Genomic DNA, 57671 nt, shown 5'->3' with positions numbered 1-57671 from the left:
AATGTTCTAAAGCGGTGGGGGACTGTCCCCCACCGCTTTAATGCGTTAAAGGGTTTTTTGGTGTTAACTCGAAATCACTTTTTATCCAAGAGGAATTCAGGTAGAATGTATAGAAGAAAAGATACATAAAGGATTAAGGAGGCATTTTGATGCTTGATATTACACAAATCAAAGAGATTATCCCTCACCGTTATCCGTTTCTTCTGGTGGACAAAATCATTGAAGTAGAAGAAGGAAAAAAAGCGGTAGGAATCAAAAATGTAACAGCAAACGAAGAGTTCTTCAATGGACACTTCCCTGATTACCCTGTTATGCCGGGAGTACTGATTGTGGAGGCACTTGCGCAGGTAGGAGCCGTGGCTATGCTGAAAAAAGAAGAAAACAGGGGACGCCTCGCTTTCTTCACAGGGATTGATAACTGCCGTTTCAAGCGTCAAGTAAAGCCTGGAGACCAGCTGCGCCTTGAAGTTGAAATGGTACGATTCCGCGGCGCCATCGGAAAAGGAAAAGCCGTTGCAACAGTAGACGGTGAAGTGGCTTGTGAGACCGAAATGATGTTCGCTCTAGGTGAAAAACAAGAATAGCATCAAACCCAAAGTCCAGCGCTGTAGCCGCTGGACTTTTTAACGCTTTAAAGGAGTGGGGGACAGTCCCCCACTCCTTTAAAGCGTTAAAGTGCCTCCGCGAAAAATTATATAAAAGTGAATGCAAGTTTCCAAAAATGTGGGGCATGCTATCAAAAGACCGCAGAGATAGGTCTCAAAAATTCTTTGTAATGAAAGGAGTCATACACAATGAATAAAAAGCTTTTAGCTATCCTTGGTGGATCAGCACTTTCCGCAATGCTGCTGGCAGGTTGTAACGCAGATCAGGAGCCGCCGCCGGAAGATAACGAAGCACCGGTTGAGGAAGAAGTTCCTGGAGATAATAACGGGGACATGAACGACAACGGAGATATGAACGATAACGGCGACATGGATATGGATACAAATGACGGCGAAGGCAATATCTCTGAAGATAACAACGGTGAAATCGACGACAATGAAAACGGCGATATGGGCGACGACGATGGTGAAGGCCCTGCTGATGAGCTTGAAGATGAACTTACAGATGACGAAGACGATAACAACAATCAGTAATATGTAACCGGAGCCGGTAGTTTACCGGCTTTTTTACATAGTTTTCTTATTTGGACTTATTTTTTCTCCTCCAGTAAGCTTGTCGCGTTTGATTTCCATGAGCATACGAAAATGGATAAACTCCTCCTTTGTCAGTCCCTTACTTATTGCTTCTTGTAATAAATCTATCCACTCTTCTTCGAGGTTGGCATCAGCATTATTACTATCAAGTAATAAGTCTAATGGAACTTCTAATGCAGCGGCAATTTTATCAAGGACTTTTAATGAAGGATTCTTTTGTATATCTCTTTCAATTGAGCTGATATAGGATTTTGATATGTCTGCCTTTGCTGCCAACTCGTTAATGGTAAGACCTTTGTTTTCTCTTATTGACCTTATTCTCTCACCTACCATAGTCTAAACTCCTTTTAAAAAGAATTACCCTATCCTAATTCATTATAACGAACATTTTAAAAAAGGGAAAGTCTATATAATTAAGTTTTATCATAAAAATAAGAGAAAAACAAAGAAAATAGTTCTTTATTAAGAATAAGTGAGCGGATTTAGAACTTTAATAAAACAATTCATTATAATAAACTTAATACACCTTAATAATGAACAAAGAGAAAGAGGTGTTAAAGTGTATAAAAAGAACTGCCAACGTTGTGGACGATCTTCATACAGTGCGGTTGAATCAGGTGAATGGAAATGTCCATATTGTGGAATAGATTTAGCTGGTACTCCTTTCTTTAACCCAACGAGTTTCAATCAAATTAACCAGAGGGTTATCCCTTTAAAAGAAAAGTTGCATACTTACAGTAAGTCTTTCCTATGCAGGACCCCTTCAGTTCGACAAAAACCCTATAAATAACGAGAATCAATTACTTGTTTAGTTTCAATATGTCAAAAAGTGTAAAATAAAATAGGAAAAAAGTTTCTTTCTGCGGCAAATTTTTACACAAAATAGGTTTTTGTAATTAGTATAATGGTTATAGTTAAGTAACTGGTTAGCCAAAGGGTGAAGTCAGATAAGGGCAAACTCATTGAAAGGTGAGGACGCAAAGTCACAGATCTAAGACAGTTAATATTGTTATGATGGCTGGACTGCCTGAAATACGAGAAAGTATTTTAGGAGGAGATTTATTTGTTGGAAAAAGAGTTGGATTTGGAATGGGTCGGCTTAATTAAAGAGGCTATTTCTGTAGGGGTCACCAAAGAAGAAATCCTGGAGTACCTACATAGGAATAAAAAAGAGACGAATATACTTATAAAGTAGCAAAGCTTTTCCCTGTGGAATAGGGAAAAGCTCTTATTTTTGATTCAACTTCCATTTATTAAATTCAATGAATTCCCGGAATTGCTCTTTACTGATTCCCGATTCCATAGCCTGTTCTACAATATTGACCCAATCTGAATCTATATGTTTATCTTCCACAGTATCATATAATAAAGAATCAACAGGAACATTTAACGCTTTGGATATTTTTTCCAAAAATTGAACTGATGGATTCTTTTGCAAGTTTCTTTCGATTGAACTTAAATAAGACTTAGCAACTCCCGCTTTATCTGCAAGCTCTGTCATCGACATCTTTCTTTCTTGTCTAAGCTTCTTAACTCTTTCCCCGATCATTACCGTTCACATCCTGTACGTATAATCATCTTTATCTATTGTATTATACCACAAAGAATATGGATTTTTTAAAGATGAATGTCATTTTTTGTCTGAAAATTTAATTTGTTGTTTTTGAAGCGGCCGCCAATCTAGGCTTTGAGCGCATTTTACTCTTAAATTCTTGTACAAGGACAGCGCCTTCTAAGCCTTTTTCAACCAGGTCATCCAGCAAGAGCTCGGCATATTCATTACGCATTTTCTTTAATTTCCCTTCAAAAAGAACACTCAAGTGAAAGTCCATCGTTTTAATGCAGCTGATTCTGGTCATGAAAGCAGCTGGGTCATTCTCGGGATGTGAGATAACAACTTGGACTTCAAGATCATCTGCACATTGCTGAGCCTCACGGAAAAAGTCATAGTATTCCTTGTCCATGCATCCTTCAATAAGCCATGTGCCTTTATTGTCTTCTTTATTAATAATTAAACCGTCCACAATTTCTATATCTTTAAGATCATCGTTTTCAACAACTTGAAGAGTGATTACTTTAAAGGTTTTCATGAACGATCCTCCAATTTTAGTTTGTACAAATTATAACATAATGGGAAATTAAAACCTAATGATGGATAAGTATCTTAACCTGAATTTTTCTACTACCATACAAATATGCAAATTACCCAGCTCCAATATTTTCTCATAATTTTCTTCATTTGTGTAAAAATATTGGTGTTGAAACAAGACATAAATAATTGCCGGTAAAATTTCTATATTATTGGAAAGTTTAACATTTAATTTTTGATCAGGAGGGGATAAAATAGACTTGCGTTCTTTATTAAGCACAGACGGTCCGTTGTTTTTATTGGAAGTCTTCACGGGCATTAATTAATTAAAACCTTGAAAGCGGGTGGGCACCATGAGGCTGGCTCTTCATTTATTAGCTGTTCTTAATATCATTGATGGAATAATTACAATGCTGGGTTTAGAGGCAGGATTTATTGAAGAAGCCAACCCGCTTATGGCGGTTCTATATAAAACCCATCCATTCCTTTTTATGGGAATTAAATTATCCTTCTCAGCCTTTATATATGTTTTTATCTACTATGATAATTTCCCGGCAAAAAAATGGTTAACTTCATTAACATATACCGCCGTATCCCTCTACACCTTTATCATTATCCTCCATACAACTTGGATATCACATGCTTTATTGAATTAACCCATTCCCGCAGCGGGGGACAGTCACCATTGAGGGACTGTGGTGAATTTTAACAAAAGGAGAATTTCTCTATTACGAGTTTTTTTCTTTCACTTGAGTTTGAAAAACAGGTTTTAGTCTTGAGAAAATAGCATTTTTGCAACAGCCCCTTATCAGAAATAAGTTTTTATTGATTTTACATCAATAACTAAACCATTTATCCTGTACTTACCAACGAAAGAAAAGAGGTGAGAGAACATGATAAATCAGGTCACGTTGGTAGGAAGATTGACGAAAGATCCGGAGATGCGATACACCGCTGAGGGGAAAGCGGTGTTGAATGTCACTCTTGCGGTCAATCGTCAGTTCAAGAATCAGTCAGGAGATTATGAAGCTGATTTTGTACTTTGCACGATGTGGAGGCGGGCGGCTGAAAACACGGCAAGGTTCTGTAATAAAGGATCGGTTTTGGGTGTGGTGGGGCGCATCCAGACCAGGAATTATGAAAATGACCAAGGGAAGCGAATCTATGTAACGGAAGTAGTGGCGGAACAGGTGAAATTCCTGGATGGAAGGCCGACTCAGCCAGCCAAGCCATTACCGCAGCCACAATCACAATTACAATCACAGCCGCAATCAAGGAATCCGGAAGCGGAGAAGGCCTTGCCGGTATTCTAAGGAATAATCAGTTTGGTTTATGACTAAATATGGAGGGCGTCCATAATGAATAGAAACGAATCGACGGAAAGATTGATTGAAGATCTGATAAGGAAACTGGCAAGGGCCAATGTAGAACTGTATTACCTTTCACAGCGGGTTGCACTGCTTGAGAAAGGAGCCTCCTCAGATAAACCCCTGGATACTGCGAATAGAAAAATATCTTTCATGACAAACTCACACAAAGCCAATTAAGTTCGGAAAGTCTTGTTTTATTTCATAACCTGAAACTCCGCATCAACCATCTACTTATTCTGCACAAATAGAAATTCAATATCTATACTTCGTTATCCACCTCACTATTTGCCGGTTCTTCATGGAGCCGGCTTTTTCTTATGGCGGGTCACTTTACCCCTTTAAAGCGATGGGGGACAGTCCCCCATCGCTTTAAAGGGGTAAAGGATGCATCCAAGAAAAACGCAAACCCTTCAATGGGGTTTGCGTTTGTTTTATTCGAGTGATAACAAGCTGTGCAGTTCGCGGTCGGAGAGCTCGGTCATCCATTGGTCGCTCTGGATGATTTCGTCGTTAAGTGCCTGTTTTTTCTCGAGCATTTTATCGATTTTTTCTTCTAGTGTTCCGGAGGCGATCATTTTATGAACGTGGACGAAGCGGTTCTGGCCGATTCGGTAGGCACGGTCGGTTGCCTGGTTTTCGACTGCCGGGTTCCACCAGCGGTCATAGTGGACAACATGGTTGGCGGCAGTGAGGTTCAATCCGGTACCTCCGGCTTTTAATGACAAAAGGAACACAGGGAATTCGCCATTTTGGAATCGTTCTACCAGGTTGTCACGCTGAGTTTTTCCCATGCTTCCATTCAAGAATGGTACATCGATACCAAACTTCTCTTTCATGACGTCCTGGATCATTTCACCCATGGAAATGTACTGTGTGAAAATCAGGCAGGCTTCCCCGGAGTCCAGTACAGCTTCAATAATCTCCACAAGTTTTCGCATTTTCTCGGAGCGTTTCTCAATATGGGCTGGCTCCGGCTCTTTCAAGTAGAGGGCAGGGTGATTGCAAAGCTGTTTCAAGCGGTTCAGCATTTGCAGGACGAGTCCTTTCCGCTCGAACCCGCTCAAAGCTTCCAACTGGGCAAAGGTATCTTTAATGAGCTGCTCATACAGTGACGCCTGTTCAGCGGTCAAAGCACAATACTCTTTCTGCTCGATTTTATCCGGCAGATTGAGTTCGACTTCCGGGTCCTTTTTCGTCCGGCGCAGCAGGAACGGCCTAATTTTAGCCTGAAGCTCTTTTACTTTGGATTCATTTTCATCTTTTTCAATTGGGACTATATATTTCTTCTGGAACTGCGTGAATCCGCCAAGATAGCCGTGATTCAAGAAGTCAAAGATTGCCCACAGCTCGGACAAGCGGTTTTCCATCGGTGTTCCTGTCAGAGCGATATGGTGCTTGCCTTCAAGTTTCCTGATGGCTCGGGACTGTTTCGTATTGGCATTCTTGATGTTCTGCGCTTCATCAAGGGAAATCGCTGTCCATTCGATTGTTTCCAGTTCTTCAAAATCAAGATGGGACAATCCGTAGGAAGTCAGGACCACGTCGACATCCAGGAGGCCCCGTGCAAAATCGATCCCTTTATCACGGTTGGAACCGTAATGTAATTGAACCTTCAAATCCGGTGCGAATTTTTCAAGCTCGCGCTGCCAGTTCCCAAGAACTGATGTTGGTGCAATGATTAATGCCGGTGCCTGAGGGTTTTCCTTCAATTTCACCTCTTGCAGATACGTAATCAGCTGAACGGTCTTACCAAGGCCCATGTCATCAGCAAGGCAGGCACCGAACCCATATCTGCGCAGGAACAGCATCCAGCTCATTCCCTGCTGCTGATAAGGACGCAGCTCTCCTTGGAATTGTTCAGGAGTCGGAACAATCGGCACTTCTGCTGTATTGTTGAGCGTATCGATCATTTTTTTCATCGAGCGGTTCAGGTCGATTTGGATCTTGGCAAACTCGTAAGGATCATAGTCGTCTTCGCCTGCAAGCTCGTCGTCTTCATCCCGAGGAACCAGCTGCTGTTCGAGCATATCCTGGATCGAAATGCCTTCTTGTTTTGCTTTGATCATCAATTCCTGGATGCGGCGGATCATCGCCGGATCGAGCTTCATCCATTGGCCCCTGATTTTTACGAGACGGCGCTGGTCATCCACGAGATTTTGAAAATCCTCTTCCGAGAGGTCGACACCGTTCATCGAAAGCCGCCAGTCAAAATCGAGCATGGCATTAAGTCCTACAAAGGAAGGTCGGTATGAGCTGTCAGTGTTTTTCACCTTTGCTTTCACCGTCATCTGGGCATCCTTCATCGCCTGCCACCATGCAGGGAGGAGGATTTCAATGTCGAGATCAAGGAATTTTTCGCTAAGAATGGTCAGGAAATCCCATGCGTCATGCTCGTCAAGGGAATTCCGGACTTCGCCGCCCTGATCCAGAAGCGGCAGCATTTTCATCCAGCGTTCCTGCTCCTCTTTTATCGACGCTAAATGCTTTTTATAGGAAGGAGGCAGCTTGTCTTCTCCAAGAGAGTAGACCTTATCGGTGCGCTTTTTATCCCGTAGAATGGTTTCAAGCTCCCAAGGGTCGTGCTCCTCCAATGGTTCTGTGAGACGAAGGCCCAGTGTAAAGGGTGCTTCATCTTCTGTCAGGCCGACCCATTCACTCCATTTTTCTTCGTCAAAATAAGCATGAAGTTCCTCGGGTGTCAGCGTGCTGTCTTCAAGTTTCTTCAAGCGGGTGAAGAGATGGTCGCTGCCTCCGGAGGAAAGCGACTGGCGTACGGCCCGCTGATACCAGTCGGAAACGAATTCTTCCGCGGATTCTTCGCCAATGTCCTCCTGCCAGAACTCCTCGGAGAAATTATCCCAAAGTTCATCGGGAACCTGGAAGGTAAGGCCATTCTCGGCCATGTCTTCAAAGCGGGGAATCCACTTGCCCTCCTGGATCGAGTCATACATGATCGGTGCGACGGCAAGGCACTTCTGCCCCAGTTCATCCCAGTGCCAGTCAATCATCCCGCTGAAGGATTCGTCGGCTAAAAGTAAAAGGAGGTCCCAGCTTGAGACTTCGATTCCTTTTCGGGTCCCGGACTCCCGTGAGGTCACCATTGTCCCGTAAAAGCTTGGTTCGTGCCAGAGGAACAGCTGGCTTTTCCAGTCATCAACGGGCACATCAAAACCGCTGTCATTCTCACAGTAAAGGAAGAAGCGTCCGTTTTCCAAAGGCTCTAGGTACACATGCAGCATCCGTGTTTTAAGCATCGATCAGCTTCCCCTTTCTGCATTCTTCATGGAACGCACGAAGACGTTTTGTTTTATCTAAAATCAAATCCAAGTACATTTCCCATTGGTCGGTTTTCTTGAGCTTTTTATACAGTGTCCGCAGTCTCTTTAGATATTTGACCGCCTGTTTATAGTTATCACGGCTTCTGCCGGCGAGATAATGCTCGATTCCTTCATGATAGAGGGGGAGGACAAGCTGCGGAGCTTCCTTCGCAGCATCGCGTAGTCCGAGGTTATCCATTTCCCTCAGCTCATACCCGACAAAGCGCTGCAGCTCGACCCACTCCCGGTAGGACTTTGAACCAAGGAGGAAGTCGTTGTACCAGGAATAGCTGTACGGAAGAAGGGCGACAAGCAGTTTTCTGAGAAGAGCATGCTCATTTTCCATCATCCAGTCAAACGGCATTGTCCGCAAAAACCAACGGGTGAAGGCGGCACTGTCGTAGGAAGGCAGGCTGTTGACATAGGCAGGCACCTTCGGAAGGATGCTTTTCAAGAAGGCAACACCCTGCTCGTGTTTTTTATTTTGAAAAAGCTGCTCCAGCCAGAAATCGGAGTAGGGGACTATTTCAATACCCAGTTTCTCGATTTCTTTTGCTGCCGCCTCGTTTTCTTCCAGCATAATATATTGATGGAGCAAGGCCAGGGAGTAGAAGAGATCTTCAGGAGATCGTTCCTCCTGAAGCCTTTCAACCTCTGCCTGGCGCCAAGCCTTCTTCTTAAAAAGGAAGTACCAAAGGAAGCGGTAGATCTCCGCTTTTGCCAGTGTACTATTTTCGGTTGAAGCGGTAAGCTCTTCTGTCTTTCCTTTTAAAAATTCGATAAAAGGGTCGAAACTGAACGGCATCGCATGCACCGAAAGCTGTTTTACGCTGTCGAACATTTCATCTATCAAAAATTCGTAGTGGGATGTGTCAGCATTTCTTCCTTTAAAAAACATCATCATCCGGTCGAAACTTTGAAAAAGAAAGAACGTTGCGTAGAGCTTGTAAAGCGGCTTCCATTCCCGTTCGAAGGGAGCGTCTTTCATCAGCTTGCGGAAAAAGTTCTGGATATGGAGGTCCAGCAGGTGGGACTGGCGGTGAAAAGCATCCTTATCCCACTCATCAAATTGATATTGAAGGAAGTCCCACCATTCTTCAGGTGTGTCTCCGCGCTGCTTGCGGTCTTTCAGCAGGTCGCTGGCTTTTTTGATGGAGCCTTCGTGTTTCTTAAGAATATCCTGCAGGTTTTCCTTTTTTTCAGGAGGAGCGGCTGCCTCTGATTGGCTTGTTTTTGTCCGCCATTGATGAATCCAGTTGGTCACCGGGGAAGCTTTGCTGAATACAGCAAAAAAAGCAGCCATGCGGTGGCGGCACCAGACTTGGGCGGGACATGCACACTTGCTCAGCCGTGGGAATTCCAGTTCCAGGGTTACCTTGACCGGCGTAACATCCTGGACATCCGCTGTGATGCTGTCATCATGAAATTTAATATTGGAAACAAGATTCTGCCGGTAGAGCAGCAGTCCTTTTTGGACGATATTCTGCTTCTCGCTGCCGTACGGGAGTTCTTCCAGCAAGTAATCGCTTAATGGTGTCAATTTTTCCTGTAACTCTTGTGCATTCATAAGGATTCGCCGCCTCCTGACTGATTCCGTTCAAAAATTAACCATTCTTTTATTATAACGCAAATCAGCAGGAAAATGGAGAGCGGGGGAGATTAACAAATAATCGGTTTTGAAGAAGATGGCACATCATCACTTTAAAGCAGTGGGGGACAGTCCCCCACTGCTTTAAAGTGGTAAAGGTTATTCGACATGGATGAAGAAGGTGTCGCCGTTGTAGACGTTGACGGCTTGAAGTTCTATTTCCCTCCCATTTTGGATCATGATGTTCTTGTTTTCGGGAAACTCCAGTCTTTCGCCACCCTTTTCTGCTTTAAAAACAGGGTTGTGTTTATCGCTCAAATCAACTTTGGTTTTATAGCCTCTGGACGTATAATACTCATGAGCATCCACATACCAATCCCCAAGCCCTTTTATATCCAAGCCAAGATATTCCGAAACGGCAGCAGCGAGGTCGGTGTTTTCGTGGAGTCCCGTCGGCTTCCCTGGTCCATATGCATACAGGAACACATCTTCCCCGGTGTGGCCGTGGGTGGTGAAGCCCAGGGAGGCCCTTTTGCTGAGCATCGCGGCCATTTCATCTTCTACATCCGTGACTGTCACAGCTTTTTCGACTCTACAGAATTCTTTTTCAGTATGTTCATCCAGTCCATAAGAGGCCAGGACTTCTTTCAGGTTTGACCGGTCTTTTTTTAACTGGGAGGAAGCGCCTTTGACCGTCAGCTTAGCTTTTTTTAATGGCTCTACAAAATCACCAACAGGCTGATCATAGTAGTTTTTATCCGTTGTAACGTTTCCAATTGTCAGGCCGCTGTTTCCGTGGTCGGTTACAGCAATCACCATCGTATTGCCATCTCGTTTAGCAAACTCGACAGCCTTCCCAACCGCCTTATCAAATGCCAAAACTTCACTGATCATGCCCACAGGATCATTCTTATGAGCGGCCCAGTCGACCTTGCTTCCTTCCACAAACAGAAAGAATCCTTTCCCAGTCGAGTTCAACCGATTAATTGCAGTCTCGGTCATTTCCGCCAGTGAAGGCTGCCCCGGCAGAAGTGCGGCCCGGTCAAAATCATAAGCCATGTCCTCCGAGGCAAAACTCCCCCACAGCTTACCCGCACCACGAACATCAAGGTCGGATTTCTTTTCAATAAAATGATACTCCTTCTCCTCAATCACCTTAAGCAGGTTTTCTTTATCTTTCCTGGCGGATTCCTTCGTTTTCAACATCCCGTCGTCATTTGCCATTCTCTTCTCCTCATCGCTATGAAGCCAGGCAAGACCTCCGCCCAACACAACATCAATCCCTTGGTACACCTGCTGTTCGGCGATATCACTGAATTCATCACGATTTTTCACATGAGCCGAAAAAGCAGCCGGGGTGGCATGCTGAACGGGGGACGTGGCAACGATTCCTGTTCCATATCCCCTCAAACGGGCTGCTTCAAGCAGACTCACCGCAGGCTTCGAGCTATTACCGTCCGGCACCATCCCGATAAAATCAGCATCCGTCTTGAACCCGGTAGCCATGGCAGTCCCGCCAGCCGCGGAATCCGTGATAGCCGACTGATGGGAATAGGTCCTGACCCCGCCGGTCAGAATCTCATCCAATGCTAATGAAGAGCCTTTATACCAGCGGGCCAATGTTACGATATCGGAATTGGTCCCGTCCATCACCATGAAGATGACATTTTTCTTCGATGTTTGGGCTAAAAGGCAGGAGGGAGGTACGGCAGCAAAAATAATAGAAAAGAATAGCAGAAGAATAAGAACTTTTATTAGGTTTTTCATGGGTATCCTCCTTAGTAAAATCTATTCAGGATTAGTATGAGGAGGCCAATCCATTCTATACCAAAAAAAGCACCGTACCTTTAAGATAGGCACGGCGCTTCACTTTATTTCCTCTCTAGGATTCCAAGAAGAATATTCTCAAGAATAGTATGTTTGTCAGCATTTTTAATTGCGCTGTTGGTCAATCTGTCGAAGTTCACCGGTGTAACCAATGTAGAACCAGGCAAGTCCATCTTGCCAGGATCGACAACAAAGACCTCACCTTTCTTAATGCCGGTTTGAACTTCCACTTTTCCATCCGACTTCATGCCGGTAGTAACTTCTCTTTTCTTTAGTTTCCCGTCATCGGTGACGATAAGTAAAAATTTCTTTGCTCCATTCTTTAGCAGGCTTTCTTCTGGAACAGTCAGGACATCCTTTGCTTCCTCGGTAACGATGGAAAGGGAAACATGGAAGCCCGGACGTAATTTTTCAATTTCCTGGTCTTCTCCAAATTCAACCTTGAATGGATAGGAGCTTTCTCCATCTTCTGTCGTGTTTTCAGAAGGCAGAGCAGCAATATCTGTAACGAAGCCATTCAACTTGTCTTTGACTGCTGTTGAACGAATGAAAGCTTCTTGGCCTTCAATTACTTCTAAAATTTCCTGTTCAGTCAGCTCTCCTTGAACAACAGGTGAGGTGGATGCAATGACGATGAGAGGGTTGTCCAGGTCACGGGAGACCATTTTTACAATCCCGTCTAATTCGCTTTGAACCGTCACTGTTTTCTCATAGGACCTCAAATCATTCAGCTGGCGTTCATAATTGTCCGCTTTATTTTCCATGCGGTCAATTTCGAGTTCCTTTGCGGCAATCTCCTGTTCGACAAAGTAGTCAATTTCAAGGGCGCTTGCCTCCAGGCTTTCATCAGGAGGAAATTCTTCTGTTGAAGATATTCTTGGTATCCTGGTTGAGCTTGCAGAAGGTTTCAGCGACCTAAGATCACTGATGTTACTTTTAATACTGTCGATTTCATCTTCCAGCTGCTCAATTTCCGATTCAAGAACTTGCTCCTGCCTAAGTGTATCTTCTGCCTCATAGGTGTACAAATCATTACCAGCAGATACTTCGTCCCCTTCTTTTACAAGGAATTCCTGGAAGGTACCGAAGCTGCTGTCAAAATAGACGTAGCTTTCTTCTGCGGAAGCAAGGGATGCAGTTTTCTCCAGTGTGTTTTGCAGGTTTCCAGTTTTGATTGGCTTCCAGTCACTTACAAAGGAATTACGGTCGACCTTGCTGTGGGCTTTTTCTATTAAGTATACATTCGTGATAATCAAAGCTAGGGAAAGAGCGATAGCTAGATATACAATAATTTTTTTCATTTCAGGTCACCGCCTTTATACCAATATCGAGAAGTCTATATAAGCTAAAAACGCAGTAATGCTCCAGAACAGGAGGTTTAACACAACTATCCATAATATAACGATCCATGTCTTCTTTTCCGTGAGCCGCTTTAAACCGATAAATTGGATATAGGCAGCCCATACTTTGAATAAAGAGATGCTTCCGAGAAAGTATTTCAGCCATTCATTATCTGTTAGGGTCTGACCGATTACGCCGAGTGCGAAGGGGGAAGAATACCAATTTAATGATAAAAAAGTAAGGAACGGCAGGTAAATCACTTTTTCCAAAAGTAGAATCACTAGTGTAATACCTTGCACTGCAACGATCTTTTTAAAATCAGCATCGGAAAGTGTCCAGAATAATAGAGCGGGAATGAATAAGATAATACCTGCATATAACAGTCCCAGCAGTAACCTTCCCAATAAGAAATAAAATTTATTAACTTCAAAATCCAAAGGTGATATTGTAGTCAGTTCTTTCGTTAAAGGGACTGTTCCCCAGCCAAAACCGGCATTTAAACCAAAAATCAGTAATGATAGAACAAACAAAAATATGATTTTTTGAGAGTAGCCTTTTAAAATCTCTGATTCTCTTAATTGATAGAAATATGTAGAAGGATGCAGCAATCCTTTTAAAAGTCTAACTTCATTCATGAATGTATTCCCCCAATGGTTTCTAAATCCCTCAATCCATTTTATCGGAAAAGAGCGAACTTTTCCATAAATTGTAGAAATATAATATAAAAAGGCTCCCAATTGGAGAGCCTTTGCATTTAACCATTATAACTGATAAGTGATTACTGTTACTATTGTAAATAACAGGATTAATCCAACCACGGTGAAGCCCGACATGATCATTCTGTTTCTGGCTTTCCGCGCTTTCAGTTCCTCCGGGGTTAAAAAGTGCATGTTTTTCCTCCTTTTCGATAGCTGGCTGGCATGGATATCATAGTCCGTCACGACACCGAAGCCCCTTTAGCTTTGCGTCATTATCTTTCAATAATTTTGCCTTTTCGTATGGTGACACTTTTTTTATCGACCAAAGTTTCTATTGTTTAATAGTATTTTAGTCGGAATTTGTCGGAAAAAGTCGGAAAGTCATTCTTCCAGGGTCTTGAAGAGAGTTACTAATTTATTTATATACTTTTCTTGTTGTCTCGGATTGTAATAGGAGGCAGTAATGATTATATTTTTAAGTTGCGGGTATTTTCTCAATATGTCTATGGCTCGTTCCCATTCTCCTTCTTCAAATTTCTCTCGTAACACCATAGTGGAATCTCTCTGATCACTTGGATATGGTGCATCGGAAATGATACGAAATAAATCCTCGGGGGACATCTGATAGAGAGTAACGAGTTTCCTTAAGATATCATTGGGAAATTGGTACTTCCCATTTTCATAACTGTTAAACAATTGTTTGCTGATGTTCAAGCGTTTAGCAACCTCAACTTGACTTAGCTGTACCACTTCTTGTCTATATCTTTTTAAAGCCTCAGAAAAAATCAATGTTATCACCCACAGTTCTTCAGTAGATGTAAATAACATAACCCTTAATGAAAGAAAGAAAATTAAAGTAAATAAATACTTTACTAAACAAAGTAAATCATTCATTTACTTATTTGTTTGTGTTGATAAATTACATATTTTTCCTGTAAAATGAAAATAAGGGTGAAAAAAGTCCTATATTGTCAAAAATTGAATAGCGGGAGGAAAAGATGAAGAAAAAGGTGTTGCTGCTTAATTGTTTAGGTGATGGTGTTAGTTCAATGGATGTAAGGGATTATTACTTATTCTTTAGAGGGAGGTATACGGAGGATTCATTCTTGCTTACTTCGATTGGAAATTTCACATCGACTATGAAGAGCTTGACTATTCAGGACTTAACTTCTGATCCAAGTTTTCTTAGCTTCCTTCCCATACCATTAACCCGCTCTACAAAATTCTTATTAAGGGCGGATGTAAGGGGAGTAAAAAGCATTCTCAAGTTGACTGTTAATGAAGAAAAACTGGTGCTTGAGCCTTTTACTTATTATGATGAACTGACCGATGAAATGTTTTATCACATCGTTGAATGTTTCACACTGCAAAGAAAAGATAAATATTTATCTTTTTTGTTACACCCACGCAAAGGCAGAACAGGCAAAAGCAGCAATCACCCGGATGATCATGACGATAACACTGTAAGATTTGTAAGATAGTCGTCTTCCTCCTAAAAAATTCACATAAAATCCAAATATTGTATTTACGAAGCTTGTAGATTTCTGGTATTGTATGTATATTACTGAAGTTTAACATTCCACAAGATTGGTAAATATAATAATACAAGATAGATATTTTAGGAGGTTTTCTTAGTGCACCAGGATTCAACCAAGGAACAACAGCAATTACTCAATCTCATGCAAAAAGCATTTGACAAAGCAAGCAATGGCAACATGGATGCTTCAAAAATGGTACACTGGCTTCAAAAAGAACTTCAAACTGAATATACATTCGTTAAACAAAAAGCGCTTTAGACCAAAAACAGTCGAGAGTGCTTTTTTTAATTTTTATGTAAGCGCTTTATCAATTTAAAGCACCGGGGGACAGTCCCCCGGTTTGCTAAAGTGTTAAAGGATTTTTAATTAGAAAGAGGGATGGGTGCCTGATGTAGAGAATATTAGTAGTAATCCATCTGAAAGGAGTGTTTTAATGGCAAGGCAACCCCGTAATTGGATACTGGGCGCCCCGTATCATATTATGATGCGTGGAAACAGGAAATCTATTATTTTCCACGAATCCAAGGATTTCACAAAGTATTTGGACATTCTTCAGCTAACCTACGAACAATTTCCCTACATTCTCCACTCGTATTGTTTGATGAACAATCATCTCCATTTACTGCTCGAACCAATCAATCATTCTCCAACTGTATTATTCAGGAAGATCAACACCAGTTATGCGCTGTATTACAACAAAAAATATGACGTAACGGGTCATCTGTACCAGGATAGATTTCAAGCAAAGCTCGTTGATTCAACATCATATCTCCTCGGTGTAAGCAAGTATATTCACCTTAATCCGGTAGAAGCAAAACTAGTCAAGGAACCTGAGCACTATCCTTGGAGCAGTTACTCCTCTTATTATCATCAAAAAAAGAATCCTCTCATCACTACCGACAAGATCCTTTCCTTCTTCCCTGATGCCTCACCTGACCACTACAACGAATTTATCCTAAGAAAACGCACCTATAAAGAGCAAGAACAGGCAGACACCTTCCTAAAACCCTGACACTTTCACACATTAAAGCGGTGGGGGACAGTCCCCCACCGCTTTAACGCGTTAACAATCTAAGTTTCTAAAACTTTCCTATAATGCGTTGACCGCCTCAATGAAAACCCATACAATGAGAATAGTTATTAGTAAATTCAGAAATCAGAAGGTGCGGAAGCCATGAGAATAGTAGATGAACACCGCATAGGCAAGAGTGCACTTCTTCTTCTCCTTATGGACGGAAACGAAGAAGAGTACAATGAACAATTCAATGAATTGAACTGGCAGTATTGCACAGGCAAGGTCGGTTCTATGAATGTCCAAAAGATTGTTGCTGCGATTGAGACGGCAGCCAAGCGAAACGGGATTGTCAGGGAGGATCTCTACAGAGAGATGCACTCGCTATACCACGCCACGATGGAAGCCATCTCGGGAGTCACCCGCGGGCAGACCCAGCTCGGTGAAATTCTCAGAACGGTCGGATTAAGGTTTGCCGTTGTCAGGGGAACACCATACGAGAATCCTGAAGAAGGCGAATGGATTGCCGTGGCGCTTTACGGAACGATCGGTGCACCCATCAAAGGCCTTGAGCATGAAACCATCGGTCTTGGAATCAACCATATTTAATAGGAAAGAGCCTATAGTGATTAGAAATCAGGAGGCTCGATGACAAGCTTTATTTGTCGTCGAGCCTCTTTTTATTTTTCTCAATTAACCTAGCAGTGCTTTACCACTTTAAAGCGACGGGGGACAGTCCCTTGTTACTTTAAAGTAACAAGGGACTGTCCCCCGGTGCGGTAATGCGCTAAAGCGACAAATCAAATCATAAAGGGTGATGATGAATGATTGAATTGACTGGACATACATTGACATTAGAGGAAGCGAAGAAGATTATTTATGGAAATGAAAAGGTGGCGCTGTCCCCGCAAAGCCTCAGCAAGGTAAGGCAAAGCAGGGAAGCGGTGGAGAGAATCGTACGCGAAAAGAAAATCGTTTACGGCATCAATACCGGTTTCGGGAAGTTCAGCGACGTGCTCATTGACCAGGAACATGTAGAAGAGCTGCAGCTGAATCTCATCCATTCCCATGCCTGTGGATTGGGAGATCCGTTCCCGGAAAAAGTCTCCCGTGCGATGCTCCTCCTGAGAGCCAACGCGCTTCTCAAGGGCTACTCCGGAGTGAGACCCATGGTTATTGAAACACTAATAGAACTCCTCAACAAACAAATCCACCCGGTCATCCCGCAGCAGGGATCGCTGGGAGCATCAGGCGACCTCGCGCCGTTGTCCCACCTGGCACTCGCCCTGATGGGGGAAGGAGAGGTCTTTTACAAAGGGGAAGTCCAGCCGACGCTGCCTGTCCTTTCAAAGGAAGACATCATGCCGATTACCCTGCAGGCCAAAGAAGGCCTTGCGCTCATCAACGGAACACAGGCGATGACCGCCATGGGAGTCATCAATTACATCGAAGCCGAACAGCTCGCATACCAATCAGAGATGATTGCCGCACTCACGATCGAAGGCCTGAGGGGGATCATCGACGCTTTCGATGAAGACATCCACATTGCCAGGGGCTACCGCCAGCAGATCGAAACAGCAGAAAGGATTCGCACTCATCTCGCCGGCAGCAAGCTCATCACCTCCCAAGGGGAACTGAGGGTCCAGGATGCCTACTCGTTACGATGCATTCCGCAAGTCCACGGTGCTTCTTGGCAGGCCCTTGATTATGTAAAAGAAAAACTCGAAATCGAGATGAACGCAGCAACCGACAACCCGCTGATTTTTGAAGACGGTGAAAAAGTCATCTCCGGCGGGAACTTTCATGGCCAGCCGATTGCCATCGCCATGGACTTCATGAAAATAGCCATTGCGGAACTTGCCAACATTTCCGAACGAAGAGTCGAGAGGCTGGTTAATCCGCAGTTGAATGACCTGCCGCCTTTCCTGAGCCCGGAACCCGGCCTGCAGTCAGGAGCGATGATCATGCAATACGCGGCAGCGTCACTCGTTTCGGAAAACAAAACCCTGGCCCACCCGGCAAGCGTCGATTCCATCCCATCTTCGGCCAACCAGGAAGACCACGTCAGCATGGGGACGATCGGGTCGCGTCACGCGTATCAAATCTTACAAAATACAAGAAGGGTCTTAGCAGTGGAACTAATTTGCAGCCTGCAAGCCGTCGAGTACCGCGGCATCGAAAAAATGGCGCCCGCGACACAGAATTTTTACAAAGAAGCCAGAAAAACCGTCCCAACCATTAAAAAGGACCGCATCTTCTCCAAAGATATCGAAAACCTCCAGCTCTGGCTGCAGGAAATGAACTGGCAGGACTATAACTCTATTAAAAAAATCACCCAATAAGGGAGGAACTATAAATGGAAAAAACTCGTCAAATCAGAGCAAAAAAAGGCTTGGAAATCGAATGCAAAGGCTGGGAACAGGAAGCAGTCCTAAGAATGCTGTACAACAACCTCGATCCGGAAGTGGCAGAAAAACCGGAGGACCTCGTTGTCTACGGCGGAATCGGCAAAGCTGCGCGGAACTGGGAATCGTTTGATGCTATCGTCAAAACGCTCCGCACGCTTGAAAACAACGAAACGATGCTGGTCCAATCCGGAAAGCCGGTAGGAGTCTTCAAAACACATGAAGCCGCTCCAAGGGTCCTCCTTTCCAACTCAGTCCTCGTGCCTAAATGGGCGACCTGGGAGCACTTCCATGAGCTCGACAAAAAAGGATTGATGATGTACGGGCAGATGACCGCGGGAAGCTGGATTTACATCGGCACGCAGGGGATTTTACAAGGAACCTATGAAACGTTTGCGGCGGTAGCCCGTGAACATTTTAACGGATCGCTCAAAGGAACGATCACACTGACAGCCGGGCTTGGGGGCATGGGCGGGGCACAGCCGCTCGCTGTCACAATGAACGAAGGTGTTGTCATTGCGGTGGATGTCGATCCGGAAAGTATCCAAAAACGCATCAATACTAAATATCTAGATGTAAAAACAGACTCACTGGACGAAGCCCTGATGATGGCATACGAAGCCAAAGAAAAAGGCAAACCACTGTCAATCGGCCTTCTTGGAAACGCGGCATTGGTCCACCACGAACTGCTTAGAAGAGGAGCCAAAATCGATATCGTCACAGACCAGACGTCCGCCCACGATCCGCTTAACGGCTATGTGCCTGAAGGTTACACGGTCAAAGAGGCTGACGTGGCAAGAAAAGATAATCCAGATCTCTACACAGCTCAAGCGAAAAAAAGTATGGCGAAACATGTAGAGGCAATGCTGGAGTTCCAGCGCCGCGGAAGCATTGTCTTTGACTACGGAAACAACATCCGCCAGGTGGCTGAAGATGAAGGCGTCGAGGAGGCATTCGCTTTCCCGGGATTCGTCCCTGCCTACATCCGCCCGCTGTTCTGTGAAGGAAAAGGGCCATTCCGCTGGGCGGCACTTTCAGGTGACCCGGAAGATATCTACCGCACAGACCGCCTGATAAAAGAACTCTTCCCGGAGAAAGAGGAACTGATCCGCTGGATTGATATGGCGCAGGAAAAAGTCGCCTTCCAAGGACTGCCGTCACGGATCTGCTGGCTTGGATACGGCGAGCGCGTGAAGATGGGGCTGGCGATCAATGAGCTTGTAAAAAAAGGTGAGCTGAAAGCACCAGTCGTCATCGGACGTGATCATCTCGACTGCGGCTCCGTAGCATCTCCAAACCGTGAGACAGAAGCCATGAAAGACGGAAGCGATGCTGTCGGTGACTGGGCAATCCTGAATGCGCTGATCAACACGGCAGCAGGCGGTTCATGGATCAGCTTCCATCATGGCGGCGGAGTTGGAATGGGCTATTCACTTCATGCCGGGATGGTCGTTGTCGCTGATGGTTCCGACCTTGCGCATGAGCGCTTAGAGCGTGTCCTCACAACGGACCCGGGAATGGGCGTCATCCGCCATGTCGACTCAGGATATGAAAAAGCAGAAGAAACAGCGGATAAGTGGGATATTAAAGTGCCGATGAAAGGAGACAAATAATGACTCAATACGATGTGCTGATTAAAAATATCGGGCAGCTGCTGACGATGGATCATGGAGATGGCCCGGCCAAGGGAGAGCAGATGTCCCATGCGCCTTTAATAGAAAATGCTGCACTGGCTATTAAAAATGGAAAGGTTGCCTGGATTGGGAAGGCCTCTGAAACAAGCGTTTTGGCAGCCGATAAAACTGTTGATGCCAAAGGCAAACTAGTGACTCCGGGACTAGTAGATCCGCACACCCACCTCGTGTTCGGCGGTTCCCGCGAGCATGAAATGGCCCTGAAGCAGCAGGGCGTCCCTTATCTGGAAATCCTGAAACGAGGCGGCGGGATCCTGTCTACAGTAAAAGCGACTAGGGAAGCAACAGAGGAGGAACTCACCGAAAAAGCTCGTTTCCACCTGGACCGCATCCTTTCCTATGGAGTGACCACCATGGAAGCAAAGAGTGGATACGGCTTGGATAAGGATACCGAGTTGAAGCAGTTAAGAGTTGTAAAAAAACTAAACCAGAGCCATCACATCGATTTAGTATCAACGTTCCTGGGTGCACACGCCATCCCGCCGGAACACAAAGAAAACCCTGATGCTTTTTTACAAGAAATGCTGGATCTGCTTCCTGAAATCCAAAAAGAAGAGCTTGCTGAATTTGTTGATATTTTTTCTGAAACAGGTGTCTTTACCGTTGAGCAGGCCCGCAATTATCTCCTCAAAGCAAAAGAAATGGGCTTTCAGGTTAAAATTCATGCCGATGAAATCGATCCGCTTGGCGGAACGGAAATGGCAGTTGAAGTCGGGGCGATCAGCGGTGAACACCTTGTTGGTGCTTCAGACAAAGGAATCAAAATGCTTGGGGAATCCGACACGATAGCTGTGCTGTTGCCGGGAACTTGTTTTTACCTGAACAAAGACAGCTATGCCAAAGCTAGAGAAATGATAGAAGCAGGTGCGGCGGTCGCACTTTCAACCGATTTTAACCCGGGCAGCTCGCCGACGGAAAACCTGCAGCTGATCATGAACCTGGCTGCCCTGAAAATGAAGATGACGCCGGAAGAAATCTGGAATGCCGTCACGGTCAACGCTGCTCACGCCATCAACAGAGGTGAAAGTGCAGGGAAAATTGCCATTGGCCGTCAAGCAGACATCGTCATATGGGATGTTCCGAACTATCACTATGTTCCGTATCATTATGGCGTCAACCACGTGAACACCGTCTGGAAAGCAGGCAGAGCGGTGTATGGGAAGGAGCGGGAAGATGAGCAGGTTTACACATCTTAGAACAGCTGGAAAGGCCCAGTTCAAAGACCGCTACACTAAAAAAGCAAATGAATTGCTGGCACCTTGGGTGGAAGAGAAAAAAGGGGATATCGCTCTTGTCGGGGCACCCCTTTCCAAATCATCCATCAGCCACTCGGGGGCAAGCTTTGCTCCAGAGGTGATCCGCCGCTGTCTCAGCTCGTATTCCACATTCGCCATTGAAGAAGAACGGGATTTGTCGGATAACACCTTCATTGATTTCGGCGATATCCTCATGCACCCGACAAGCATTGTGGAGTCACAAAATAGAATCTATGAATCTCTCACTGAAGTCTGGGCGGAGGACGCCGCACCATTTACGATCATATTGGGCGGCGACCATTCCATTTCTACTTCTACCATAGAAGCACTCACAGAACATAAAGGAAGGGTAGGGGTCATCCAGTTCGATGCCCACCATGATTTGCGGAATGTCGAGGATGGGGGTCCTACGAACGGAACGCCATTTCGCAGGTTAATAGAAAGAGGGATCATCAAAGGTGAGGACCTGGTGCAGATCGGGATCCGAAACTACTCCAACGCAGGGGCGTATTATCAATATGCGATGGAGAATGACGTGAGCGTCTATACAATGAAGGAAGTCCGCGAGCGGAACATCGCAGATATCATGAAAGAATCGCTACAGATGCTCGAGGCCAAAGTCGACCTCATCTACCTGTCCGTGGATATGGACGTCCTAGACCAGGCCTATGCCCCGGGTTGTCCGGCCATCGGTCCAGGAGGGATGGACAGCGCAACCCTGATGGAAGCCGTCAGCATCGGCTGCAAACACCAGAAAACAGCAGCCATGGATATCGTCGAAATCGACCCAACCCTCGACATCCGTAACATGACCAGCCGGATTGCCGCCCACCTGCTGCTGAACAGTTTAAAAGACCGCACCACCTAGAGGGACAGTCCCCTGTTACGTTAACGTAACAGGGGACTGTCCCCCAGTGCTTTAAAGGGATAAAGTGCGTTACCCTAAGTGTAAATTTATGGTATTATAGGAAAGATTATTACATCACGGAGGTAACGCAATTGGTAGGATTATTTTTACTGTTATTGGTCGCAGCGGCTTTATTGAACCATCCTAGTGTGAAAGGAATGATAGGTGAAAGTTGGATAAGATTCCACTTAAGCAAGTTGGATCAGGAGAACTATTTCATCTTACATAATATATTGCTTCCTGCACAGAACGGCAAAACCACCCAAGTAGATCATGTGGTAGTGTCACCTTATGGAATTTTTGTCATTGAAACAAAGAATTATAAAGGGTGGATTTTTGGAAGTGAAAAAAGTAAACAGTGGACACAGCAAATATATAAAAGCAAGCACAGGTTCCATAATCCAATCTACCAAAATTATGGACATATCGAAGCTGTGAAAAAAGCAGTGGGCGAACATATCAAGTTGCCTTACATATCCATCATTGCTTTTAATTCTAAAGCAGAATTGAAAAAAATAACGGTATCGTCCTCTGATGTACATGTGACTTACGATAACAGGGTGCAAAAAGTAATCAATTCTTATCAGGATCGAAAGATGTCCACTCCATATGCAAAAGCTGTTTATGACCATTTAAATTCTTCAGCAATCAAGGGAAAAGATGCTGCAAAAGACCATGTTTCTCAAGTGAAGGCAGACCAGCTCCTATTGGAGCAAAAGGTAAGCAGGAATATTTGTCCCAAATGCAATGGGCATTTGGTGGACAGACTCGGCAAACATGGAAGATTCAGAGGATGTGCGAATTATCCGGAATGCCGATATACTGCATGACAAACCTGACAAAAGGATCATCCCAAAAGGGTGGTCCTTTAATTTTTTGAGACACATTCCCATTACTTGCCGTCTAAAGGTAAACAGCAAAACTTGAAGGGGGGAATTAGAGATTGGATGACAAAGTAAAGTTGCTGGAAGACTTGATTGACCAGCATGAAAAAGCCGTAACCAAACTGGCTTTCACCTATGTTAAAGATTGGTCCGCAGCCCAGGATATCGCACAGGAAGTTTTTATCAGTGTATATCAAGGCCTTGAGAATTTTAAGCAGGAATCCACTTACAAAACATGGATATACCGTATTACCGTCAATAAATGTAAAGATTTACAGCGGTCCGCTTATTTTAGAAGAAATATCATTACGGATTCAGTTGGACGTCTTTTTAAAGGTAAGGAAGAGAATCCTGCCGACATGGTTATTAAGCAGGAAGAAATGCAAGGAATTGCGCAAGATGTTTTTTTATTACCAGTAAAGTACAGAGAAGTTATCATTCTATATTATTATCAAGGGCTTTCAACTAAGGAAATCGCTGTTTTGCTTGATTGCAAGTCTTCCACAGTAAGAACACGACTGGATAGAGCACGAAATAAACTGCAGGCCATTAGTAAAAGGAGGGAAACCATTGAACCAGGATCCGTTGAACGACTTAAAGGCTGAATTGGATAAAGAGATTTTCAGTAAGCACGAGTTTCGCAGCCGGAAAGATACTATTGTAAAAAAGGCGATTGAAAGCAATAAGGAAAATCCGCCGAGGAAACATCCGGCATGGGTACCCCTCTCCGCAACTGCTGCAGCATTACTGATTGCGGCACTTTTAACCGGCAATTATTTCTTAGCAAAGAATGAGGAAACCCCTCTTCAGGCTGATGAACTGGAGGAAAAGAATGATATTGATAACGATAACATGATAGAAGACCTGCCAAATATCGAAAAAGTACCGGATGAGGTGAAAGAGAATGAAACAGAGAAAGACGAGAAGATAGACGAGGAAGATGTAACTATAGAACAAGTTGTCCCTGAAAATGAACCTCCGGAAATATCACATGCCGAAGAAATCCGTCAGAAGTATGCTGGGATCTGGGCCGCAGAAAAGCTCGATATTAAAAATATTTACCTGGGCCTGAATTTTCAAGACCATGAAAAAAGTTTTCAAACATCGTCGCACTTGTCTTACAAAAATAATATCCCCACCCTCCATCAAATAGGTGGTGAAAATAATAATCTGGAAATATTTATGAAGGATAAGGTCGTTTACTACAGCGAGTATAAAATCATTTCTGATAAAAAAGAGATTAATGATCCAGTTTCTTATTTAAAGGATAGTACTCAGCGGGAAATCTATGCCTATCCATATTATCCCGCTAAGATCTCCAGTCCAATTGCCAGCGAGGAGTATTCCTGGAAGATTATCGAAGAAAATTCTGATAGCATCGAAGTGAGCGGGACTGCTGACAGGATGGATAATGAAATTGTTGAATTCAATGCCCTGATTCATTCTGATACAGGGATCATCTTAAACTTTTCGGGATATAACAACAATGGAGAAAAGGTATTAGGGTGGGAAACGGATAGATTTGAACTTAATCCTGTATGGGAGAACGATCTAAGTGATCGAATTGGAAGCATAATAGAATGGTCCACACATGAAAAGGGTAAAGAACCCATCATTTTTAGAGAGGAATGGCTTAACTCCGCAAAAGAGGAAATAGAAAAAGGGGAAAGTGTTGAAGAGATTTACCTGGGTGGTTCAGACAACCCGACAACTGCCATTGTAATCATAGGTTTAGCAAAGGAAATTTCAAAACAAGAAGAGAAAGAACTGGCCCGAAAAATACTTGAACATATGACAGAAGAAGCTGACAAGAATATATCGGGGAATCGGCATATTTGGGATGAAAATTACTTCCGTCTGCTATTCACAAAGCCGCCTAACCGGATTTACTATATGGCAGCCTATAACAAAAAGGATGCCCCGCAAGATAAACAAGGCATACCAGAAATCTCTTGGCAAGAAAATAAATAAAAACATGTGGGGGACAGTCCCCTGTTACTTTAACGTAACAGGGGACTGTCCCCCAGCGCTTTAAAGTATTAAAGTGAATGAATCCCAAAAAGGTCCCTGACCATCATCAGGGACCTTTTTGCTTTTTGAAATTAATACGATACTATTGTAATATTTGTAACAATACTATCACAGTATAGTAACACTGTTATTGAACCTGTCACAATAAAAACCCCTGCAAACCCCGTCAAATCAACGTTTTTAAGTGTAGTTTTACACTTTCAACCCTAAAAATATTAGTAAAATAATCCAATAACGATAACTTTCTGAATAATTTTATTTACTAAAATCTCTCAAACCCCAGTAGGTTCTAAGGCTCATAGATTTTCACCCCAAAGGAGGAGAAAAGTGGTAACTAGGTCGGAAAACTTTTCCACTTAAATTCCTATTTTTCTGCGATACAATGAATCTCGTTAGCAGATAACAAACAAATCTGATAACAAAAAATCTAGCAGAGAAACAAAGGAGAAATTTTCTATGAAAAAATCACTAATTGCTTTGTCAACTGCAGCAATGCTATCAACTGGTTTTGCTTCATATACATCAGCAGCAACTCATAAAGTACAGTCAGGAGACACACTTTCTCATCTGGCTAAACGATACAGCGTAACAGTGACGGATCTTAAAAACTGGAACAACTTGAATTCGGACCTTATCTATGTAAACCAAAGTCTTGAAGTAGGCGGAGAATCTTCTGCACCTGCTCAAACATCTTCTAAAACATATGTAGTCAAAAGTGGAGATTATCTTGGAAAGATTGCCAGAAACCATGGAGTATCCGTAAGTAATCTAATGAGCTGGAATAACCTGAAAAGCAGTCTGATTTTCCCTGGGCAGCGTTTGAATGTCGGTGGAAGCAGCGCATCAACAGCTTCAGCACCATCTAAAACTGTGTCTTCTTCTAATGGAAGTACATACACAGTTGTGGCAGGTGACACATTAAGCCATATTGCCAAAAGATACGGAACTACCGTTTCACAGATCAAAGCGAACAACGGCCTAAGCAGCGACCTTATCCGTGTAGGTCAAAAACTTTCAATGTCCAGCACAGCAGTGGCTAAACCTGCAGCTCCTGTAGTAACAAAAGTATCAGGAGCATCAAATGACAGTGTAGGCGTAATAAATGAAGCGAAGAGACATCTGGGAACACCATATGTATGGGGTGGCGCAGCTCCATCAGGATTCGACTGCAGTGGTTTCATTTACTATGTTTACAAACAAGCAGGCATGAATGTCAGCAGAACAAACGCAATTGGTCTATGGAATGAAACAACACGTGTAAGCAACCCGCAGCCTGGAGATCTTGTATTCTTCAGCAACACGTACAAGCCGGGAATTTCTCACGTAGGAATCTACCTTGGCAACAACGAGTTCATCCACTCTGGTAACAGAGGCGTAGAAATTACAAGCCTTAGCAACAGTTACTGGAATCCGAAAATCACTGGTTACACTCGTTACTAATAATAAACGTTCGATTACCCTTCCCCGCCAGGAAGGGTTTTTTCTATTTATCTTTTAACTACCCCCTTCCCAACATGTTAAACCACTTTTTTTAAAAAAATTCGGTTGGTCCCTTTTTAAAATAATCTGGAATAACTTACATAGAATAGTGGAAAAGCATACTAAGGGGGTATTTCAATGAAAAAACTCGCATTTATATTGATATTTCTTTCACTGACTTTCATCACAGGCTGCCAGGAAAAACCGCAGCCCGACGACCGTTTAGAAGCGTATATCAGCCTCTGGAACAAACAGGATTTTGCTAAAATGTATAATCAGTACCTGTCTGAAAAGGCCAAAACCACTTTTTCCACCGAGGATTTTATCGAACGTTACAAGGACCTTTACACCGACCTTGAAGTCAAAAACCTCCAAGTTACCTACATAGAGCCCGAGGAAGAACAGGACTGGGAAGACAAGGATAATGCCAAACTCCCTGTGGAAATAAAAATGACCACCATAGCAGGAGATATACAGTACAAAAAAGAAGTAGAACTTGTTAAGGAAACGAAAGATGAAAAAGAAAACTGGTACCTCAAATGGGAACCGTCCCTTATTCTGCCTGACTTGGAAAAAGGAGATAAGGTAAGAATCCAAACCATCCTTGCTCAAAGAGGTGAAATATTCGACCGAAACGGCAATCCGCTGGCAATGAACGGCCAAGCTTACCAAATTGGAGTAGTACCTGAACAATTCGCTCCTGAAGATATTGAAAAAACAGCACGGCTCCTGGACATCACACCTGAATATATCAACAGCCAAATGAATCAAAGCTGGGTAAAACCTGAGCACTTTGTTCCTTTGAAAAAAATTCCGCTGGACAATCGTGAGCTGGCTGTAGAAGTGACCAGCATTGACGGGTTGTTCAGTAAAGAGGTGGATGCGAGGGTTTACCCATATGCTGAAGTGACCGCTCATCTGATTGGTTTTACAGGAAAAGTAACAGCGGAAGATTTGGAGGAACTGAAAGGAAAGGGATATACAGGACAATCCGTTATCGGTAAAAGAGGCTTGGAAGAGCTGTATCAGGAAAAACTCAGAGGGCAGAATGGCCAGGTCATTTCGATTGAAAAAGAGGATGGCAGCAACCAAAATGTCGCCATGACGGAAGTCGAAAATGGAGAAAGTATCATGCTGGCAATCGACGCAGATATGCAAAGGGCCCTCTATGAACAGATGCAGAATGAAGCGGGAACGGCCACAGCCATCGACCCGAACACAGGGGAAGTCCTGTCGCTGCTGAGCGTCCCATCGTTCGACCCAAATGATTTCAGTTTGGGAATATCCACGGAAAAAAGGGCAGCCCTGCAGGAAGATCCGAATAAGCCGTTGCTGAACCGCTTTGCAAGCACTTATTCCCCAGGATCGACCCTGAAACCGATCACGGCAGCCATCGGGTTGAAGTCGGGAGAGCTGGACCCTGCCAAAACCTATGCGATTCCTGCCAAGCAATGGCAAAAAGATAACTCGTGGGGAGGGTACTTTGTAACAAGGTTTTTAGACGACGATACGTCTGTCGACCTTGAAGATGCCATTAAATTCTCCGATAATATTTATTTTGCTAGAGCAGGACTGGATATGGGAGCGGACACCTTCCAACAGGGCTTGAAAAACTTCGGCTTTGAAGAAGACCTTCCGTTTGCCTATCCGATTCGTTCATCGCAAATTGCGAATGAAGGGGAAATCGAAGGAGAGATTCAGCTCGCTGACTCGGCGTATGGTCAGGGGCAAATCCTCATGAGTGTCCTCCACCTGGCAAACTCATTCGGTGCCATCGTCAATGATGGAATCATGATGAAGCCGCTGCTTTTGGATGGAGCGGAAAAGGAAGTCTGGAAAAATGAACTCCTGACAAAAGACCAGGCGGAGCTCTTAAAAACGAATCTGCGAAAAGTCGTCACAGAAGGAATCGCCGGAAAAGCAGCAGTAGATGGGAGAGCCATAGCTGGAAAAACCGGAACGGCTGAAATCAAATCTGAACAGGGCACCACCGGAACAGAAAACGGCCTCTTCGTCAGCTATGACCAAAGCAATCCGGAATTCGTCCTTGCCATGCTGCTTGAAAACGTAGAAAACAGAGGAGGAAGCACACATACCGTGCAAGTCGCCAAGGAATTCTATCAAAGTTGGTGAGTATCTCCTCTATATTTGTCGAATACTCTCGAAAATCCCTTGAATAATGTCGAACGATTCTAGAGGACTTCCCTGTTCTTCTTAAATAGATGGTGTAAAATGATTGAGACGCATCTTTATAGACCGCCGTCTATTTAAGAGGGGGAATCTGACGAATGACCACGACCAAAAAGAGAGCACTTATTATTCTAATCATCCTGCTATTTGGTACAGTTACCGCCTGTTCTGTATTCATTTACTTCAGTGAAAGGGAGAGCGGTGGAAGGACCATCTGGGATGATAATGGACTCGGAAAAGCTGATGGTGAAGAAGATACACAACCAACAGGAGATAAAGAGAACCCTTTTGGCGAGCCGTTTATTTCACCGATCAAGGAAGATATCATGCAGCAGTATATACATGCGTTGAGCCATCAAAAAGTTGAGGCGGAAAAGAAATGGTCTTTTTATGAAATAACAGATGATAGAATTCTTTATCTTTTAAATGAACTTGATTATGGGGACTATACATATAAAGAAACGTACAGGGAAATCCTCAACAGATGGTACCAAAAGGACTTCAGTGAAGCGGACCGGGACCACAACAGAATCTGGAGCCTATTGGGAGGAACGGTCGGAAAGGCGGAAGGGGTATTGTCTAAGAAGGAAGAAAAGCAGTTTATCGAAAGTCAGAGATCTGAACATAGATAAATGGTTTTTTATTGCAATGCAAAGGAAAGCAGCCCTCTTTAAAGAAAAGGGGGCTGCTTATGATGGATTTATGCAATTAACTCCTGACTAAGTACCGAGATGCCAATAACGTTTAGAAAGTGATTTATTTTTTTAAATGCTGTAGATTTATAGTCCTCAATGACTTCGAATTCTTTTAAAATGGCGTACTTATTCTTTCTGAACCCTTTTGGACCTGACGTTTGCGGGTTAGCCTGGGAGTCAGTGTGCTTATACGTGTAAACAGTCGCTTCTCCAATCTTCATCTGGGATTCCTTGAAATCAAAATGGAACACGATCGCCAGCTCATCATCAATAAAAGACGGAATGACCTTCATCTCAACCTCACGCATCTCTATTACCTCCCTAACAATTTGTATCTTCATACTACCAAATTCCTAACAATGGGGAATTCCTCCTTAATGAGTATATTCAAGTAAAAAAGGACGAAATCATAAGCGTTTCAGGGAATTTCACATTAAATATAACTTCAGGAATATGCCCAAAAGAATACTTTAGTACCCAGCGGACAAACAGAAAATATACCCTTTAACACTTTAAAGCATAATGGGACAGTCCCCCATTGAGTTAATGCGTTAATGCGGTGATAGGGTGGGGGACTGTCCCCCGCTGCGTTAATGGGATACAGTAAGGGATTTGTCTGATTTTGCTGTCGATTTATTTGTCTTTAATTTGATAGATAATTCTATCATTACGTTATATCATAGATTTAGAAATTCAATGGAAGAAATGTAAATTAGGAGGGAATCGTATGCCGGGATACTATATGAGAGAAATTTTTACACCTTTGAAATTCTTAGGTATCAAGTTTTTTAAGTGTGAAGAGAATAGAATTTACATCAAGTTCTTTCACAACCCTCGAAGACGTTTATTCAGATAAAGAGCACAATTAAAATTTAAATGATGACCGATAAAGGCAAAACCATTGAAAGATGGTGACGCAAAACTACAGGGGCTAAAGTCTTACCGACCATGCTCGCCAGTTGCCGTATCCTTCCTTAAGCCTCTTCTCATCAAAATCCTCATAAACAACCATCTCACTTGAGAATTTTTCCTTTATTTGAAGACATCCAACAACACTATCATAAATAAATCACTTTTCCTTCTGTTAAATTCAAATTATAATAGAATGGAAGGAGGTGAAAAATCTCAATTCCTCGTCGCCCTCTAGTTAAAATACCTGCCAATCTCCTTACAACTGCCCTTTTAAACAAAAATTCCATACCATTCAACAACTAAAGAAAGGATGATCTATTTGCCAAAAGCTTACCTCGTTAACACGAACAAATCTAAAATCCCCACAATGAAGCAGAAATGCTCGATGAACAGAAAGTTGCCGCTTATTACTCCCCATGGAAATATCTCATCAACCATATCGAAGCCAATGACATGGTGTTCCTTTACAGCAACGGAAACGGAATAATAGCCCGCGGAATCGGCACCGGCATAATCGAAAAGAGCGGAGAAGATGAGTTGGAGCATTATATGCCGCTAATCCAATTTGAGAGGCTGGAAGAGCCCCTGCCGCCTTCAGCGATCCTGCAGCTTGCACAAGGTGTCACGGATGAAAACTATAAGATCAAATGGAATCAAACCATGATTCCTCTGCAGCCATTTATCGGCGAAGTAATCTGGCGCTATCTGACCAAAAACAATCTCTAGCAGCCGGGAAGTTTGCATTCTGCTTTTTTCTGTCCGAAAATTAAGGGGCAAACTCAAAGGAGGTTTTATCCGATGAAACTGAAAGATAAGAAAGTACTTCAACTGGTCAGTGATGACTTTGAAGATCTCGAATTATGGTACCCTGTACTTCGACTGCGAGAAGAGGGGGCGAAAGTTCATCTTGCCGGTGAAAAAAAGGGCCACCAATACAATGGGAAGTACGGGGTGCCGGCTGTTTCGGATGTATCTTTCAAAGATATCAATCCTGATGACTATGATGCCCTGCTTGTACCGGGCGGCTGGTCTCCTGATAAGTTAAGAAGATATGATGAAGTGCTTGATATTGTGAAAAAAATGAATGAAGACAATAAGCCAATAGGGCAAATCTGCCATGCGGGCTGGGTTTTGATTTCAGCAAAAATCCTCCAAGGCAAAAAGGTGACGAGCACTCCGGGAATCAAGGATGATATGGAGAATGCGGGAGCCACCTGGGTGGACGAGCCTTCCATTATTGACGGAAATATTATATCAAGCAGAAGGCCGCCGGATCTGCCAGATTATTTGAGAGATTTCATCAGCGTATTGGGAAAATAAGAAAAGACGAGTCCCCATATTTTCGAGGACTCGTCTTTTTCTTTATTTCCTTGATAATTTATTAATATCCGTTTCAGCTTGAAATAATCTCTTATTCAGTACCTCTGAATGGGAGTCTATCTTGGTATTGAATGTTTTTAAAAGAGCAATGACATCCTTGTTCTGATTGACCTCAATCCGTTTGACAATATCCTTAATTTCACCTTGGCCAGTTTCCAAATTGGAAAGCCGATTATCAATCCTGTCAAATTTACTCTCCTGTTTTGCAAAGGCTTTATCGTGTTTATCCAGTCGGGCATTGATCTCATCAAACCGGACGGTGAATTTTTTATCCTGTTCATCGAATCTGGCATTGAACTTCTTGTCCTGTTCATCAAAGCGAGCGTTGGATTTTTTGTCTTGTTCATCAAACCTTTTCTCCTGCTCATCAAACCGTTGATCAATTTTCTCTAACTTAGCTAAGATGACATTCAATTTATCTTCCATCTTTTTCACCTCTTTATAAAGTGTATTCTTTTCCGGCTTCGACACCGAACTCAAAAATTTTATAAGCAGTAAGGGTAAAACAATGGACAGTGTTTTCTTCAAATTTTCTGGCGGCGTCAGCAGCCATCCTATCCAGTCTTTCCTTAACCTCTGAAGAGATGTCTTCTCTTAGAAATTCATTCAACAGATTGGCCTTGGAGTAAAGAGAAAATAGGAATCCATCTACAAAAAGATTCAGCCCATAGTCTTCTATAAAACGGTAGTGAAAAGGAGAGTCGAATAGGGGTTCAAGATTTCTAATGCGCATTTCAAACCGGGCAGTTTCATAAAGTACTTTAAGTATATCGGGGATTCTTTCGCTATAAAAGGTTAGAATGTCTTCTTTTAGCTTTTCCCTGTTTTGGAAAAAATCATCATCGGTCAAAGGGTGCTTTGTAATTGATGAAGTCAAATGGGGGACCTCCAAGTCATTTATTTTTCAAGGGGTTGAGGGATGAAGAGGGGCAAGGTGTTACGGAAGATATTTTTCCAAATTTCACCTCCTTTTTATTATTTTAGCACTGTTTTATAATAAAAAAAGGAAAGTTTTCCGAAAAATCATTCTACTTTTTGATATGATTAAGAGAAAGAATGATCATAAGGGTGGGGCTGAATGACAACAACTTCTGAAATGCTGGCATTGTTTCTTGAGGAGAATTTCCAGGAGTTTTTACAGAGCTGGAGAGATAGGGTTGTAATAGCAGAAAACGATAAATATATAGAAGAAGTCATGAAAAATGGATTACAGATGTTTGAATTGGTCAAGCGTGCAATAAGGAATCCGCTTAGTGATGATGAGATCAAAGTACTAGCGCAGAAAGTTGCGCAGGAACGAGTTGAGGCCAATACCAATATCAGTGAGTTTGTTTTTAACGTCAATGCCGGGAGAAGCGAAATCATCAAGTGGGTCGGAAGTTCCGGCATAAGGATTGAGGATTTGCGGCCGTATTTGGAAGAAATCAATGGAGTTTTCGACCGCTTTTCCTATTATGCGGTACGATTTTATACAGAGATCAAAGAACAGCAGCTTAAGGAAAAAGTGAATTATATCGATCAAACCCATAAAGAAAGGCTGACGATCCTTGGGCAGATGAGCTCCAGCTTTGTCCATGAGTTCAGGAATCCTTTAACCTCCATTATCGGTTTCACAAAGTTGTTAAAGTATGATTATCCCGAGCTGCCTTACCTGGATGTGATGAGCCATGAACTGGATCAGCTGAATTACCGGATTTCTCAATTCCTGCATGTTTCAAGGAAAGAGATCATAGAAAGCAAAAAAGAGAAATTTCTTGTGTTTTCTTTGCTGGGAGAATTGATCGAGTTCCTTTATCCGAGTTTGGTAGACGGGGATGTGCAGGTGAAATCCCATCTGGACTCGCAGGTTTATATTAAAGGCAATAAAGAAGAGCTCAGGCAGGTCTTCCTGAATTTGATCATGAACTCTATCGATGCTTTACAGCAGGTGAAGGGTAACAGGAAGATTACAATCAGCTGTACTTTTGAAAATGACGAGATTCATATTAAAGTGGCAAACAATGGTCCGGAGATCAGCGCAGAAACGGTTGAAGCAATTTTTGAACCATTTTATACGACAAAAGAGCTGGGAACGGGAATCGGGCTGTATATCTGCCGCAAGCTGGTTGAGAAACATGAGGGCAGCATTGTATGCACTTCAAGTCCGGAGGAAACAGCCTTCACCGTAACCATACCGGCAGCAAAAGAAGAGCAGAAAACAGGCATGTTACTTTAACCCTTTAAAGCAGTGGGGGACAGTCCCCCGCTGCTTTAAAGCGGTAAAGCGGAATACAACTATCAATTATTGGCAAGAATGATGAACGGGAGGGATTCATCTTGCGGATATTGATAGTTTTTTTGTATTTAAGTTTGCTATTTATCATGACTTGTACAGCGAGTTTTTCGGATTTCATCGAACATCAGCAGATCAGGTTCTTAGTGACCAGCCAGCCGGACTTTCTGAGCTTCTTTAAATATCGTTCCTTTCATTACAGTGATCCATTTTATATTGCACAGAAATCTGGACATGCGGTTAGTTTTTTTATATTGTCCTTCCTATTGATGGCTTTATTCAATAGCCTAAGGGCTGTTATTTATGTTACATGGCCATTTGCATTTTTTACTGAAATCGCACAGCTGTTTTTTTCAAGAACGGGGTGCCTGGTGGATGTGATGTATGATATGGCGGGGGTCATGGCCTTTCTCATGGTTTACTTTTTAAGCAGGATTGTCATAGGTTCAGCTGCCATTCGGTGATTACAGATTTGCGTGTTCTTTAAAATAGATTATTTATTTCTTTTTAAAGCATAAAGATGAAGTATTAGGGTAAAAGGAAATGAGTCTATCTTACTATGATTTTTTGAAGGAGGAAGCTCATGAAAAATTACCCTATTATACTCTTTATTTTGATTTGTTCATTAGTCAGTTTGAAATTGCCTGGTGAGGCTGAAGCAAAAATGGATGAAAGGCCCGTATACATAACGATTGACGACGGTCCCACGGTCTATACGGACGATTTTCTGGATGTGTTTAATGATTATGATATGAAGGCAACTTTTTTTATGTTGGAACCGAATATGAATCGGTACAAAAGTGCTGTCCGCCAAATGGAAGAGGATGGGCATGCACTTGGCTGCCATGGGGTGACGCATGAAAGGGATGAATTCTATGAATCTCCCCAAAGTGCAGTCGATGAGATGCAGTTATGCGTTTCAACTTTAGAAGATATTACAGGAGAAAAGACCAGCGTTGTACGTGTACCTTACGGAAGCATCCCGGATATGGAAGAGCAATATCGGGAAGCGATGATTGAAGCCGGATTTAAGATGTGGGACTGGAACGTTGATACTCTCGATTGGGACTGGCAGGACAGGGATAAAATTGTGTCTTATACTATTGAAAAAGTAGAAGAAGCGGAAAGAAATGGCGAGATCCCTGTCATCTTATTTCACGATCAGTACGAAACGTTGAAGGCCCTTCCAGAGGTTCTGGATTATTTAAAAAATAAAGGATATTACAGTGAGACCATTACATCCTATCAGGAGCGGTATAATTTTTTTCATAAAATTAATATGGAAGCAAAGGTTGCCAATCGATTTGGCGGAGAAAACCGGTATGAAACAGCAATAGAAATCTCTCAGGAAGGCTGGGATACAGCGGATTCTGTCATTCTTACAAGGGGAGACGAATTCCCGGATGCACTGGCCGGATCACCTCTAGCCTATCAAATGGATGCTCCGATTCTCCTGAATCGAAAAGGTGAATTGCTTCCTGAAGTACGAGATGAGCTGGAAAGATTGGATGCAAGAAAGGTCATCATCCTGGGTGGTCCGAACGCGGTACCGAGCGAAGTCGAACAAGACATAGCTTCATTAGGCTATGCGGTCGAGAGGATAAGCGGTTCCACCCGGTTTGAAACGGCAGCGAAAATAGCGGCTCGTCTTGGCGATGACGCTGGACCGGCTGTTGTAGCGAATGGGAGAGGGTTCCCGGATGCCATGGCAATCGCGCCTTATGCTGCTCAAAAAGGGTATCCGATTTTGTTGACTGAAGAGGACGAATTACCTGCAGCTACTCAAGAAGCATTGGCAGGGAGATCGAAAACACTAGTAATCGGTGGAGAAAGAGTCATCCAGGATGCCGTATATTCGGAGCTGGTCAATCCAGTGAGATATGCTGGGGATAACCGGTATGGAACGGCAGCGGCGATTGCGGAGCAGCTGTTTCCTTCTAACAAGGCATTTGTTGCAACAGGCTATGAGTTTGCCGATGCGTTGACCGGTTCGGTATTGGCCGCTAAAAATGGTGCGGCGACACTGCTCGTGAAAAATAGCTTTATCACTGCTGAGACTGCTGCTGCAGTGAGGCGGGCAGGCATTAATAATTTCACCATCCTCGGCGGAAGAAGTGCCATTGACTACAATGTGGAAGAATGGTTCAGGGACTATGATTTTGATTACATCAGAGCAGCTGGAACTGGAGCCGGTGGGAATGCAGGAATATTAAGTAAATAATTGTGAGAAAGAGTGTGCTTCGGGGGTGAAAGCACACTCTTTTTGTATCCTGATCGGATGTAGGTGGCTTTAATGCTTTAAAGCAGCGGGGGACAGTCCCCTGGTAGTTCACCGCGTTAACGTATTAGTGCGATGGGGGACTGTCCCCAATCATTAGGAGAAGATTTTGCCAGGGTTCAACCTGTTTTCGGGATCGAGCACCTGCTTAATTGATTTCATGACAGCTAAAGCTGGTCCATGCTCGAGTTCCTGGTACTTCATCTTACCCAGGCCGACTCCGTGTTCACCGGTGCAGGTTCCTCCGACTTCAATTGCTTTCCGAGCAACCAGGTCATTGATCCGGGCAGAAGCAGCCACCTGGTCAGGATTATTAGGATCATAGACTACAAGAGTATGGAAGTTCCCGTCCCCGACATGGCCGAATACTCCTCCTAATAGCCCGCTTTTATCTATGAGCTCCCGGGCGAATACCACCATTTCTGCCAGCTGCGAAATGGGCACGCAGACATCCCCGCCAGAATTGGCCATTCCCTTCAAATGGCGGAACGAGTAGGCCAGTTCGTGGCGGGCGCGCCACAGCTCTTTGCTTTCTGCCGTGCTGTTTGCCCGCTCCCAATTCTCTCCTCCATGCTCCAGAACCAATTCTTTCGTCAGCCTGGCATCCTCCTCAGCCGAAGCTTCCGTCCCTGAGAATTCCAAAAAGAGAGAGTGTTCTTCAGGAAAGGAATGTTCTCCCGTTAAGTTGACCTGCCTGATGCTGGGGGCATCGACAAGCTCCATGCGCAGAACATGGATTCCGCTCATTAAGATCGATTGCGCAGCCTCCGCACATTTTCCCGGAGTTTTAAACGTACAGCGGGCTGTCACGGTATGTTCTGGTATCCCGTGAAGTTTAAGAGTGATGGCCGTAATGATTCCGAGAGTGCCTTCCGACCCGACGAATAAACCATTCAGGTTATATCCGCTGGATGATTTTTTCGCCCGGCTGCCTGTATTGATGACCGTTCCATCAGCTAAAATGACTTCCAGACTGAGGACCTGATCCCGCATGGAACCGTAGCGGACGGCGGTAGTGCCGCTGGCATTGGTGGCGACCATCCCGCCGATACTGGCATCCGCGCCAGGGTCTACCGGGAACTGCAGTCCATGCCGGTTGATCGATTTGTTTAATTGTTTCCTGGTGATGCCCGGCTGTACCGTAACCGTCAAATCCTCAGGGTTAAAGGAAAGAATCCTGTTCATTCTTTCAAAATTGATGGAGATCCCTTTTTTGATCGGAATGGCATGGCCGTCCAGCCCGGAACCTGCTCCGAACGGAGTGACGGGAAGGTCGTTTTCCCGTGCAATGCTGAGGATTCCGACGATCTCTTCCTTGCTGTCCGGGAAGACGACGACATCCGGTTCCACAGGAGGATGGGAAGATTCATCCCGGCTGTGGCGGTACATATCCCCTTCGCTTGTACTCGCTTTATCCTGGCCTAATAATTCAGTCAGCTGATCGACTATCTTTTGATCCATCATTCCACCTCAACTATTTATAAAATTCAAACTACTTCTATATTTGTAAAATATCATAGCATAGATTCCAAAGTGGATTGTCATATTTTGTTTAATGGACTAACGCGTTAAGCCAGTGGGGGACAGTCCCCCACTCAATCACCGCGTTAACGCATTAGCACGGCGGGGGACTGTCCCCCGGCGTGGTGAAGTGTTAAAGCGGGAATACAAATTAATTACATATAGTTGGTCGTTTTATCCAGTAAAAATGATAAAATAGTCATTATATTGAGTATCTTTTGTGATTTTACTTTGGGAGGATAACAGAATGAATTCAGAGCTTAACAGGCCAAAAAGGGTTGGCGAGATTTTGGATCAGACTTTTCGTCTGAGCAAGAACAAGTTTGTAGACTTTTTCATGATTTTTCTTATATTGCTCGGGCCGATTTACCTGCTTCAGGCATTAGTTGAATTGATGGCTGGAGCCAGTTTTTTCAGGGCAACCGGAACCGGAGGAGACTGGTTTGAACAATTTATTACCAGCTTTGAAGATGGAACAGCACAGGCGGAACCGTTCTCAGCAGCCGGCGTGGGTGCGGGGATTGCATCAGCACTGCTCGGCATCGCCAGCACTGTTCTCACGATTATTGCAGGTGCGGCCATCTTCATTGGTGTCAACCACATCAGAAAGAGTGAAGATTTCACAGCTGGAATTGCCATCAAGCAGGCATTCAAACGCTTTTGGCCGCTTATTGGAAGCAGCCTTGTATACTTTTTGATTGTCTTCGGCATGATTGTGGTCCCAATTATGGTCATCGGGTTCAGCGGCTTCTTTATCGCAGGGTTTGGCGGTGCTTTTACGGAAGGATCTTTCGCAGGATCTCTTGTAATCATCTTAATGATGATTCTAGTACTCCTTGCAGCAGCAGTCGGGATTGGATATCTCCTTACACGCTGGAGTTTTTACATCGGGGTTGTCACGATTGACAAAGTGGCTCCTGGAATCGGGAGAAGCTGGAACCTTTCCAAAGGCCGCGGCTGGGTCGCGTTCGGTGTTTTCATAGTCCTGATGCTGATCACGGGTGTGATAACAGGGGCATTCGAATTGACATTGGGCCTCGCGCTGGGCAACAGTGTCCTTTATACCATCATCATCAACCTCGTTACGATGGTGACGTCCATCATCACGTCCGTCGGATTGGCAGTCATGTTCTTTGATCTGAAATCAAGAAACGAAGCGGAAGACCTGCAGGAAATGATCGAGGATTACAAACAAGAGTAGCGGTAAGGGTGCCTGGTGAAGAAATCAGGCGCCCGCCGCTGCAAATGAGGTGAGTCAGTTTGCTTAACGAAAAAAGTGCCAGGGGCGAATTGCGGGACATCCTCGACAACCGGGAATATACCGCATACCAAGGGGAGAACCAGGGCTTCTTCCAACGTCTCTGGGGAAAAATCAGGGACACCGTCATCGACTGGCTCAATAATCTTTTCCCGGAATATCAGGTTTCTCAGGGAAGCGGTACGATGATCACCCTTGTCCTCGTCATTTTGGGACTGGCCGCCCTTGCCATCGTCCTTTTTCTCGTTTCCCGCCATGTCATCAACAAGCGGAAATTCGCCAATCAAAAGCCTTTGCAGCATCTCGCGGAAAAAGACTGGTCTTACAGGGAGCACTTGGCAGAGTCTCAAAACCACGAGGAAGCAGAAAATTACTCTCTTGCGGTCCGCCACCTGTTCCTTGCCCTGCTGCTTTTTTTCCATGAAAAAGAATGGCTCCAGGCAAGAAAGTGGAAGACGAACTGGGAGTATTATGAAGAGCTTTTGAAAGTGAACAAGGAATGGGCGGAGCAATTTTATTCCCTTGCATTGAAGTTTGACGAGGCAGCCTATGGTGAGCGTGAAATTGTGCGGGAGGAATTCATTCCATATAAAGAGACAGCCATGAAGTGGCTCAAAGAAAACGATCAGGAAATGGAAGCATAAGGAGGGGAAGGGATGGCCAAGAACAAATCGAAACTCATAATTTTTACCGTCATTCTCCTTGCCTTCGCTGTGCTGAGTTACTTCATCGGCATGCGTGCTCCCAAGCAGTATCCGGACTTCGTTTCCGGGTCACCCGCCCCGATGGGAACGAAAGCCATCTATACATACCTGGACAATGAACGGGGAAGTGTCGACCGCTGGACCCACTCTCCGAATCTATTAGATACGTCAAAAGACAACCAGCTGCTGGTGATGGTCGAGCCTTTTTCAATCCCCAATAGTGAAAAAACCGGCCAGTACAGGGAGTTCATGGAGCAAGGAAATACCATCCTTCTTTTAAAAACAGTTCCGGATGGCATGTTTGATGTAAAAACACTCCCTGTTGAACAGGAGGAGGAAGAGGCAGTAACAGTAACTGATAAGAATGGCGAAGAAAAAAGTACCTACACGCCGGCTCCCATCCGCATCGAAACAACGACTGCCGATGAAGTCCTGATCTCGGATGAAGAAGGAGCGGTTGCGGTTCAACGCCCGGTCGGGGATGGCAGCCTGATTGTTGCCATTGCACCGGAATGGATGACGAACAGCACAATCCTGGAGAAGGACCACCTGCCGCTCGTCCTGTCCCTCTTCAATGAAGCCGACCCGGAAACCATTCTTTTTGACGAATACATTCACGGCGGCGGAAGTGCTTCATCCGTTGTCACGCTGTATCCGCAATGGTTCCTGATCCTGATAATCCAGGGAGCACTCCTCATTCTTCTCTGGCTCTGGCATCAGGGCAAGCGCTTTGGCCCGATCGAAACAGCTCGCGAGGAGTACGTAAGGTTCAGCGATGAGCGGATCAAAGCTCTTGCAGCCTGGTATATCAGAGGAAAGAGATTCGCAGATTCATTGAACATCCAGGCCGATTATGTGAAATTACTGCTTCAGGAAAAATGGGGCATTGCCTACTCAAGGGAATGGACCGACAGCACCGAGGGACTCGGACGCAAATGGAAGACGGCCACGGAAAAAGAAATCACAAGTTTCGTCAATGGCTTAACCGCTGTTTTGAATAAAGAAAAAATGACCAAACAGGAATACTTGCTATGGTCGAAAAAATTGGATCGATTGAGGAAAGAGGTGGAGGAAGGATGAAGCCAGAACTAGCATCCTTACTAGAAAAATATGAAAGCCGGATATTAGGGCAGCGAACAAACCTGAGACTGCTGCTTTCAGCGATTTTAGCAGGGGGACACGTCCTCATCGAAGGGGTTCCCGGAACAGGAAAAACGCAGATGGTCCGCACGCTGGCAAGCCTTCTGGGAGGAGAGTTCAGCCGCATTCAGTTCACCCCGGACCTCCTGCCGAGCGATATCACGGGAAGCACGATCTACAATATGAAAGACAGCTCATTCGAAACGCTGAAGGGACCTATTTTTACAAATATCCTTTTAGCCGACGAAATCAACCGGACACCGGCCAAAACGCAGGCGGCTCTTTTAGAAGCGATGGAGGAGAAACAGGTGACCATCCAAGGGGAAACGTACCAGCTGCCGGAGGTATTCTTTGTGGTGGCGACCCAGAATCCGATTGAGTTTGAAGGGACTTACCCGCTGCCTGAAGCACAGCAGGACCGCTTTCTTTTTAAACTGAACATCGAATTTCCTGAACTGGAAGAGGAAAAAAGAGTATTGAAATCAGTCATTGAAGGAGTGTTTAGCCAGGGTTCTGTGGAGCCGACACTCGACACGGAAACCTTCGCCTCGATTCGAAAAGAAGTTTCGGCTGTCACGATTTCCGACAGCGTCCTCGACTACATCATGAAAATCGTTCGCAAAACCCGGGACACGAACTCCATCCGTTTCGGTGCAAGCACGAGGGCTGCCATCTCGATCGGAAAAGCGGCACAGGCCTGGGCATACATGGCTGGCCGGGATTACGTCACACCTGACGATATCAAGATGACAGCGCGTCCTGCGTTAAGGCACAGAATCCAAATCTCGCCGCACATGGAATTGGAGGGAGCGACGGTTGATACGATCATTGAAGAACTTGTGGGGGCGGTTCCTGTTCCGCGATAAGGGAATCCTGCCGACCGGAAGATTACTCATTTCGTGGGCTGTACTATCGGGTCTCTTGTTTCTCGGAGGGTTCCTCGGGATTTCCTGGGCTCTGGTCATCACTGCTAATTTGGTGTTTCTTTTATTGAGCCTGCTTGATTTGACCATGTCACCCAGGAAAAAAGAGATTTCTGTGACAAGGAAGATGCCGGAGGAAATGGAGCGAGCGCTGGAGTATGATGTCCAGGTGGGGATCACCAGCCGCTCTCCAAGAAGTTTTTCCTATAAAATCGTTGACGGCCTTCCGCAATCCTTTCAAAGGCCGTTACCGTTAAAAGCTTCTGCAGGCGAAGGGACGTCTTCGTTTTTGTATAAAACAGCGGCACCGGTCAGGGGTCAGTACTCCATTGATAAACTTTACCTGCGGTACCGAAGCAGACTTGGCTTATGGGAAAAACAGAAGACCTTTACAACAGAAGAAAACGTCAAAGTCATCCCGGACCTCACGGACACGAAGAGATTCCTTGAAGATGCCCAGCAGTTCTTGCTGTATGAGGGCTTGAAGATCCGCAAGATGAAGAGCGGGGCAGGGGAGTTTTCGAAAATAAGAAATTATGCCGTCGGGGATGATCCGCGGATGATCAACTGGCGTCAGACAGCCAAGCTCCGCGAGGTCATGACCAATGAGTATGAACCGGAACACGGGAAGTACATTACGGTCTTGATCGACTGCGGACGGATGATGGGGGCGGAGCTGACGAAAGGAAATCGCCTGGAAAGAGCGTTGGAAGCGGCGCTGACAGTCAGTGCAGCCGCTTTGCAGAAGGGTGATTATGTTTCCGTCCTGGCTTTTTCAAAAGACGTCAAAGTCTTCGTTCCGCCTGCCAAAGGAATGGCCCATCTGCAGACGATCCTTCAAAGCATTTACAATCTGGAAGTGGATTCCGCGGAATCAAACTATGCAGCGGTTTTAAGCTATCTGCAGACCGTTCAGAAAAAACGCAGCCTGCTATTATTGTTCAGTGATGTCGGCTCCTTCCTGCATGAAGGCGGAGCGCTGAATTACCTTCACCGTCTCCGCCAGCGGCACTTATTTTTAATGCTTGGAATAGAGGACCGGACACTCTTGAACCGGGCTGCCGATGAACCGGATTCTGTGAAAAAGACGATGGTCAAGAGCATGGCCCAGAAACAGCTGCTGATCAAGAAACGGGAAAAAGTGAAGTGGGAAAAAAGAGGCCTCCAAATGGCGGAGGCCCGGGAAGAGAAGCTGGCAGCGGCTGCCGTTTCTCACTATATCGATATTATGAACCGGGGATTGCTTTAGGTTTTTTCTTCAGCAGCATGGATCCAATCAGAATGTAGAGGATCAAGCCAACCACCGTCAACCCGGCAATCAGGTACTTCACTTCCAATGATAAAGTCGAAGGGGTGATGAATCCTTCAATGATTCCGGCGATGACAAACAGCGGAATCGTTCCGAGAAGCAGCAGGACAGAACGTTTAGCCTGCTGCTTTAATTGATAGCCGCGTGAGTAGCGTCCTGGTGCAAATAGTTTGTAGCCCATGAGCAGGCCTGCACCGCCGGCAATGAAAATCGCGGTAAGCTCGATCATCCCATGAGGCACGATGTATGCCCAGAATTCATAACTTTTACCATAATGCCAGAAAAGGGCGGCAATCGCACCAACGATGATGCCATTATAAATCAACAGATAGACGGTCAGGATGCCAAAAGTGATTCCCCCAGCGAATGCCAGGAACGCCACCTGGATATTGTTTGTCATGATGCTGGCGGACATCATCGGGGCATCGACTTCACCTTCATTTTCACCGAGGCTCTCTGGGTCGAAGCTCTGGGCCATATTCTCGGGCAGTACGGAATAAATATGAAGCGGGTCATCGGCGACAGAGAAGAAGCTCCCAACGGCCCCGATGGCAAAAAGGATCAGAGCAAACACAATCATCTTCCATTGTTCGAGGAAAAGGCCTATGAAAGTGACACCGAAAAAGTGCCGGACCTGCTTCCAACTGGATGTCTGGTCGCGATATAAAAGATTATGAGATTTAGAGACGAGTTCATTCAAGTACGGTGTGACTTCTTCTTGAGGATAGTAGGTCTGGCTGTAGGATAGGTTCTGAGCGGCTTTTTGATACAGACGGCTGAAGCGGTCGATATCGTCTCCCTTTATTTTGCTTTTTCTTTTGGACATTGTCGTAACCAGTTCCTCCAGCGCCTTCCACTCTGTGCGATGCTGCTGGATGAATTGTTTTGAGTTCATTTGAACACCTGCTTTTATAGGGATTTATCGAAAAATATGTAATTTTTGGATGGTTCCGTCATCTTTATTATAGTACAAAATTGAGGAAATGAGGAATCAAATATGCACGAGGAAAAAGTTGATATAAAGACGCCCGAGTATGTGTCTCTTCAGTTCCAAACGGCCGGGCTCGGGAGCAGGGCTGCTGCATTTTTGATTGACCAGGTCCTGCTGACCATCATTAATATCCTGGTGGTTCTCGGGCTGGTGTGGATTATGAATCTGCAGACGGAAAATCCGTTTGTTGAAGCGCAGGCCTTCCATTCCGGCACGCTTGCCATCGCTGTTGTGGCGCTGTTTGTGATCAACTGGGGCTATTTTTTAGCTTATGAGTTTTTTTCAGGCGGAAGGACTTTGGGGAAAAAACTGATTGGCATCCGGGTCATCCAGGACAACGGTCAGAGCATCACGCTGCTTTCAAGTTTTATCCGCAATCTGATGAGAATCATAGATATGCTGCCTGCTTACTACTTTGTCGGCATGTTGATGGTGTTCTTTCATGAAAAGCACAAGCGTCTCGGCGATATAACAGCAGGAACTATCGTTGTCCATGAAAGAAGGAAGAAAAAAGCAAAGAAAAAGAGTTCCATAGAAAAAGTGATAGAGTCAAGAGGGCTGAGCAAGGACAGCTTTGATATTGAGGAAGGTGCACTGAAATCGTTGGGAGCAAAAGAGTGGAAGCTCCTGAAAACCTACAGTCAGCGGTTCACGGGAGTCGAGCGGAATCAACGGCTCGTATTGACGAGGAAGGTAGCCGAAATCATCCTTCCGAAAATCGGCATGGAAGTCGAAAGGCAGACAGAAGAGGAGCTCGAAAACATCCTCCTCGTCCTCTACCTCAAACTCAAAGACGAGTGGGAGTTCGAACTCTAATCCTTTACCACTCTAAAGCAGTGGGGGACAGTCCCCTGTTACGTTAAAGTAACAAGGGACTGTCCCCCATTTTTTATTCTTGGACGTAGCCTTTGAAGGTTTCGAAGTTGACGTCGTGATAGATTTGGTAGCGGGGGAGTTCGTACAGGTGGTGATCCCTTGTGGCCGCTTCGTCCACGACGGTGAAGGCCATTTTGAAGCCCAGTTGTTTCAGCACTCGGATGGTGTCCGGTGTATATTCACCGTAAGGATACGCAAATCCTAGATTTTCCCCATTGAGATTGTGCACACTGGTTTTGATATCGGTGTAGATTTCATCTTGAGACTTCGAGACCAGGTAGGCAGGGTGGTCTCCCCATTCATTCAATGGCTTTTTGTCATCCCGCTTATGATAGCTGTACGTATGGCTTTGATAATCAAAGACATCGCAGGCCTTCTCCATCTCTTTCATGCTGAAATATTGTGAAAGGCCCGGGGAAAAAGCATATCTTTTATTCGTGATGGCACCGGTGACAACAAAATTTGTGGCCTTAAATCCATATTTTTTTAAAATCGGATAGGCTTCCTCATAATTATCTTTATATCCGTCGTCAAATGTCAGGACCACACTTTTATCTGGTATCTCAATCTCTTCATTCAAATAGGCGTAAAGCTCTTTCATCGTCAGCGTCTTATACCCATTCTCGTGAAGGTACGCCATCTGTTTTGCAAACTCCTGTGTATACACAATCATTGAATTTATTTTTCCATCTATATAATGATGTTCCTCAATGTCATTTTTGCTGATGATGCGGTGATAAGTGAGGATGGGAATGGCGTCGGCCGCATCACCATCAATCTCAAAATATCGCACTTCCGTTTCAGATCCTTTTACACAAGCTCCCATATCGACTTGCTGCTCAGCCGGGAACAGCCCGTCATGCTCTTCTGCAAGCAGGGAATATTCTTCAATCGTCATGCTGAATCCGACTGCGATGATGCTCAGCACTGTTAAAAAACCAATAGCAAACGCAGTCTTTCCAAAGGTGTTCTTCATGCTCTTTCGACTCCTTTCCAAGCGACTTTCCCTGAACGTTCCACCTTGTTCCAGGAATCGGGGCTGTGAAAGTAAGACAGCGTCCCGTAAACGACAAATGACAGATTGACCAGCATCCGGAAAATAATAATATCAATCGGCATAAAGATCAAAAATCTCAGCAGATCTGTTTTGGAGAAACGCAGCCCGTGAAGATGGCTGACAAACATGGTGGTCAAGCTTTGATAGACAAAAAGCAGGAATGCCCCTGACATCAGCATCAGCAGCAACGCAAGCTGGCCGCCGTTAAAATAGAGCAGGATGGGGGTCAGCAGCACAGGAAAAGCACTGAGTGTTCCAATCGTGAACTGATCGACTAAAAAGAAAACAGAGAATTTCTTTGGAAGCTTGCGGAAGTAGTCTTTCCGATAATGGATCAGGCAGTCTATAAAAGCTTTTTGCCAACGGACTCTCTGCTTGAACATACTCTTCAATGTGCTCGGGCACTCGGTATAGCAGAGGGCGGTTGGTACAAAAATGATGCTTTCTTTCTTTCCTCGCTCTTTTATAAACCGATGAAGCTTTAACGTAATGTCCATGTCTTCCCCGACAGTTTTACGAAAGCCCTTGATGTCAAAAAGGGTCTCCCGTCTGAATGCCCCGAATGCCCCTGCGATGACGGTAATGGAATTCATGGCAGCCTGAGCCCTTTTATGAAGATAAAATGAAGATAAATATTGCAGGAATTGAAACTTGATCACGCTGTTTACTTTTAAGGTCGGCTGCAAATCCTTATTAAAGGCTTGTGAAATCAACACATTGCCGCCGCAGGCAAGGACGCCTTTTTTCTGGAAGGCAGCGTTCATTTCGTTCAGTGAATTTTTTTCTAAAATACTGTCGGCATCAAGGGTGACGACAATTTCGTTTTCGCTAAAATTGATCCCGGCGTTAAGGGAGTCGGCTTTCCCGCCATTCTTCTTATTGATGACAAAAATGCCGGGAAGCTTCTTTGATTGATAAAAGCCGGTGACCCTCTCGTGCTTCAACCGGGTATCGACCATACGTTGTGCAGGCTTTAAATGGAGGGTTTCGTTTAGAACCCCCAGTGTATTATCTTTGGAGCCGTCATTGACGATGATCAGTTCTGCGTTCTGATAATCTACATTTTTAAAGCCTTCGATGCAGTTCTCAATCACTTTTTCCTCATTAAAAGCAGGGACAATGACGGAAAAACTATGATTCTTTGAGATTTTGACTGCATGCTTTTTTTCATTTTTATATAAAGGAATCATTACATAGATGGTCTGGAATAAAACAAAACATAAGAATACGGCAAAGGTGAGATAGATCATGGTCATGGCTATTCCTCCTTATTCTTGCTGCTGAAAAACCTGCTGCTGGTAGACGCGCACATAGTCAATCAGCATCTCTTTAGGGTACTTTTCATTCGGGTCCGGATCTCCCGGCCAGTCTCCGCCAACTGCGGTGTTCAAATAAAGATACATCGGCATGTCGGGAGAGAGCTTCTCTGTTTCAAACACGACATTGCCATCGAGTGTCCAGGTTAATTTGCCCGGTTCCCAGATAATACCGAAATTATGAAATTCCTTCGTAAAATCAATCTGTTCGCTAATATATTGAGAATAGTCCCTCATCCGTTCACCGTCCTCGTTCTCCCAGTGAACGACTTGATGATATTCGTTGGTATTCTGGCCGAGGAAATCCATGATGTTGATTTCAGGAAGCCAATTCTCTTCACTCGGGACCATCCAAAAGGCGGGAAAAAGTCCTTTGCCTTGCGGGAGCTTGGCTCTTATTTCAACCATTCCGTAGCGGAACTGGAATTTATTTTCGGTTGTAACCGCTCCTGAAGTGTATTCCCGGCCTCTGAATTTTTCCTTTTTGCTTTCGATGACTAAGTGGCCATCCTTAACTTCGACATTGGAAGGGGAGTAGTATTGAAGTTCTTCGTTTTTATCGGAAGGCCAGTCCTGCTCGTTCCAGTTGGTCATCGACGCCTCTTCAGAAAACTCATCATGCCAGACCAATGTCCAGCCATCAATCTTGGTTTTCTCTTCCCACTCTTCCTTGAGGTTTTTTGGCGGAGTTTTAGCGATTTCTTCTGCTTTTGCTTTAGGCTGGGAGGTCTGGGTCAGATCCTCGAAGAATTCCTTTTGGACACTGCAGCCGGAGAGAAGGAGTGCAAACATTATCAACATACTTAGTTTTAGCTTCATATTTCTGCCTCCTGTGTGGGTTTCTTTATTAAGAACAAATTAGATATAAAAAATTCTCGCTGAGTGGATTCTTGATAAAGAACAACGAGAGAAAGAAGATAAACGTAAGAAAGGGGTTGTTTTGTTCTTTAATAAGAACATTATTTGTCGATGAGTTTAGCAGAATTATTTACCCTTGTCTACAAATACACTCATAAACCTTCAAGAAAATTGCTATAGTATGTAATATCTGTGTTGAGAAGTGTCTAAATTTGTTCTATATAATGTACCTATGTTCGTTATAGTAGATACCCCGTGACAAAAGTTCTAAACCGATTATCCTCAAAAAAATCCTAACCGCTTTACCTCTTTAAAGCACTGGGGGACAGTCCCCCAGTGCATTAACGCATCACCGCAGCGGGGGACTGTCCCCCGCTGCAGTGATGCGTTAATAAACTAAAAAAGCTTGAGGACCTAAGTCCTCAAGCTTTCCATTTATATCAGGCTTTTACGCCGTCTTCTTCTTCGATTCTTCTTAGTCTTTCTGCTACTTCTTCTTCAGAAAGGTTGTGCTCCATCACATAGCGGTTCTCTTCATGAGTACGGCACTCGTGAGAGCAGCTTCTCATATATTTATGCTCGTTTTCTTCAGAGCAAAGGATTTTCTTGTTACATGGCGGGTAAGCACAGTTCACATAGCGCTCACAAGGCTCGCCAGTGTAGTAGTCTTTACCGACAACCACATGCTCTTTGCGGTTTACAGGAACAGCGATTCTTTCATCGAATACATAAAGCTGTCCGTCCCAAAGGTCGCCTTGAACTTCAGGGTCGTAACCGTAAGTGACGATACCACCATGCAGCTGAGCTACGTCCTCAAAGCCTTCACGTTTCAACCAGCCTGAGAATTTTTCACAGCGGATTCCGCCTGTGCAGTAAGTGATAACCTTTTTGCCTTCAAGCATTTCTTTATTTTCACGGACCCAGTCAGGAAGATCACGGAAGTTTTCGATATCCGGTCTGATCGCTCCTCTGAAGTGTCCTAAATCATATTCATAATCGTTTCGAGCATCAAGCAAGACAACATCATCACGTTGAATTTGCTCATAAAAATCTTTCGGGTTTAGGTATTCGCCAGTGATTTCATGTGGATTGACATCATCTTCAAGGCGAAGAGTCACCAATTCCGGACGATGTTTTACCTTAAGCTTCTTGAAAGCATGCTCATCCGCTTCATCAATTTTAAAAACCGTATCATGGAAGCGGTGATCGTTCTTCATCATTTCCATATATTGATCTGTCGCTTCGATCGTACCGGAAACCGTTCCGTTGATCCCTTCCTTCGCGATCAGAATGCGTCCTTTAAGGCCCATTTCCTCACAACGCTTCTTGTGGTACTTTGTGTACGCCTCAGGATCCTCGATTGTTACATAGTTGTAGTACAGAAGGACTCTGTATGGTTTAGTTTCGCTCATATTCATTTCCACCTATCGATTTATATTTGCAAGATATAAATGCCAGATGCCATTTCTCTTACGATTTACTATTATAGCAAAAAAACAATAAAAATATTAGTGGAAATTTTTATTACTGATTAACGTATACTGATGCGCTTTATCGCATTAAAGGAGTGGGGGACTGTCCCCCACTCCTTTAATGTGTTAAAGTGCACATTAATGTCTTGAATTACAAGTAATTCCGGTGTAATATAGGTAATAAGTACTATTTGGGATATTTAGGCAAATCAGTCGAAAGGCTGGGACGCAAAACTACAGGGGCTACCATCCGATAAGGATACGCCAGCCAGTTGCACATCACGGTATTGCGCCCTCTTTGAGTGCGTTTTTTTATTTGCGCTACATTAGTGGAATAGGGAGAGAATGACTATGACAAACGCAATGCCGCTGTCACTTCAAAAATTAAAATATCGTTTCTATGCTGTTTTGGTACCTATTTTTCTTTTCGTCTCAAGCCTGGGGTTATATGAAGAAAGCCGTTCGGCTGCGCCGAATCGAATCAATATAGTAGTTCTTCCACTCCTGGTTCTCCTTTATATCGTCTGTTCCTTTATCGTCTTTTTCAAGAAGGAATGGATAGAAAGAGCAGAGAAATTCATGATTATCTCCATCTGTATAGTGAGCGCGGTGAAATTCACTTACGTAGTCAACTATGAACTTGAAGAAACTATGAGCCTGGGGACCTTCACATTTTGGATGCCCCTATTTTATATGTTTCTGTTCTTCCTATTAAACATCAGGTGGGCTCTTATTACAATGGTTTCCACCTATATCTGGTTTTTAGGTGTGGGGATTTATAAGTTGCCCGATCTTGTGGATACTTCCGCAGCACCCATGTTGATTCAGTATTTCTTCGCCAACCTTGTCTTCATCATAACGTTGTTCTTTTTACAGACGGTAAAACAAAGATACATCAAAGCTGAAGTGCTGGATGAATTGGCTAACACTGATTATCTCACCAGCCTGCCAAACCGAAGAAAAATCGATGAGGAGCTTCTGAGAGCTCTGGACTCCAAACAGCCGATGTCCATAATATATCTGGATGTCGACCACTTTAAGTTAATCAATGACGAGTATGGTCATAGCACAGGTGATAAAGTGCTGGTAGAGTTTATAAACGTTATAAAAAAACTGCTGGAAGAAACCGATTTTTTTGGACGCTGGGGAGGAGAGGAGTTCATCATTATTGCCAAAAATAGAGATGTCTATGATACGAACTTTCTCGCAGAAAAAATCCGAAATCATGTTGCCGAGTATGAATTCGAAACAATCTACACACTCACGGCAAGTTTCGGTGTAACTGAATCACAAGATGATGATACTCTCGATACCTTATTGAACCGGGCGGACAAAGCATTATATGAAGCAAAGAGGAATGGAAGAAACCAAGTCGTTTCCAATATGAATTAAAAAAAGCAGTCTGGGCCGCATGCCAGACTGCTCACTCTTACTCCTGCACCTCTGAAACAGCAACATGAGTAACTTTTTTTAATTGAATCCTGTATAGAACGCCATCTTCCTTAAATACAAAGTGATCGGAGTCATTTCCGAAAATTTTATGAAGAACGGTTGCTTCTGTACGTTCCTCCTCTATAAAAAAAGACACGGTGTTTTCTTTATCAAAATGAAAATCGACACGGAATGTTTTCAATTTATTTTCTCCTTTCAGATGTCTTATGTTCAATAAGTAGTTTCCCGTTGAGAAACGGAATAAACGTTGAAAAGGAGGAAGGGATATCAAAACGAAAAAGGTCCTATTCTAAAACCATTTCCTGCAGGAGATGATTCGTTTCGTCCAGGTCAAAATGTTCTGGATCAAGTCCCTCTAGGATCTCCCGATAAAAGTTGATCTCCTCATCATCCGGCCCGCTGTCCTTCAACCGTTCCAGCATACGCAGATAATGATCAATTCCGCGGATTCCCTCAGGAGGAGCAGCGCGTTTCCCCTTCAAGCATCTTGGCGAAACTACTTGCTCATCAAGGATTTTTTCCAGCTCTACATGATGCTCCCAATTATTCCTGAAATCATAAGTATAATTCAGTTTCTGCCCCTCTTTTTGAAGAACATTTCCGAGCAGCACCTTACTGGAGTCATGGGCTTCCCTGAAATTCGGCAGACCGAAATCTTCCTCCTCTATCAACTCCGGTTCAAAAATGACATTTCCCAAATGAAAATCATATGATGATAAGTCTGTCCATCCCATGGCGGTTTGGATGATTCTATGAAGCTGATGAAGGGTGATGCGGTCCTGCACAACGATTCTTCTCCAAATGGGAGGCTTGGCTCTTTTTAATGAAACCTTCAACTGATATACATAGCCATTAGTCGGTGCAGTATAATCGATTTCCACACTTTTAGTTAGTTTGGCAGCGTTTAATTGTCTAAACTTTTCTGAATCCTTTATAATATTTCCTATAATACTTTTGAGTTCCATTAAGTCAAAGCCTCCTTTATTCCCAATAGTAATCAAAATGAAGGGATTTTAACCAGAGGCAGCCAAAATTAATATAAAAAAAGGAAAGAAGGGATTCCCTTGTTAACAATTCCGAAGGATCAAATTTTCTATGCTTTCAACAAAGAGAACAGCATCTCACAAAGAGTAAAATCAGGCATGACTCTTGCGATTGAAACATGCGATTGTTTTCAGGACCAGATAACATCAGAAGACACAGAGCTTAAGGCGTTGGACTGGGATCAGATCAACCCGGCAACTGGCGCAATTTATGTAGAAGAAGCTAAGCCTGGCGATATTTTAAAAGTTAAAATCGAAAAGATTGAGCTGGCCGATCAAGGAGTCATGATGGTGGAACCGGGTCTTGGTGTGATGGGGCACAGAATCGAGGAGTCCGAGGTGAAAATGATTTCAATTGAAGAAAATCATGCCGTGTTCAATGAAAAATTGAAGATCCCGCTCAATCCGATGATTGGAGTCATTGGCGTTGCACCTGAAGAAGGCGCCGTTTCCAATGGAACACCGGGACCTCACGGCGGCAACATGGATACGAAATTGATTGCAGAGGGAAGCACATTGTACTTGCCGGTTTTCCAGGAAGGAGCATTGTTCGGTCTGGGTGACCTTCATGCAGCCATGGGTGACGGGGAGATCAGTGTATCAGGGATTGAAATAGCCGGAAAAGTAACTGTCACTCTGGAGGTAGTGAAAGGTTCATCCATCCCGTATCCGTTTGTCGAAAACAATGAAGGGATTGCCGTTCTCGTTTCTAAAGAAACAGTGGATGAAGCAGCAAAGAGTGCAGTTGAAATCATGGTCGATACGCTCCTGCCGCAGACAGATCTATCGCTGAATGAAATCACCATGCTGTTCAGCGCCGCCGGCCAATCGCAAATTTCACAAATCGTTGACCCGCTGATGACAGCAAGGTTCCTTGTCCCACACTATGTTTTGGATGCCATTGGAAGGCCAAGCTTTCATAAATAATAGGAACTGATTGATTGGAGAGTTTTCGAAGGTGTAAAAAAATTATGAACTAGGCCAGCCTTAAACGTGAGGGGCAATGGTTTTCCTTCAGGCACTCTGCTTCAATTGTGACCGTTGGCTGATTGCTTTTAAAATGAACATCTTATCCTGCAGCGTAAGCATTCTCCAGCTTTTCACTTTAATCTTCATAAAAATCGCTCCTTTATTAGGTTCTTTATGTGATTTCTCGATGAAGAATTGCACTGCTTTTTGGCCTAGTTTTGTTATATACACTTATTACCCGGCTTTAAACACAATATAAACAACAAAAATTCCAACAATTTCCGGGGAAATATGTCGAAGGGACAGGGATGCCGAATTCCTTGTCCCTTTTTGTGGTTACAGCATTACCAAGGGATTCTTCCCATTGCATCAGGGCACTCCAATCCAAAACAGCCTAGCCAGAAAAAGTAAATTACCCTATAATTAACTAGTCGGAATGTAATATTTTGATAGTTTTATAGAAGGGGTTTGTATAATGAAGAAATGGACTTTTTATGTTTTATCATTCTTGTTAGTCACGGCGGTTTTCGGACCTTATCAAAAAGCGGAGGCTTATTACTGGGTGCCGGATTATGGCGCGGATGAAATTGAGCCGAATAACTCTGTCTCTAATGCCACTGGCATGGAAACAGGACAATATATGAAAGGAAAGTTTCAAGCAGCACAGGACATTGATACATATAGCTTTGATATTCATGATGATTCTAACAAACTGTTAATCGATGTGGATGTCGACCCGGGAATACAGCCGCAATTTAAGCTGTTCGACCATAATCACAATCAGCTGGAACCAACTTTTACGGACGTTCATGATTCTTATCAGCTTCTTGAGTTTGACCTTAGTCCTTCAGAGCCTGGTGTCATCAGGTCTTTCTACGTGGAAGTAACGGAGAGGGATGGGAAAAGTTCAGATGCCCGCTACGGCTGGACGCCGGTGGCTTATGAGGAGCATGACTTATCCATTGAAAGAATTGCGGGAAACAACCGTTATGAAACAAGCGTGGCAGTTTCTCAAACGGGATGGCCTGATGGGGCGGAAAATGTCATCATTGCAAGGGATATTACGTTTCCAGATGCGCTGGCAGGCGCACCATTGGGATATCAATTGGATGCCCCCATTTTATTGAACCCAAAGGATAAGCTTCATGAGACGATTGAATATGAGATTGACCGCCTTGGCGCTTCCACCGTTACCATTCTGGGTGGGGAAAATGCGATTTCAAAGTCGGTGGAGGATTATTTGCGGAATACAATGAAGTTGACCGTTAAACGAATTGCCGGAGCAAACCGTTATGAGACGGCAGCGAAGATAGCCGGTCAATTAGAAGGATATGACCAAGCTATGGTTGTGGATGGCGGGAATTATCCGGACGCTCTGTCGGCGGCCCCATATGCGGCGGCCCTTGGAATGCCTATTTTGCTGACAAAAAAGGATGAACTGCCGGATCCGACAAAGGCTGCTCTGAAGGGCGTCAGTGAAACCTATGCCATCGGCGGACCGAGTGCGATCAGTATCAGTGTGAAAAATGAACTTCCGGGAGCAACCAGAATCACAGGTTTGAACCGTTATGAAACCTCTGTAAACGTTGCGAAAGAGTTTGATGTTTCAGGGGATGCTGCCTTCCTTGCGACAGGGGAAAATTTTGCAGATGCCTTATCCGGATCTGTCCTGGCGGCATTTTTATATGAACCGATCTTGCTTGTAAAAACACATGAAATTCCGCAAGTCACTAAAGAATATCTAGTAGAAAAAGGAACGTATGACTACACGATTCTGGGCGGCGAAAGTGCATTAAGCTTTGGAGTCTTAATCGACATCTATTCTCTATTTGAAGAAATGTAATGGGATACGGGGACTCCGTGTCCCTGTTTTTTTGTGGAAACGGCCCGCCCCCAACCGCGCGCCTGTTTGCTGAATTTTACCAAATTGGCAGCGCAATCAAATAGAAGTTTTATGGGAGGCGCTTCATAAAATTTTTAGGACCTGACCGCCAAAATTCTACTATTATTTGGGAAGATAAATGGTATGATAGATTGGGATATATCGTATTAAATTAGTATTTTAAAAGCAAAAGGGAACAGTACATCAGAAGTCGATATTGAAATACAAGTTTAATGGGAGAATCTCAAAGAATACAAATAAGGGGAGACATAATGAAAAGGATTTTGGCTTATTCGATCGTTACTTTGTTGGCGCTTTCAGCTATGGTTTTTCCAAACAAAGCAGAAGCAACTAGTGAATACTACCGGATCTCTGGTGACAATCGTATTGACACGGCGGTTGAGATATCCGGGACTGGATGGGATTCTTCAAACATAGCCATCCTGGCAAGGGCGGATAACCCGGCGGATGCATTGGCGGCCGCAAGCTTGTCAGGGAGGTACAGCGCTCCAATCCTGTTGACCTACAAGGACAGACTTCCAGACAGCGTACTGTGGGAACTCAACCGCCTGGATGTAGGCAAGGTGTATGTGCTGGGCGGAACTTCAGCTATACAGTCGAACGTGGAAAAAGAATTGAGAGACAATGATTTCATCGTCAAACGGATTTCCGGTGATACCCGTTTCCAGACAGCCGCCAATATTAATATCGAAGCCAGATTGAATACCGGAACGAAGGCCATTGTCGCTAACGGTTATACGGTTGCTGACGCATTATCTGCTTCAAGCACGGCAGCGATCGACGGAGTGCCGATCTATCTTACAAATAAAACGAACCTGCCTGTAGACCTGCCAAGTTCTATAAAAGAAGTCACGATTTATGGCGGGGAAACAGTCGTTGGGAAAGAAGTATCTGACTATTTAACGAAAAAAGGAATCAAAGTGACTCGTATCGCAGGTGCGAACCGTTATGATACGAATATCCAGTCACTCAATGCATCGAGAGCCGATGACATCATCATGGTCAGGGGAACATCCGTCAGTACGGAAAAAGAAGATTATCCTGATGCGGTAACAGCTTCCGGGCTGGCAAAAGTCCTCAATGCCAATATCATTCTGACACATCCGACCAAGGTAGTGCCGGAAGTAGAAGAATTCTTCAGTTACAGCCGTTTCATCAACATTTATGTACTGGGCGGCGAGATGGCAGTTTCATCGGATGTCGTGTATGGCTCAAGTGCCTTTTACGACACAGATGTCCCTTACTTTTTTGAAGAAGAAGTGGTCGATGCGGTCGTCCATCCAACAGAACCCATCATCTACTACACAACTGAATTTGATCCGGATATCTGGATGTTGAACTACGAAACCGGTGAATCTGAAACTTTAACCTTCTCTTTTGAAGAACAGCCGGAAAGCCTTTATTTTCATGACGGCAGCTTATATGCGACCCTTGTAAAAGGTGAGCACAGCCCTTACTGGTGGACTGAAGATCAAGAGGGGGCAATTGCGATCATCGATGCAGCTTCCTTTGAAGTCACGAAACAATTTGATACAAAACTGGATCCATTCGATATTGTCGTTGATAAAAATGGTTACATCTATATTTCTAGCGGTTCCGGGCAGTGGACTAACATAAAGAGTTATGATGAAACGGGAGCAGAAATCCGTTCCAGCTACCCTTACAATTCCATCAGAAACCAGAGTTATATCGAATACGATCCAGCACATAACTTAATTTATGCGATTGACACAGATGTATCCCCGAGAGATATAGCTGTATATACTCCTTCTAATACTGGAGAACTAGTAGGCTATCACGAGTCCCCATATCATGGTGACTATGATTTAGGTGATTTTGGACACATGACCGGCATCAAAGTTTCGCCTGATGGCAGATATGTCTTCAATAGCGGAGGACATGTATTCAATGGTGAAACCCTCGGATACAAAGCCGGACTTGACCGTGAGTACACGGATGTCGTATTTGATGAGACAGATAATCAATTCATGCTTGGCCAAAATGGAATCATAGTAACCTATGATTTCAGCAGCTTCAAACCGAACTGGGCGCTTTCAACTTACGGGACCATCGAAAAAATGATGCAAAATGAAGATGCAATCGTCATCCTGTCGAAAGGATACTTCGAAGGGTATGACGCACCAATGTACTCGCTGGAACTTCTGCACAAAAGCAGTAACCAGCAACAACCGGGCAGTGTATCAACCGCTGGCCATTCCAAACCGGCAGACGCTGCATCAGCACCACAATAATTGAAAAAAAGAAAGGTGCGGCCCTTTTGCGGGGCCGCACCTTTCTTTACCGCATTAAAGCAGTGGGGGACAGTCCCCCACTGCTTTAATGCGGTAAAGTGAAGATTAAACAGCGAGGTGATTACGATGGGGAGCATTTTGAAGAAGGAAGAACTGCCTTTTCGGAGAATTGACTTGAGCAAACTGACCGAGAAGGAGCAAAAGAGATATACAAACAAAATGATATTGCTTCACTGGTTTTCAAAGATTAACAAAAAGGCACCAA

58 protein-coding genes and 4 riboswitches (1 of these 62 running past the window's edge) are annotated in these 57671 nt (G+C 44.2%); of the genes, 37 read left to right on the top strand and 21 right to left on the bottom strand.

All coding sequences use genetic code 11. The annotated features are described in order from the left end of the window. Positions 1-149: 149 nt before the first annotated feature. Both fabZ and ACOJQI_RS21680 read left to right on the top strand, forming a co-directional pair. The gene (gene fabZ / locus ACOJQI_RS21685) at positions 150-584 is read left to right on the top strand and encodes a 3-hydroxyacyl-ACP dehydratase FabZ (RefSeq protein WP_409252228.1); all 435 of its coding nucleotides are present in this window, start codon (positions 150-152) and stop codon (positions 582-584) included. Between the two features lie 210 nt (positions 585-794). Then, a complete protein-coding gene (locus ACOJQI_RS21680) occupies positions 795-1139 on the top strand; it encodes a hypothetical protein (RefSeq protein ID WP_421382031.1) in 345 nt (114 codons plus the stop codon). A 33-nt stretch (positions 1140-1172) separates the two neighbouring features. On the opposite strand, the gene ACOJQI_RS21675 is transcribed toward ACOJQI_RS21680, so the two are convergent. Continuing rightward, positions 1173-1532 (bottom strand): helix-turn-helix domain-containing protein, encoded by a 360-nt coding sequence (locus ACOJQI_RS21675; RefSeq protein ID WP_421382029.1) that lies wholly within the window; start codon positions 1530-1532, stop codon positions 1173-1175. Between the two features lie 139 nt (positions 1533-1671). Between ACOJQI_RS21675 and ACOJQI_RS21670 the strand changes: the two genes are divergently transcribed. Further along, positions 1672-1989: a hypothetical protein gene (locus ACOJQI_RS21670; RefSeq protein ID WP_421382027.1), complete on the top strand. Its 318-nt coding sequence runs from the start codon at positions 1672-1674 to the stop codon at positions 1987-1989. 152 nt (positions 1990-2141) lie between these two features. After that, positions 2142-2230, top strand: a riboswitch (cyclic di-GMP riboswitch). 32 nt (positions 2231-2262) lie between these two features. Next, on the top strand, positions 2263-2394 hold the full coding sequence (locus ACOJQI_RS21665) for an anti-repressor SinI family protein (protein WP_421382025.1): 132 nt from the start codon (positions 2263-2265) through the stop codon (positions 2392-2394). A gap of 33 nt (positions 2395-2427) precedes the next feature. Here ACOJQI_RS21665 and ACOJQI_RS21660 read toward each other — a convergent pair whose 3' ends face one another. Together ACOJQI_RS21660 and ACOJQI_RS21655 are read right to left on the bottom strand one after the other, a co-directional pair. Continuing rightward, complete coding sequence (locus ACOJQI_RS21660) at positions 2428-2748, bottom strand: helix-turn-helix domain-containing protein (protein ID WP_421382023.1); 321 nt, start codon at positions 2746-2748, stop codon at positions 2428-2430. Between the two features lie 100 nt (positions 2749-2848). Beyond that, positions 2849-3289 carry a YwpF-like family protein gene (locus tag ACOJQI_RS21655; RefSeq protein ID WP_421382021.1) on the bottom strand — a complete coding sequence of 147 codons (441 nt, stop codon included), beginning with the start codon at positions 3287-3289 and terminating at the stop codon, positions 2849-2851. A 352-nt stretch (positions 3290-3641) separates the two neighbouring features. Here ACOJQI_RS21655 and ACOJQI_RS21650 point away from each other — a divergent pair, with 352 nt between their 5' ends. From ACOJQI_RS21650 to ACOJQI_RS21640, 3 genes are all read left to right on the top strand, one after another. After that, positions 3642-3944 carry a DUF5658 family protein gene (locus ACOJQI_RS21650; protein ID WP_421382019.1) on the top strand — a complete coding sequence of 101 codons (303 nt, stop codon included), beginning with the start codon at positions 3642-3644 and terminating at the stop codon, positions 3942-3944. A gap of 237 nt (positions 3945-4181) precedes the next feature. Further along, the gene (gene ssb, locus ACOJQI_RS21645; RefSeq protein WP_421382017.1) at positions 4182-4601 is read left to right on the top strand and encodes a single-stranded DNA-binding protein; all 420 of its coding nucleotides are present in this window, start codon (positions 4182-4184) and stop codon (positions 4599-4601) included. Positions 4602-4646: 45 nt separating this feature from the next. Continuing rightward, complete coding sequence (locus tag ACOJQI_RS21640; protein WP_421382015.1) at positions 4647-4835, top strand: hypothetical protein; 189 nt, start codon at positions 4647-4649, stop codon at positions 4833-4835. A 254-nt stretch (positions 4836-5089) separates the two neighbouring features. Here ACOJQI_RS21640 and ACOJQI_RS21635 read toward each other — a convergent pair whose 3' ends face one another. The 7 genes from ACOJQI_RS21635 to ACOJQI_RS21605 form a co-directional block, all read right to left on the bottom strand. After that, positions 5090-7912, bottom strand: coding sequence for a DEAD/DEAH box helicase (locus tag ACOJQI_RS21635; protein WP_421382013.1), 2823 nt, complete (start codon positions 7910-7912; stop codon positions 5090-5092). Continuing rightward, the gene (locus ACOJQI_RS21630; RefSeq protein WP_421382011.1) at positions 7905-9542 is read right to left on the bottom strand and encodes a hypothetical protein; all 1638 of its coding nucleotides are present in this window, start codon (positions 9540-9542) and stop codon (positions 7905-7907) included. Before ACOJQI_RS21630 ends, ACOJQI_RS21635 begins: the two co-directional genes overlap by 8 nt. Positions 9543-9722: 180 nt before the next feature. Beyond that, positions 9723-11330, bottom strand: a complete 1608-nt coding sequence (locus tag ACOJQI_RS21625) for an alkaline phosphatase (RefSeq protein WP_421382009.1) — start codon at positions 11328-11330, stop codon at positions 9723-9725. Positions 11331-11434: 104 nt separating this feature from the next. Then, on the bottom strand, positions 11435-12691 hold the full coding sequence (locus tag ACOJQI_RS21620; RefSeq protein WP_421382007.1) for an efflux RND transporter periplasmic adaptor subunit: 1257 nt from the start codon (positions 12689-12691) through the stop codon (positions 11435-11437). Positions 12692-12706: 15 nt separating this feature from the next. Continuing rightward, a complete protein-coding gene (locus tag ACOJQI_RS21615; protein WP_421382005.1) occupies positions 12707-13366 on the bottom strand; it encodes a hypothetical protein in 660 nt (219 codons plus the stop codon). A gap of 126 nt (positions 13367-13492) precedes the next feature. Next, a complete protein-coding gene (locus tag ACOJQI_RS21610; RefSeq protein ID WP_421382003.1) occupies positions 13493-13621 on the bottom strand; it encodes a hypothetical protein in 129 nt (42 codons plus the stop codon). A 13-nt stretch (positions 13622-13634) separates the two neighbouring features. Then, positions 13635-13732: riboswitch (cyclic di-GMP riboswitch) on the bottom strand. A 78-nt stretch (positions 13733-13810) separates the two neighbouring features. Then, positions 13811-14323, bottom strand: a complete 513-nt coding sequence (locus ACOJQI_RS21605) for a helix-turn-helix transcriptional regulator (protein ID WP_421382001.1) — start codon at positions 14321-14323, stop codon at positions 13811-13813. A 104-nt stretch (positions 14324-14427) separates the two neighbouring features. Here ACOJQI_RS21605 and ACOJQI_RS21600 point away from each other — a divergent pair, with 104 nt between their 5' ends. From ACOJQI_RS21600 to ACOJQI_RS21535, 14 genes are all read left to right on the top strand, one after another. Then, complete coding sequence (locus ACOJQI_RS21600) at positions 14428-14910, top strand: hypothetical protein (protein ID WP_421381999.1); 483 nt, start codon at positions 14428-14430, stop codon at positions 14908-14910. A gap of 153 nt (positions 14911-15063) precedes the next feature. Next, positions 15064-15225, top strand: a complete 162-nt coding sequence (locus ACOJQI_RS21595) for a hypothetical protein (RefSeq protein WP_421381997.1) — start codon at positions 15064-15066, stop codon at positions 15223-15225. A gap of 175 nt (positions 15226-15400) precedes the next feature. Next, positions 15401-15979: a transposase gene (locus ACOJQI_RS21590; RefSeq protein ID WP_421381995.1), complete on the top strand. Its 579-nt coding sequence runs from the start codon at positions 15401-15403 to the stop codon at positions 15977-15979. 162 nt (positions 15980-16141) lie between these two features. After that, a complete protein-coding gene (gene hutP / locus ACOJQI_RS21585; protein WP_421381993.1) occupies positions 16142-16588 on the top strand; it encodes a hut operon transcriptional regulator HutP in 447 nt (148 codons plus the stop codon). A 215-nt stretch (positions 16589-16803) separates the two neighbouring features. Next, complete coding sequence (gene hutH, locus ACOJQI_RS21580) at positions 16804-18321, top strand: histidine ammonia-lyase (protein ID WP_421381991.1); 1518 nt, start codon at positions 16804-16806, stop codon at positions 18319-18321. 14 nt (positions 18322-18335) lie between these two features. Next, the gene (hutU, locus tag ACOJQI_RS21575) at positions 18336-19997 is read left to right on the top strand and encodes a urocanate hydratase (protein WP_421381989.1); all 1662 of its coding nucleotides are present in this window, start codon (positions 18336-18338) and stop codon (positions 19995-19997) included. Next, positions 19997-21274, top strand: coding sequence for an imidazolonepropionase (gene hutI, locus ACOJQI_RS21570; RefSeq protein ID WP_421381987.1), 1278 nt, complete (start codon positions 19997-19999; stop codon positions 21272-21274). The genes hutU and hutI overlap by 1 nt, the downstream gene beginning before the upstream one ends. After that, on the top strand, positions 21252-22202 hold the full coding sequence (hutG, locus tag ACOJQI_RS21565) for a formimidoylglutamase (protein ID WP_421381985.1): 951 nt from the start codon (positions 21252-21254) through the stop codon (positions 22200-22202). Before hutI ends, hutG begins: the two co-directional genes overlap by 23 nt. A 131-nt stretch (positions 22203-22333) precedes the next feature. After that, a complete protein-coding gene (locus ACOJQI_RS21560) occupies positions 22334-23071 on the top strand; it encodes an NERD domain-containing protein (RefSeq protein WP_421381983.1) in 738 nt (245 codons plus the stop codon). A gap of 113 nt (positions 23072-23184) precedes the next feature. Continuing rightward, on the top strand, positions 23185-23730 hold the full coding sequence (locus ACOJQI_RS21555; RefSeq protein WP_421381981.1) for a sigma-70 family RNA polymerase sigma factor: 546 nt from the start codon (positions 23185-23187) through the stop codon (positions 23728-23730). Beyond that, on the top strand, positions 23696-25096 hold the full coding sequence (locus ACOJQI_RS21550; protein ID WP_421381979.1) for a hypothetical protein: 1401 nt from the start codon (positions 23696-23698) through the stop codon (positions 25094-25096). Before ACOJQI_RS21555 ends, ACOJQI_RS21550 begins: the two co-directional genes overlap by 35 nt. A 516-nt stretch (positions 25097-25612) precedes the next feature. Beyond that, a complete protein-coding gene (locus tag ACOJQI_RS21545) occupies positions 25613-26596 on the top strand; it encodes a LysM peptidoglycan-binding domain-containing protein (RefSeq protein ID WP_421381977.1) in 984 nt (327 codons plus the stop codon). Positions 26597-26773: 177 nt separating this feature from the next. After that, positions 26774-28768, top strand: a complete 1995-nt coding sequence (locus tag ACOJQI_RS21540; RefSeq protein WP_421381975.1) for a penicillin-binding transpeptidase domain-containing protein — start codon at positions 26774-26776, stop codon at positions 28766-28768. Between the two features lie 155 nt (positions 28769-28923). Further along, positions 28924-29457 carry a DUF6241 domain-containing protein gene (locus tag ACOJQI_RS21535; protein WP_421381973.1) on the top strand — a complete coding sequence of 178 codons (534 nt, stop codon included), beginning with the start codon at positions 28924-28926 and terminating at the stop codon, positions 29455-29457. A 68-nt stretch (positions 29458-29525) separates the two neighbouring features. Here the strand turns inward: ACOJQI_RS21535 and ACOJQI_RS21530 are convergent, their stop codons facing one another. Continuing rightward, entirely contained in the window at positions 29526-29828 is a 303-nt protein-coding gene (locus tag ACOJQI_RS21530) for a hypothetical protein (protein ID WP_421381971.1), read from the bottom strand. A gap of 573 nt (positions 29829-30401) precedes the next feature. After that, positions 30402-30487, top strand: a riboswitch (cyclic di-GMP riboswitch). Positions 30488-30810: 323 nt separating this feature from the next. Between ACOJQI_RS21530 and ACOJQI_RS21525 the strand changes: the two genes are divergently transcribed. Continuing rightward, positions 30811-31158, top strand: coding sequence for a hypothetical protein (locus tag ACOJQI_RS21525; RefSeq protein WP_421381969.1), 348 nt, complete (start codon positions 30811-30813; stop codon positions 31156-31158). Positions 31159-31230: 72 nt separating this feature from the next. Next, positions 31231-31752: a type 1 glutamine amidotransferase domain-containing protein gene (locus ACOJQI_RS21520; protein WP_421381967.1), complete on the top strand. Its 522-nt coding sequence runs from the start codon at positions 31231-31233 to the stop codon at positions 31750-31752. A 42-nt stretch (positions 31753-31794) separates the two neighbouring features. Here the strand turns inward: ACOJQI_RS21520 and ACOJQI_RS21515 are convergent, their stop codons facing one another. Beyond that, entirely contained in the window at positions 31795-32238 is a 444-nt protein-coding gene (locus tag ACOJQI_RS21515; protein WP_421381965.1) for a hypothetical protein, read from the bottom strand. A 13-nt stretch (positions 32239-32251) separates the two neighbouring features. Beyond that, a complete protein-coding gene (locus ACOJQI_RS21510; RefSeq protein WP_421381963.1) occupies positions 32252-32689 on the bottom strand; it encodes a hypothetical protein in 438 nt (145 codons plus the stop codon). 201 nt (positions 32690-32890) lie between these two features. On the opposite strand from ACOJQI_RS21510, the gene ACOJQI_RS21505 reads away from it, so the two are divergent. The 3 genes from ACOJQI_RS21505 (at position 32891) to ACOJQI_RS21495 (ending at position 36305) form a co-directional block, all read left to right on the top strand. Further along, positions 32891-34027, top strand: coding sequence for a histidine kinase N-terminal domain-containing protein (locus ACOJQI_RS21505; RefSeq protein WP_421381961.1), 1137 nt, complete (start codon positions 32891-32893; stop codon positions 34025-34027). Between the two features lie 101 nt (positions 34028-34128). Beyond that, positions 34129-34548 carry a VanZ family protein gene (locus ACOJQI_RS21500; protein ID WP_421381959.1) on the top strand — a complete coding sequence of 140 codons (420 nt, stop codon included), beginning with the start codon at positions 34129-34131 and terminating at the stop codon, positions 34546-34548. 119 nt (positions 34549-34667) lie between these two features. Further along, a complete protein-coding gene (locus ACOJQI_RS21495) occupies positions 34668-36305 on the top strand; it encodes a cell wall-binding repeat-containing protein (RefSeq protein WP_421381957.1) in 1638 nt (545 codons plus the stop codon). A gap of 153 nt (positions 36306-36458) precedes the next feature. Here ACOJQI_RS21495 and ACOJQI_RS21490 read toward each other — a convergent pair whose 3' ends face one another. Further along, on the bottom strand, positions 36459-37823 hold the full coding sequence (locus ACOJQI_RS21490) for an FAD-binding oxidoreductase (protein WP_421385532.1): 1365 nt from the start codon (positions 37821-37823) through the stop codon (positions 36459-36461). 307 nt (positions 37824-38130) lie between these two features. Here ACOJQI_RS21490 and ACOJQI_RS21485 point away from each other — a divergent pair, with 307 nt between their 5' ends. Genes ACOJQI_RS21485 through ACOJQI_RS21465 form a run of 5 tightly spaced genes read left to right on the top strand, consistent with a single transcriptional unit; the run spans position 38131 to position 43157 of the window. Continuing rightward, positions 38131-39084, top strand: a complete 954-nt coding sequence (locus ACOJQI_RS21485) for a hypothetical protein (protein WP_421381955.1) — start codon at positions 38131-38133, stop codon at positions 39082-39084. Between the two features lie 59 nt (positions 39085-39143). Further along, on the top strand, positions 39144-39785 hold the full coding sequence (locus ACOJQI_RS21480) for a DUF4129 domain-containing protein (protein WP_421381953.1): 642 nt from the start codon (positions 39144-39146) through the stop codon (positions 39783-39785). Between the two features lie 12 nt (positions 39786-39797). Then, on the top strand, positions 39798-40925 hold the full coding sequence (locus ACOJQI_RS21475) for a DUF4350 domain-containing protein (protein ID WP_421381951.1): 1128 nt from the start codon (positions 39798-39800) through the stop codon (positions 40923-40925). Next, positions 40922-41851: an AAA family ATPase gene (locus ACOJQI_RS21470; RefSeq protein WP_421381949.1), complete on the top strand. Its 930-nt coding sequence runs from the start codon at positions 40922-40924 to the stop codon at positions 41849-41851. The genes ACOJQI_RS21475 and ACOJQI_RS21470 overlap by 4 nt, the downstream gene beginning before the upstream one ends. Next, positions 41802-43157: a DUF58 domain-containing protein gene (locus tag ACOJQI_RS21465; RefSeq protein WP_421381947.1), complete on the top strand. Its 1356-nt coding sequence runs from the start codon at positions 41802-41804 to the stop codon at positions 43155-43157. The genes ACOJQI_RS21470 and ACOJQI_RS21465 overlap by 50 nt, the downstream gene beginning before the upstream one ends. Here ACOJQI_RS21465 and ACOJQI_RS21460 read toward each other — a convergent pair. After that, positions 43135-44112: a stage II sporulation protein M gene (locus tag ACOJQI_RS21460; RefSeq protein WP_421381945.1), complete on the bottom strand. Its 978-nt coding sequence runs from the start codon at positions 44110-44112 to the stop codon at positions 43135-43137. The two genes, ACOJQI_RS21465 and ACOJQI_RS21460, sit on opposite strands and share 23 nt — an antisense overlap. A 102-nt stretch (positions 44113-44214) precedes the next feature. Here ACOJQI_RS21460 and ACOJQI_RS21455 point away from each other — a divergent pair, with 102 nt between their 5' ends. Continuing rightward, positions 44215-45024 (top strand): RDD family protein, encoded by an 810-nt coding sequence (locus ACOJQI_RS21455; RefSeq protein WP_421381943.1) that lies wholly within the window; start codon positions 44215-44217, stop codon positions 45022-45024. 73 nt (positions 45025-45097) lie between these two features. On the opposite strand, the gene ACOJQI_RS21450 is transcribed toward ACOJQI_RS21455, so the two are convergent. The 4 genes from ACOJQI_RS21450 to ACOJQI_RS21435 all read right to left on the bottom strand — a co-directional run bounded on the left by ACOJQI_RS21450 (position 45098) and on the right by ACOJQI_RS21435 (position 49727). Next, entirely contained in the window at positions 45098-46060 is a 963-nt protein-coding gene (locus ACOJQI_RS21450) for a polysaccharide deacetylase family protein (RefSeq protein WP_421381941.1), read from the bottom strand. Further along, the gene (locus ACOJQI_RS21445) at positions 46057-47397 is read right to left on the bottom strand and encodes a glycosyltransferase family 2 protein (protein ID WP_421381939.1); all 1341 of its coding nucleotides are present in this window, start codon (positions 47395-47397) and stop codon (positions 46057-46059) included. Before ACOJQI_RS21445 ends, ACOJQI_RS21450 begins: the two co-directional genes overlap by 4 nt. Positions 47398-47409: 12 nt before the next feature. Then, a complete protein-coding gene (locus ACOJQI_RS21440) occupies positions 47410-48276 on the bottom strand; it encodes a glycoside hydrolase family 16 protein (RefSeq protein ID WP_421381937.1) in 867 nt (288 codons plus the stop codon). 479 nt (positions 48277-48755) lie between these two features. After that, complete coding sequence (locus ACOJQI_RS21435; RefSeq protein WP_421381935.1) at positions 48756-49727, bottom strand: rhodanese-related sulfurtransferase; 972 nt, start codon at positions 49725-49727, stop codon at positions 48756-48758. 253 nt (positions 49728-49980) lie between these two features. Continuing rightward, a riboswitch (cyclic di-GMP riboswitch) is annotated at positions 49981-50067 on the top strand. Positions 50068-50138: 71 nt separating this feature from the next. Between ACOJQI_RS21435 and ACOJQI_RS21430 the strand changes: the two genes are divergently transcribed. Beyond that, a complete protein-coding gene (locus ACOJQI_RS21430) occupies positions 50139-51179 on the top strand; it encodes a GGDEF domain-containing protein (RefSeq protein ID WP_421381933.1) in 1041 nt (346 codons plus the stop codon). Between the two features lie 37 nt (positions 51180-51216). Here the strand turns inward: ACOJQI_RS21430 and ACOJQI_RS21425 are convergent, their stop codons facing one another. Both ACOJQI_RS21425 and ACOJQI_RS21420 read right to left on the bottom strand, forming a co-directional pair. Then, the gene (locus ACOJQI_RS21425; protein WP_421381931.1) at positions 51217-51420 is read right to left on the bottom strand and encodes a hypothetical protein; all 204 of its coding nucleotides are present in this window, start codon (positions 51418-51420) and stop codon (positions 51217-51219) included. A 103-nt stretch (positions 51421-51523) separates the two neighbouring features. Continuing rightward, positions 51524-52204 (bottom strand): plasmid pRiA4b ORF-3 family protein, encoded by a 681-nt coding sequence (locus ACOJQI_RS21420; protein ID WP_421381929.1) that lies wholly within the window; start codon positions 52202-52204, stop codon positions 51524-51526. Positions 52205-52303: 99 nt separating this feature from the next. On the opposite strand from ACOJQI_RS21420, the gene ACOJQI_RS21415 reads away from it, so the two are divergent. The 4 genes from ACOJQI_RS21415 to ACOJQI_RS21400 all read left to right on the top strand — a co-directional run. After that, positions 52304-53209, top strand: a complete 906-nt coding sequence (locus ACOJQI_RS21415; RefSeq protein WP_421381927.1) for an acetamidase/formamidase family protein — start codon at positions 52304-52306, stop codon at positions 53207-53209. A gap of 517 nt (positions 53210-53726) precedes the next feature. Beyond that, a complete protein-coding gene (locus ACOJQI_RS21410; RefSeq protein ID WP_421381925.1) occupies positions 53727-55094 on the top strand; it encodes a cell wall-binding repeat-containing protein in 1368 nt (455 codons plus the stop codon). Positions 55095-55405: 311 nt separating this feature from the next. After that, positions 55406-57406 carry a cell wall-binding repeat-containing protein gene (locus ACOJQI_RS21405; protein WP_421381923.1) on the top strand — a complete coding sequence of 667 codons (2001 nt, stop codon included), beginning with the start codon at positions 55406-55408 and terminating at the stop codon, positions 57404-57406. A 126-nt stretch (positions 57407-57532) separates the two neighbouring features. Beyond that, on the top strand, positions 57533-57671 hold the beginning of the coding sequence (locus tag ACOJQI_RS21400; RefSeq protein WP_421381921.1) for a hypothetical protein. It continues 266 nt past the right edge of the window; only the first 139 of its 405 coding nucleotides appear in the window; it begins with the start codon at positions 57533-57535; its stop codon lies off the right edge, out of view.

The organism is Bacillus salacetis, assembly GCF_049177075.1.
In the GTDB taxonomy this organism is placed as follows: domain Bacteria; phylum Bacillota; class Bacilli; order Bacillales; family Bacillaceae_B; genus Rossellomorea; species Rossellomorea salacetis_A.
The sequence above is the reverse complement of the archived record's forward strand: the minus strand, read 5'-3'. Positions and strand labels throughout refer to the sequence as shown.

Excerpts from the sequence above, each read along its gene's own strand:
- hutP (WP_421381993.1), top strand. The coding sequence starts at position 16,142 with ATGAGAATAGTAGATGAACACCGCATAGGCAAGAGTGCACTTCTTCTT.
- hutG (WP_421381985.1), top strand. The coding sequence starts at position 21,252 with ATGAGCAGGTTTACACATCTTAGAACAGCTGGAAAGGCCCAGTTCAAA.
- ACOJQI_RS21450 (WP_421381941.1), bottom strand. The coding sequence starts at position 46,060 with ATGAAGAACACCTTTGGAAAGACTGCGTTTGCTATTGGTTTTTTAACA.
- ACOJQI_RS21675 (WP_421382029.1), bottom strand. The coding sequence starts at position 1,532 with ATGGTAGGTGAGAGAATAAGGTCAATAAGAGAAAACAAAGGTCTTACC.
- hutI (WP_421381987.1), top strand. The coding sequence starts at position 19,997 with ATGACTCAATACGATGTGCTGATTAAAAATATCGGGCAGCTGCTGACG.
- ACOJQI_RS21420 (WP_421381929.1), bottom strand. The coding sequence starts at position 52,204 with ATGGAACTCAAAAGTATTATAGGAAATATTATAAAGGATTCAGAAAAG.
- ACOJQI_RS21630 (WP_421382011.1), bottom strand. The coding sequence starts at position 9,542 with ATGAATGCACAAGAGTTACAGGAAAAATTGACACCATTAAGCGATTAC.
- ACOJQI_RS21490 (WP_421385532.1), bottom strand. The coding sequence starts at position 37,823 with ATGGATCAAAAGATAGTCGATCAGCTGACTGAATTATTAGGCCAGGAT.
- ACOJQI_RS21470 (WP_421381949.1), top strand. The coding sequence starts at position 40,922 with ATGAAGCCAGAACTAGCATCCTTACTAGAAAAATATGAAAGCCGGATA.
- ACOJQI_RS21615 (WP_421382005.1), bottom strand. The coding sequence starts at position 13,366 with ATGAATGAAGTTAGACTTTTAAAAGGATTGCTGCATCCTTCTACATAT.
- hutU (WP_421381989.1), top strand. The coding sequence starts at position 18,336 with ATGGAAAAAACTCGTCAAATCAGAGCAAAAAAAGGCTTGGAAATCGAA.
- ACOJQI_RS21535 (WP_421381973.1), top strand. The coding sequence starts at position 28,924 with ATGACCACGACCAAAAAGAGAGCACTTATTATTCTAATCATCCTGCTA.
- ACOJQI_RS21495 (WP_421381957.1), top strand. The coding sequence starts at position 34,668 with ATGAAAAATTACCCTATTATACTCTTTATTTTGATTTGTTCATTAGTC.
- ACOJQI_RS21410 (WP_421381925.1), top strand. The coding sequence starts at position 53,727 with ATGAAGAAATGGACTTTTTATGTTTTATCATTCTTGTTAGTCACGGCG.
- ACOJQI_RS21600 (WP_421381999.1), top strand. The coding sequence starts at position 14,428 with ATGAAGAAAAAGGTGTTGCTGCTTAATTGTTTAGGTGATGGTGTTAGT.
- ACOJQI_RS21440 (WP_421381937.1), bottom strand. The coding sequence starts at position 48,276 with ATGAAGCTAAAACTAAGTATGTTGATAATGTTTGCACTCCTTCTCTCC.
- ACOJQI_RS21460 (WP_421381945.1), bottom strand. The coding sequence starts at position 44,112 with ATGAACTCAAAACAATTCATCCAGCAGCATCGCACAGAGTGGAAGGCG.
- ACOJQI_RS21640 (WP_421382015.1), top strand. The coding sequence starts at position 4,647 with ATGAATAGAAACGAATCGACGGAAAGATTGATTGAAGATCTGATAAGG.
- ACOJQI_RS21515 (WP_421381965.1), bottom strand. The coding sequence starts at position 32,238 with ATGGAAGATAAATTGAATGTCATCTTAGCTAAGTTAGAGAAAATTGAT.
- ACOJQI_RS21445 (WP_421381939.1), bottom strand. The coding sequence starts at position 47,397 with ATGACCATGATCTATCTCACCTTTGCCGTATTCTTATGTTTTGTTTTA.
- ACOJQI_RS21635 (WP_421382013.1), bottom strand. The coding sequence starts at position 7,912 with ATGCTTAAAACACGGATGCTGCATGTGTACCTAGAGCCTTTGGAAAAC.
- hutH (WP_421381991.1), top strand. The coding sequence starts at position 16,804 with ATGATTGAATTGACTGGACATACATTGACATTAGAGGAAGCGAAGAAG.
- ACOJQI_RS21520 (WP_421381967.1), top strand. The coding sequence starts at position 31,231 with ATGAAACTGAAAGATAAGAAAGTACTTCAACTGGTCAGTGATGACTTT.
- ACOJQI_RS21590 (WP_421381995.1), top strand. The coding sequence starts at position 15,401 with ATGGCAAGGCAACCCCGTAATTGGATACTGGGCGCCCCGTATCATATT.
- ssb (WP_421382017.1), top strand. The coding sequence starts at position 4,182 with ATGATAAATCAGGTCACGTTGGTAGGAAGATTGACGAAAGATCCGGAG.
- ACOJQI_RS21620 (WP_421382007.1), bottom strand. The coding sequence starts at position 12,691 with ATGAAAAAAATTATTGTATATCTAGCTATCGCTCTTTCCCTAGCTTTG.
- fabZ (WP_409252228.1), top strand. The coding sequence starts at position 150 with ATGCTTGATATTACACAAATCAAAGAGATTATCCCTCACCGTTATCCG.
- ACOJQI_RS21545 (WP_421381977.1), top strand. The coding sequence starts at position 25,613 with ATGAAAAAATCACTAATTGCTTTGTCAACTGCAGCAATGCTATCAACT.
- ACOJQI_RS21660 (WP_421382023.1), bottom strand. The coding sequence starts at position 2,748 with ATGATCGGGGAAAGAGTTAAGAAGCTTAGACAAGAAAGAAAGATGTCG.
- ACOJQI_RS21485 (WP_421381955.1), top strand. The coding sequence starts at position 38,131 with ATGAATTCAGAGCTTAACAGGCCAAAAAGGGTTGGCGAGATTTTGGAT.
- ACOJQI_RS21680 (WP_421382031.1), top strand. The coding sequence starts at position 795 with ATGAATAAAAAGCTTTTAGCTATCCTTGGTGGATCAGCACTTTCCGCA.
- ACOJQI_RS21540 (WP_421381975.1), top strand. The coding sequence starts at position 26,774 with ATGAAAAAACTCGCATTTATATTGATATTTCTTTCACTGACTTTCATC.
- ACOJQI_RS21505 (WP_421381961.1), top strand. The coding sequence starts at position 32,891 with ATGACAACAACTTCTGAAATGCTGGCATTGTTTCTTGAGGAGAATTTC.
- ACOJQI_RS21405 (WP_421381923.1), top strand. The coding sequence starts at position 55,406 with ATGAAAAGGATTTTGGCTTATTCGATCGTTACTTTGTTGGCGCTTTCA.
- ACOJQI_RS21475 (WP_421381951.1), top strand. The coding sequence starts at position 39,798 with ATGGCCAAGAACAAATCGAAACTCATAATTTTTACCGTCATTCTCCTT.
- ACOJQI_RS21455 (WP_421381943.1), top strand. The coding sequence starts at position 44,215 with ATGCACGAGGAAAAAGTTGATATAAAGACGCCCGAGTATGTGTCTCTT.
- ACOJQI_RS21435 (WP_421381935.1), bottom strand. The coding sequence starts at position 49,727 with ATGAGCGAAACTAAACCATACAGAGTCCTTCTGTACTACAACTATGTA.
- ACOJQI_RS21655 (WP_421382021.1), bottom strand. The coding sequence starts at position 3,289 with ATGAAAACCTTTAAAGTAATCACTCTTCAAGTTGTTGAAAACGATGAT.
- ACOJQI_RS21430 (WP_421381933.1), top strand. The coding sequence starts at position 50,139 with ATGACAAACGCAATGCCGCTGTCACTTCAAAAATTAAAATATCGTTTC.
- ACOJQI_RS21605 (WP_421382001.1), bottom strand. The coding sequence starts at position 14,323 with ATGAATGATTTACTTTGTTTAGTAAAGTATTTATTTACTTTAATTTTC.
- ACOJQI_RS21530 (WP_421381971.1), bottom strand. The coding sequence starts at position 29,828 with ATGCGTGAGGTTGAGATGAAGGTCATTCCGTCTTTTATTGATGATGAG.
- ACOJQI_RS21650 (WP_421382019.1), top strand. The coding sequence starts at position 3,642 with ATGAGGCTGGCTCTTCATTTATTAGCTGTTCTTAATATCATTGATGGA.
- ACOJQI_RS21525 (WP_421381969.1), top strand. The coding sequence starts at position 30,811 with ATGCTCGATGAACAGAAAGTTGCCGCTTATTACTCCCCATGGAAATAT.
- ACOJQI_RS21610 (WP_421382003.1), bottom strand. The coding sequence starts at position 13,621 with ATGCACTTTTTAACCCCGGAGGAACTGAAAGCGCGGAAAGCCAGAAAC.
- ACOJQI_RS21625 (WP_421382009.1), bottom strand. The coding sequence starts at position 11,330 with ATGAAAAACCTAATAAAAGTTCTTATTCTTCTGCTATTCTTTTCTATT.